The sequence below is a fragment of the Bartonella sp. HY328 genome, assembly GCF_025449335.1.
Classification (GTDB): domain Bacteria; phylum Pseudomonadota; class Alphaproteobacteria; order Rhizobiales; family Rhizobiaceae; genus HY038.
On sequence record NZ_CP104884.1, the window covers coordinates 1 to 57,671 of the forward strand.

Below are 57,671 nucleotides of genomic sequence, written 5' to 3' on the forward strand. Positions count from 1 at the left end.
CGGCTATATTTTCGTAAATAATCGTATTTTTGTAGTTTTTGCGAAAATATCACTAAAAGGGATTTATTTGCCAAAATGACCACTGATAAAGCAAATCGTTTCGACTATCTTATTGCCGAACAGGGCGAAAAAATCTCTAGTGCTTTAAATATGTTGCGCATGCAGCAATATCCGCCAGATGCGAAAAAAGGCTTACGCAAGTTTCAAACTGCTGAAGTTGCGCAGTTAATTGGCGTTACGCAAAGTCATTTGCGGCAATTAAATATTGAGGGTAAGGGCCCGCAAATCGAAACGATTAGTGGCCGTCGTTATTACAGCGCCAATGATATGCTTGCTTTGCGCGATTATTTGGAAGACAATAAAAAATCTGACAAACGCTTTTATGTGCCGCGCCGCCGCGAGGGCGAGGCTATGCAAGTCGTATCGGTGGTAAATTTTAAGGGTGGTAGCGGCAAAACCACCACAGCTGCCCATTTAGCGCAATATTTGGCTTTAACTGGCCACCGTGTTTTAGCAGTTGATCTTGATCCGCAGGCATCATTAACCTCGCTTTTTGGTATTCAACCTGAAATGGATGACACGCAATCTTTTTACGAAGCATTGCGTTTTGATGAAGATCGTGTGCCAATTTCCAACATCATTCAAACCACCAATATTCCTGGTCTTGACATTGTACCGGCTAATTTAATGCTGCAAGAATATGAATATGATGTACCTCTTGCTATTTCAGGAAAAAAAGGGGACGAGGGGCGGCTTTTCCATATTCGCATCGCCAATGCGTTAAAATCAGTTGATGACCAATATGACGTGGTGGTGATTGATTGTCCGCCGCAACTTGGTTATTTAACCATTACTGCGCTTATGGCATCGACGGGGATTTTAATTACCATTCATCCGCAAATGCTTGATATCATGTCGATGTCGCAATTTTTGATGATGCTTGGCGGCATTATGACATCAGTCGCCGATGCCGGTGCGCAGATCAAGGTAAACTGGTTTCGTTATCTCGTCACCCGGTTTGAGCCAACCGATATTCCGCAAGCGCAAATGGTTGGCTTTATGCAAAGCATGTTTGCCGCCAATATGCTTAAAAATCCGGTCTTAAAATCGACAGCTATTGCTGATGCCAGCATTAAAAAACAAACGCTTTATGAGGTGGAGCGCGGCGAATTTGTGCGTGCTACCTATGATCGGGCGATGGACAGTTTAAACTCTGCCAATAGCGAAATTGTTGATATTATCCACCAGCATTGGGGCAGGGTGTGAAAGTTTTGTCAGCCGTTTTTATTGTAAAAACGATAAATGAAATAAATAAGTTGCGCCTTTTGAGCAGCTCTTGCAACCGATTAAAGGATCATCATCATGTCGCGTAAAAATCCCTTTGCCAATCTTGATATGTCATCTTTAAACAAGCCAGAAGAAGTAGAAGCCAATCGGCCCAAGGCAAGCAAAACCGGTTATGCGATGACTGGTGCTGCTAAAGCCGTTGTGCGCTCAATTGAGGAAATGGCAGAAAATACCAAGAAGCTTATGGATGGTGAAACAATCATCACTCTTGATCCCAATTTGTTAGATGCTTCTTTTGTGTCTGATCGCTTGTCACAAAATGACGAGGCTTACCGCGAATTGTTGGAAGCGATTAAAGAGCAGGGGCAATTATCGCCAATTTTGGTGCGCCCTCATGAAGAACAAGCAGGGCGCTATATGGTGGTGTTTGGCCATAGGCGGGCGCAAGTGGCAAAGGAATTAGGGCTGCAAGTTAAGGCCGTGGTAAAAAGCCTTGATGATGTGGCATCTGCCGTGGCACAGGGGCAAGAAAATTCGGCACGGGCTAATTTATCCTTCATTGAACGCGCATTTTTCGCGCAAAATCTTGCGGCGCGTGGCCTATCACGGCAAGTGATTAAATCAGCCTTAAGCCTTGATGATGCCATGCTATCCAAAATGCTAAGCGTTATGGAAATTATGCCGCAAACTTTGTTAACTGCACTTGGTGCGGCAAAAAATATCGGTCGTGATAAGTGGTTAAGTCTGCGCCAAATTATCTTAAATCCTGCATTTCTAGACCGTGCCCTTGAATATGTTAAAACTGATGATTTTATCGCCCTTGGCAATGAGCAGCGCTTTGATGATTTGCATCAATATTTGGTAAAATATCAAAAGAAATCTGCCGCTAAAACCAATGCAAAATCAAAGGCAAAAGGCCAAACGAGCGACAATGTAAAAAATGCGGTTACAGCGTGGCAATCAATGGACAAAAAAATTGATGTTGCGATTAAACCAAAGCCAAAAGCCCTTAGCTTGGAATTTAATCACGCGGATAGCAAAGCCTTTGGCGAATGGATCGGCAATAATTTATCAAAGTTTTATGAAGATTATTTAAACGCTCAAAAAGCGTGATAGCTAGTATAAATAGATACACTCGTTATCGGTGGTATAATGTAATTAAGCGGGCGAAATCCCGCTTAATTCTATTGAACGGATTGATACTAAATTGATTTTTCCAATACTAAAATATTTATAATTGATTTGGTCTTTTTAATAGAGTAGCCAAAGATCTTTTTAGCTTGTGGTCGGCATTAATACCAAAACCACAAACATAATTTTTGTATTTTTAGGTATTTTTTGAAGTAATTTTATTTAGTTTATCCATATTGAATTATTTTTTATTTTTATCGGCCGTGACCTTAGTTCGCCAATTATTTTTTTTAATTTATTTGCCGTGATAGATATATTGTTTTAGCAACAAATACGGTCAAATGTAGCTACAATTCAGGCGATTAAGCCCGTTATGCAAGGCTTTAAAAAAGCGCAAACAGATGATTTTGCGTTAATTGATAATCCACCACATAAGTAAGTAAATTCTAAATTATAAAGGTCTGTAATTCACACGAATTTGTATTTTCATGTATAAGTTAATCATTTATGGCGATAGTTATTATATTAATGTATACAAAAGACTTATTATTATAAAATAATAATAAGTCTATATTTATTGTAGTTTAGATAGCGCTAATATTTACTTGGTGGGGTTAGGTGCGTTAGGCTTTTGATAAATAATGGTTATTATTATTTATTACGGGGGCATCTATGATGAATTTGTCAAAAAATCGCTTTAAATTTAAAGGTTATGTTTCACGTTTTGCGCTCACTATAGCACTTGGTGGTGCTATCATGGGAAGCATAGGTTTGGCAGCCGCAACGGCTGAAGATATTAGCTATAATGGAAATGATGCGGCAAATTATTTAAAACAAGATCCGACAGGAAATACCGCAGCCGCTATTGTTTTCAAAAGTCTTTTTGCCAATGGCGTCTATTCGGGTAATACTATAACGGTTGGATTAAATAATGCGACGGTGGTTTCCAACTGGAACACGCAAACAGATGCAAGCGATCCCGTTGCTCCTTATGTTATATATGGCGGTGTTAGTATCGGTGCAGTTGGAAATACCCAAGATAACAACAATGGGACAGCTGGTAAAGATATTACCAAAAACACCATTTTTATGCAAAACGTCCAATATGATTGGAGTGGCAAGGCAGCCCCAGATGGCGCTAGCATTGCGCGTGACAATGGCGGCGGCGTTGGTGGCATGGGTGGCGGTTCAGTTTATGGCGGGTTAACTATTGGTGGTGCTGGTGCCAATGGCGGTACTGCCAGCATCGTTGACGCTGGTATGGGTGGTTCTGGCGGTTCTGTTGCAAATAATAACGTAATATTGGCGCATGTTACTTTAGTGGGTGCATCAGGTGGTTCCGGTGGTTTTGGTGTTGATAATAGGGCTCTTGGCGGCAGCGGCAGTGGCGGCGTTGCTGGGATGGGGGGCGCTTCTGTTTATGGTGGTTTAAGCATTGGTGGTTCTGGCGCTTTAGGCGGTTCTGGCGGTTCTGTTATAGGCAATATTGTTACATTAACGGATATAAGACTAACGGGCGGTGTTGGTGGCAATGGGGGCAATGGCGGTTATAGTGCTAGGAGTTTTGGCATTGGCGGCGGCGGTGTCGGCGGCATGGGTGGCGGTTCGGTTTATGGGGGGTTAAGCATTGGAGGAGCCGGAGGCAATAGATCAGGATCCGGAGCCGACGGATTTGGCGGCGGCGGCGGTATTGTTAGAAATAATTACGTAATATTGGTGAATGTTACTTTGGACGGTGCATTAGGTGGTTCTGGCGGTGGCGGAATGGGTGGCGGTTCAGTTTATGGTGGTTTAAGCATTGGCGGTGGCGGCACAGGCGGCGGTGACGGCGGGGCTGTTATAGGCAATATAGTGACATTAACAAATGTGATACTTGCAGGCAATGGCGGCGGAGCTGGCGGTGCTGGCGGTGTGGGTATTGCCAATATTGGCTTTGGTAATGGCGGTTATGGTCGTGGTGATGGCAGTGGCGGCGTTGGTGGCATGGGTGGCGGTTCGGTTTATGGTGGTTTAAGTATAGGCGGTTCGGGCGGTGGCGCCGATGGTGGTGCTGTTACAGGCAATATAGTGACATTGACCGATGTAAGGCTGACGGGGGGTGTTGGTGGCAATGGAGGTAATGGGGGATATGGCCGTGGCAGCTCCAGTACATGGACCACCGGTGGCAGTGCCAATGGTGATGGCAGTGGCGGTGTTGGTGGCATTGGCGGTGGTTCGGTTTATGGCGGTTTAAGCATTGGCGGTTCGGGCGGAATTGAACTTCAAAACGGTAGTAATAGTGTTAGTTATGGCAATGGTTCGGGCGGTGCAGGCGGTGCTGTTATGGACAATACGGTTACATTAAAGAATGTAATACTGACGGGTGCGCTTGGCGGTGTTGGCGGCGATGGTGGTATTGCTGTTAGCTTTGGTCCTAGATATGTCAGTATTGGCGTTGGCGGCGGCGGTATTGGTGGCATGGGTGGCGGTTCGGTTTATGGCGGTGTAAGCATTGGTGGTTCGGGCGGTCAAGATAATTACGAGAATGGCAATGGCGGTTCCGGCGGCATTGTTAAGGGCAATAATGTGATCTTAACAAATGTTGTCCTCAATGGCGCTCAAGGTGGCAGTGGTGGCAATGGTGGCCTTGGCACGAATGTGATCGCTGGCAATGGTTTTGGCTATGGTTATGGCGGCGGCGGCGTTGGTGGCATAGGTGGCGGTTCGGTTTTTGGTGGTTTAAGCATTGGCGGTTCGGGCGGTATGGGAAATGCCAGTACCTATGGCATTGCTGGCGGCGATGGCGGTTCGGGCGGCGATGTTACGAGCAATAGTTTAACCTTAACGGATGTTGTCCTCAATGGCGCTCAAGGTGGTAGCGGCGGCGATGCTGGTAGTGGCAATTTTGATGGTGCTGGTGCTAGCGGCAATAGTGGCATGGCTGGCGGTTCGGTTTATGGTGGTTTGAGCATTGGCGGTGCTGGTGGCAAAAGCTATGGCGTTGGTGGTACTGGCGGCGATGGTGGCATTGTTAGCAATAATAATGTCGGTATTGCAGGCATATCGTCTATCGGGGCTAGTATTTATGGTGGCCTGAGCATAGGTGGTGCCGCAGGATCAAACGGAGTAAATGGTAGTGGTGGTCAAGCCATTAACAACACAGTCACGTTAATTGGTGACAAAATCACACTCAATCAAGTGATAAATGGTGTCACTACCTATGGCTCTATCTGGGGTGGTAAGAGTATAGATGGTGCTGGTGTCAGTTTTAATGAGTCAGGTGCAGATTTTGCGACTATTTTTGAAAAAGTAATTTCTGGCAATACGCTTAATCTTGTTGGCTATCGCGGTACGGTTTCTGGTGTTTATAATTTTGAAAATTATAACTGGACATTGCCAAGTGATGTCAAAAATGGCGATACACTGATTACAATTGCCGAGGGTGGTAGCGCTGTTGACCTAACCGATACTAAACATACCGTTGCAGATATGAAAGTGAGCGATAACCGTCTCAATGATGGTGACGAGGTAACTTTTATCACTAAAACAACTGGTACATGGTCAGCCAGCCCTTATACAATCAAACAGGGTCAATTTATCATTTATGAAGCAACCTTGTCACAAAAGCCAAATGGCACTGATGAGGCATTTGTTCTAACTATTGGCAAAAAGGATGATACAACACCGCCTGCACCAGAACCAACACCCAATCCGACACCAGAACCAACACCTCAGCCTATTGATCCTAATGGTTCATCTGCAGCAAAGGTTAATCCGCAGTCAAAATCTTATTTAGAAGGGCGAGCCGCGGCCCTTGCTGTCCTTAATCAGGCAAATGATCTGATTTCAATGGCTGGCATTGATACTATTCGCATTATGGTGCGCGCCAATGATGATGATGTTAATCGCCCAGCCTTTATTCCTTTCATGATCGCCAATGGCTCATCGCAGCGTTATAATACTGGCAGCCATGTTGATATTAAGGGCTTTAACATGGCACTTGGTATTGCAACAGGTTTTGATTTTTACGTCGGGCATAAAGCAACAGTTGGTGCTTTCTTTGAATATGGCCGCGGTACCTATGATACCTATAATAGCTTTAGCAATTTTGCTTCAGTTCATGGCGATGGTTCTAGTGATTATAAAGGTGGCGGACTTTTTGGCCGCATTGACTTTGCCAATACTGGTCTTGGACGGGTAAGTAATTTAGCCGTTGATCAAGCTGATGGCGTTTACCTTGAAGCATCAATACGTGCAGGGCGTGCCAGCAGTAAGTTTGACGTCGGCAATAATATTTTTGGCCAAATGGAGAATGGCTATCATGGTTCTTATGATAGTAAAAGCCGCTATTATGGCGGGCATCTTGCTGGTGGTTATGTCTTTAATTTTGATGAAAAACAATCACTTGATGTCTATAGTCGTTATTTATGGGTACATATGGATGGCGATACAGTCTCAATTAGCAATGAAAAGCTACGCTTTGATCGCGCGCAAAGTTCACGCTTACAAATAGGTGGGCGTTATGCATATGCATATAATGAGCAGTTCAAACCTTATATTGGTGCCGCTTATGAGTATGAATTTGATGGTGAGATTGCTGCAAGGGCTTATGAGTTCAATCTCGATAAGCCATCATTGCAGGGTAGCACCGGCATATTTGAAGCTGGCTTCAACTTCCAGCCAATAGCTACTAATCAATATTTTAACATTAATGTTAATGCTCAAGGCTATGTTGGTCAGCGGCAAGGCGGCGGCGGCGGTGTAAAAATTAAATACCAATTTTAAGCCTAATATGGAATAGTTTCATAAGCATATAAAAACTAATTATATTTATTGAAGTAAAAAGCCTGTAGATTTTTATCGACGGGCTTTTTCTTTTATAAAGATGCCGCCAAGTTTTTAACCGTCTGCTTTAAATCTCCATAGGCGATAATGGAACAAACAAATTAGCCTTAAGTAATTTTACTGTATATTAAAATATGGTTTTATTTTTCAAATAAATTTAATGCTAATAAATATGGCAATTAAGCACTATAAATATATCAAAACTATACTAGCTAATGCTATAATAGCAGTGCAGTAAATGGAAAATTTATAAAATTAATCGAGGCATGGTCGACTATTTGCCAGCAAAATAGAATATGCTATTCGGTTACTTGCAAAATTACACGGGATCAAATTTGTGGGGAAGCAAATATGGCCTATAAAAAGGCGGGTGAATTACTCAACCTCGCAATTGATATAGCTTCGCGGCGCTATGGTATGACCTATAGCGAAATTGACGATTATTCTAAAACGAGTAATATTGAGTCACGGCTGCGCGACCTTTATAACAAACTTATGGCAACAGCTGGTCAAAACCTAAAAAAGTCAACTCTGATTGATTATGATTACCTGATTGAAAGCAATTATATTGCTGCAACTACTGGTCCTCATGTTGAAATTGATCGCAAAGTTGTTCAAGATATTTATGAGGCTTTAACCGCTGGCAACCAAATAGAATTTGAATATTTTGATAGCTATAAAGAGGCATGGATAAGCCGCCATGTGCATCCACAAGGCTTGATTATTGGGCGGCGCCATTACCTTATTGCCATAAGCGATAAGGCATTGCAGTTTCAATCACCGGTTTGGTACCGCCTTGACCGCATGAGGACTATTACCCAACTGCCCACATCATCGCAAAAATTAGACAATTTCAACCTTGCCGATTATGCTAAACGCGCCTTTGGTGGCTTTTATTCCGATGAGGAATATAACGAGGTTGAATGGCGCTTTGCTAAAGAGGCAGCAAGGGCGGTAAAAAATTATCGTTTCCACCTCGATCAAATCACCTGCGAAAATGATGATGGTAGTGTGACCATTGGTTTTAAGGCGGCGGGCTTTTATGAAATGGCTTGGGCGCTTTATCCATGGGGCAATAAGATCGAGGTTATTAAACCACAGGCATTGCGCGATTTGGTCGATAAATATCGCCGCGATGATTTTCCAATGTTGCCTTAAGATTGGGTATCTTAAGGGAGGACAGATTTTGTCGCATAAGTGACCTATAGAGCCGAAGAATAAAAGCCGCGCAAATAAAATATCTAATCCAGCAGTAATCACGATAAAGGGGCATTGCCGTCATGAGCCAAGAAAACACCAATAAAAAGCTTAAAAATGGCGACTTAGCCCCGTTAGGTGACCTTAGCGGTAATTATTTCATTAATGATTATCAGCGCGGCTATCGCTGGACAGAGCAACAAGTAAACGACCTTTTAAATGACATCAAAGAATTTTCCGATAATGGCGCTAAAGGGCGGTATTTTTTACAAACCATTGTTGCCGCGCCAACAACTGGCGATAAGGCCGATAAAGATAGTAAAGCCATCAAATGTGACGTTGAAATTGTTGACGGCCAGCAGCGGCTCACCACCATTTATCTTATCAATAAAATTTTGACGAAAGAATTTAAGCAGGAAAACAGTTTAAATTTTAAGCTTTATACAAAAACGCGTGAAAATGACAATGAAGCCTTTAGCAAGAAAATTGATTGCCTTTTGTCAGAAAAACACAATAAAAAAGCAGATGATGACGCTATAAACGTCTATTTTATTTCATCTGCAATCGAAACTATTCGGAATTTTTTTAAGAATTTTGAACCACCAAAACTAAAAGAATTTTACGACAATTTTTGCAAAAAGGTTTATGTGCTTTGGTATGAGCCTGTTGCCAGTGATGAGCATGAGCGCATTGCTACGTTTACGCGTCTTAATATGGGAAAAATTCCACTCACTTCGGCAGAATTAAGCCGCGCTTTATTGTTAGATCCAAAATACCACAATGGCGGTGATGATAATCAAAGCGATGTTGATTTAAGACGCGGTCTTATTGGTGCCAAATGGGATCAAATGGAAGTGGAATTGCAAGATGAAAGCTTTTGGGGCTTTTTAGGGCAAAAAGATAATTATGAGACACGCATTGATTTTTTACTCAATTTTCATTTCCATAAAGACGCGAAAACTGAAAATTATGCCGCTTATAATTGCCTTGAAGCGAAACTTGCTGAACTTGCTAAGCTTGCTGAACTGGCAAAGACAGCAAAAGCCGATGATTTAAGCATTGCTCAAAAAGTTTTTGATGAAATTTATATGGATTTTCAGCGATTAAAATCCTTTTATCTTGACCATGATATTTACCATTGGCTTGGCTTTTTAAACGGCGTTCATTCACAAAACACATCTGCCACCTTTAATCTGCTATATGAGCTTAAAGGGAAGACGAAAACGCAAATAAAACAAATTTTAAGGGCAAAAATTAAGGAAACTTGGACGGAGGTTGTTCAAAAACATCGCAAAGAAAGAGCGCTTGATAGCTTGCATTTTGATAAGGACAAGGCAATGATCGGCCGTGTGCTTTTCTTTGCCAATGTCGAATATGTGCGCCAACAAAAACGCTTGATTGGTAATGATAAACAAAATAGCAGCCATTTGCGCTATGATTTTGCCACCCATCTTGCTACAAAATGGAATATTGAGCATATCCATGCCCGCAATGTTGAAGGGCTTAACACTAAGGTGCAGTGGCAAACTTGGCTTGAAGACCAGGCAAAGGCGATCGAGTTTGTTGAGGCGGCAAAGATTGATAATGCAAAAAAAGAAGACCTTGAAAAATTGAAAAACCAAGTCAACGAGCTTTTAAAAAATATCAACAACGATACTCGCGACAAAAGCTTTGGTGAAGAATTTAAAGAGCTTGCCGATGAAGTACTTAAATTTTTTGATAAGGATGGTGGTGACGTCAATAGTTTAAGCAATTTGGCATTGCTTGATGCTAGCACCAATTCATCGATAAGTAATTCTATTTACATCGTCAAGCAGGTTAAAATCATAGAGGCGATTAATCAAGGTGCCTTTGTGCCGCCACTAACACAGGCGGTGTTTATGCGCTTGTTTAATATGTCGGAGCAAGGCTCACCCTTTTGGGACGAAAACGACCGTAAAACCTATATGGAAAAAATTGAGAACCTTATCAAAGGTTTTTAAGAGTGACAATTTGCGGCAGATTTAAAGTAAAATATAAGCCTTGCAGCTGGATTTTTTATAAAAATCAATCATTTCAGTACCACTTTTTCAAGGTGTTTTCATGAATAATACTTATAGTTTTTATACGCTATTAAAAGATCATAGGGTGATTATTCCGCTTATTCAGCGCGATTATGCCCAAGGGCGGCAAAATAAATGGGTCAATGACATTCGTGATAAATTCTTAGCTTCGTTATATGATGCCGTAACGCTGCTGGAGGATAAAAAACCTCTCGTTCTCGATTTCATCTATGGCGAATTGGAAGACGAAAAATTTCACCCCTTTGATGGCCAGCAAAGGCTAACCACATTGTTTTTATTGCATTCCTATGCTGCCGTTAAAGCTAAAATGAGTGGGGAAGCAGCAAAAGGTGCTATTGCACCAGATCCGGCGGTTTTAGCCAATTTTAAATATTTTGTGCGTGAAAGCAGCCGACTTTTTTTAAGCCATTTTATCCATGAATTTATCTTAAAGCCCACTGCTAACTTTGGTGGAAACTGGTCAAAAACCATTCGCAATCAGCCTTGGTATATTTTGCAATGGGATTTAGACCCGACAATTGCCGGCATGTTGACCATGCTTGATGCTATTGACGAAAAATTTCACGATTGTGAGGGGCTTTGGCAAACATTAACCCAAGATCAAAATAAGGCGCCGATAGTCTTTTATTATACACCGCTCACCAACCTGTCGCTATCGGCAGATGAAATCTATGTTAAAATGAATGCGCGCGGCAAGCAGCTCACCGAATTTGAAAATTTTAAAGCCTCGCTGCTTGGCCATCTAAAATCCAATGCCTCTGATAAAGTTGATGACATCGCCAAAAAGCTAGACGGTGATTGGAGCCTATTATTTTGGAATTTAACCAAAGCAAGCAGCAATGATGACAAGACTAAAGATCGCGCTGAGTTAAGTGACAAGGCTTTCATGCGCTTTATCCGCTATTTTATCAAAATAACCTATTATCTTGGGCAAAATAGCGGTGCGCTAAACAAAAAAAATAGCAAAAGTCAAAACGATATTAGTGAAAAAGAAGATTTTTCAAAACGTATAGCCAATGTCAACCGCGCTTTTCTTGATGTCATTGGTGAAAAATGCAATGCTACAAGCCTTCATATTATTGAGGGGATTGAGTGCCTTAAAGGAGTAAGCACTCATCTTGACCTTTTTGAAACCATTCTGGACACATTGGCTAAAATTCCTATTGCAGCCAATGCTAAACACTTCCGCCACTGTTTTTATATTGCAAATACCAATCGATTAACGCCACCAAGCAAAACAAGAATTGCCCTTTTTACCGCTATTGGCGATGGTGATGACAAAAATAGCGTTCATTTTCTCAAAGCCCTCATTGCCAAGGATAATGGCTTGAGTTTGGCGAGTGAAATTATGCTTTTTGCTTGCCTCCTTGCTTTTATCAAGCATAAAGAAAGCCATGAAAATCCATTGCAAATAGAGCGCAAAAATTTAAGAATTTTGCGCAATCTTTTAGTTAATTCACCCTATGAAATGCGTGTTGAAAATTTTGGTGCGCTTATTAGCGAAACAGCCACGCTTATGCTCACCGGTACATTTGAACAAGCCGAAGCCTTTAGCAAATTTCAAAAGGATGAGGAGTCAAGAAAATTAAACTATCGTCAACAATGGCAAGATGATGCCAATGCTATTGCCAATTTAAACCGTTTAGAAAATCACATCTTTTTGCAAGGCAGCATAGGTATTTTTGAAGATGATAAAAGCCAAAAACAAACTGAACAAGATTTGCCACCCTATCAAACCTTAAAAGAGCGGTTAAGCCAAGGCCGCCGCCTCTTTTGCGCCCTAACACTTGAAACCCCAAGCCACAATCAGGTGCCGCTTTCACTCTTCATGCAAGCCATGCTTACTGAGCAAGATTATTATTATGAGCTATCAAAAGGCAATCCGTATCATTTTCGCTGTGGCTATGGTAAGGTGTATAATATATCTGACGCTTACCCGTCATTTACGCAAATATTTGTTCCAAAAGATCAGGACAGTCGCGGAAAATGCCAAACAGCTTTGCTTGCGCTTTGTGTGTTGATAAAGGATAAAACGAATATTGCCAAAGAATTTGAAACACAAATTTTAGCATGGCTAAAATCTTGCGAGGAAGCTAAAGCATTTTGTTGGCGTTATTATTTGGTAAAATATCCTAAAATGTTAAGCGATCCGGAGTTTAGCCATTATGGCATATTTTCAACCACTAGAGGACGCTTTTCTAGCGAAATTTTTAAACGGCAAAACCGCACGGATGGAAGCTATCAAAATAGTCTACTGCGCCAATTATTCCACACGATGAATGAAACCCGATGGAAAGATGACGCAGATAAGAACTTGTTTCAAGATGACGCTATTTATGAAAATGGTCTCACACTGTCCAATGGTTTAATTTTAAAAAGTGGTGAATTTGGCTGGCAATTAATCAGCAAAAATGAGAAGGAGCCTGACAAGGCAAAGCACCTTCAAAAAATTGCGGATATGAATAAAAAATTAGCTGAAAGTAATGCTACATTGCCGCAAATTGACCAAAACGGCCATATCGCCATTGCGGGCTTAGAAAAAACGCGCCCCAAAGACCAAAATCAACAATTGAAAAGTAAACATGATATGGCCAGTGACGCTTTCAACGACACGGATGTTTCAATAAGTGATAAGTATAACGAAGTAGAGCTTTACCGCGACTATGACCACTATGACCGCATCCTATTAATGCAAAATATATTGACTAAATGGTTTGATCTTGAAACCAAGCCTTTAGCCTCAGACCAAAAGTTTTAGCTTGTTTTTAAGCTTGCCCATTAATGGCTAAGCTGCAAGTCTTTATCGCGTGATTGGGCGCTATGCAAAAAGGCGAGGGGGATAGCTGCAAAAGCCGCGCAATATCCCCTTATTGTTTACTTAAATATCACATTATGCCATGATTATGATTTGATTATTTTTACTGACGCCCCAAACTAAAAATCAATAATATAGGGGCGAAAGCCGAAATAGTAATGTTGATATTTTTGCAAGATATTAAGACTAATAACGATGTCAAGGAAGCCGATATATAAAACACCCAATTGCTTTCTGCTATTAAAAATTTTGTTTTGAAAATATAAATTAGGAATAAAATGATTATAGATACAATAAAATAAGGCAAAGTTTGAAAATAAGGCAAATTATGAAAGTTTCATTACCAGCTAACTTTAGCAGTAAGATTTTTATCTGGCTTGCAATCATTATTGATTGCATTTTTATTGTTAAAATAATCGATTTTTTTAACCCTTTAGGATCTCATTTATTTAATTTTTTGATTGATTTTTTCGGGCCTAATTCGGCTTTTTGGGTGTTAGATTTTTTAGGATTTCTAAGTGGGGTATCGTTTATACTTAACTTTACAATATTGATTATTTTAGCAACAATTTTTTGGGTTTTTGCCCTTAATTCCCGACATTATACCAGTAATATGGCCGATCTCATAAGCAGTCTTATAAAAATTCATTTGGTTATACTATTTTTTATGGCGATGATTGCCTTGAGCACATTTATCAGCCGCCACTAAATATATATACTATTTTTGCCTTATGATAAAACTGGGAAGTGCAATAAGCACTTCCCATAAAACTTTAGCGAAGTACCTTCGCCGCACGGTCAATCACCGCTTGTGGAACGGTAACGCCCAATTTTTCTGCGGCTTGTAAATCAATCGAAATATCCTTAGCAGGTGGGGTAGTAACTGCAATATCGGCTGGCTTTTCGCCTTTCAAAATACGCTCGACCAGCTTGCCTGTTTCAATTCCAGCATCATAATAATTAATGCCTTGCGCCGCAAAGGGGCCACGGCCAATAGAACTTGCATCGGCAGTAAATAATGGTGTTTTGCTTTCAAGCGCAACCACAGATACCCCTTCAAGAACCGAAATGATCATATTATCGGTTGGTACATATATAACGTCAACCTTGCCAAGCAGCGAGCGCGTGGCGGCTTGCACATCTGATGCTTTAGATGCGGATGCTGGAACAATATTAATATTATTAGCCTTGGCAACTTCTTCCAATAATTTCAAATTGGACACAGAATTGGCTTCGCCGGCATTATAAAGGTAACCGATATTTTTTAAATCTGGGAATATTTCTTTTAGCAATTTGATATGTTCGTCAACTGGCGAGCGATCTGATACGCCAGTGACATTAGCCCCCGGTTTATCAAGGCTAGCAACCAATTTTGCTTCTACGGGATCAGATACGGCAGAAAATACAATTGGAATTTCTTTTGTTGTTGCTGCCATGGTTTGCGCCGATGGCGTAGCAATTGCTACAATTACATTTGGTTCTTCACCAACAAATTGACGGGCAATTTGCGTTGCAGTTGGAATATTGCCTTGTGCCGATTGAAAATTAATCGTTAAATTTTCACCTTTTTTATAGCCTTGCTGCTCAAGATAATCTTCAACGCCTTTGCGCACTGCATCAAGAGCAGGGTGGGCAACTATTTGAGTGATATCCACTTGCACTTTATCAGCAGCGTTGGCCGTTAGGCTGATTAGGCTAGGCGTTGCAAAGGATAAAGCGGCCACAGCGGCGATTAGCAATTTTTTCATAATATTTCCCTTCTTTTGCGGGATGAACAAGATTAATAATGTCGTTGCAACTTTTATGCATGAATTTAACGCTAAAGGCAATTATTTTGACCGATATTTATATGGCAAAGTTATTACTTTCCAAATGATGTTTGATTGATATTTCTATAGGATCATGGTATCGCTAACCAACAACATATAGTAATTGGTCAGTTTATGGTTTTTTCATCTCTTTCATTTATTTTCTTGCTTTTTCCGCTTGCACTCTTTTTAGATATGGTGGCGCGGTCGTTTAAAAATATATATTTGCGCAATAGCTTTTTACTGGCGACAAGCTTGTTATTTTATACTTGGGGGGAGGCGTATAATGTCTTCTTACTGCTTGGACTTGCTATTTTAAACTATATTGGCGGCAATAATATTGCCAAATCAAAAAATAAAAAATTTCACCTCATTTCACTCATCTTTATTAACCTTGGCATTCTGTTTTATTATAAATATTTCGTTTGGGCGATGTCATTAGTATTGCCTAATGTCTCAGTTACCCATCACACAATGCCGCTCGGTATAAGTTTTTTCACTTTCCATGCTTTAAGCTATATTATTGATATTTATCGCGGACAAATAAAGCCTGCTCGAAATGCTCTTGATTTTCTGACCTACTTTTGCATGTTTCCCCATCTTGTTGCAGGACCAATTGTACGCTTTGCGCAAGTGCAAGATGATATTGACCAACGAGGTCCAAGTCGTGAACTATTCAATTTTGGCGTTTATCGATTTTTGGTCGGCCTGAATAAAAAAGTATTAATTGCAAATTCTGCGGCATATCTTGCCGATGCGGCTTTTACTAACTCGATTAGCGGTGTTGGTATGTTAGATGCTTGGATTGGCATTTTAGCTTATGCAATTCAAATTTATTTTGACTTTTCTGGCTATTCGGATATGGCGATTGGTCTTGCCGCAATGATAGGCTTTCGCTTTGAAGAAAACTTTAAACGACCTTATTCTTCTGCCTCCATTAAAGAATTTTGGCGCCGTTGGCATATATCACTTTCAAGTTGGTTCCGCGATTATGTCTATATTCCCCTTGGCGGAAGTCGCGGCGGCGAATGGGGCACTTACCGTAATTTATTAATCGTGTTTTTCCTTTGTGGCTTATGGCATGGTGCCAATTTAACCTTCATAATTTGGGGTTTGTGGCACGGCGCATTTTTAGTGGTAGAGCGTTTAAAGCCAGTTGCAGCTTTAATTGACCGTTTGCCAATATTTGTTATGCGCATTTATACAATAATTATAGTTCTGATCGGTTGGGTATTCTTTCGATCCAATGATTTAGGTTCTGCGATAGCTTATCTTGGGCACATGTTTAGTTTCCAAAGCATGGAAGCCACCCTTATTTATTATAAGATACCTAGCCTTTTAACCGCGATTGGTATCCTAATTGTGCTAATTCCAGACCGCTTTATTCCCCAGCCTACCTCCCATAAACCGGCAGCATTTGGCTTTAGTATTTACTTAGTGCAAGCAATTTTGTTTTTTGCGTCATTGTCGATGTTATTAACTAATTCTCGCAACCCATTTATTTATTTCAATTTTTAAACGAGGGTGGATTAGTTATGACCGGTATTAACAATATGAAAAACCTCATTTCTTGCGTCTTTTTATTGACACTATTTTTTATACCTTTGTTGCTTTTTTTTAAACCAGCCAGCGATTTACTTGTTGATGAAAAACGAGAACCAACAGCATTTCCAAAACATTTTAAAATTACCAATTCGCATGCCATTAAGGATTACTTTTCTGAAATTGATAAATTTGTTTCTGATAATTTTCCTAGTCGCTCGGAATTTATAGGCTTTAACAGAGGGATAACCCTTTATTTTCATGATAATATTGATGCCCGAAAAGCTTTTAGAGGACAGGAGAATTGGCTATTTTTAGGTAACGATTACAATCAGACGATAGATAAATTGACCGGCAACAAACCTATTAATTCACAGATTGTGGATAATCGGTCTAAAGCACTTGAAGCTTATGTAAATATATTTGCAGAGCATGGTATAAAAACGATTTTTTTAGTGGGACCCAATAAATACAGTATTTATCCTGAAAAATTACCGTCCTTTTTGAAGCCAACATCACAGCGATATATAACGCCGATAATCAGACAAATGCAAAATGATGGTATTGATGTTTATGATCCCACACGTGATTTAATTAATTATAAGCACGCTGGCTTGTTGTATTATCGTACCGACACGCATTGGAACTTAAAAGCAGGTGAGCTTGTAGCCCTTAATCTTTTAAAAAAATGGCATTTAAATGCGCCTCCTGCATATAGTCTTGAGGCGATTAAGGCTCGTAATGGTGATCTTGTTTCCATTGCCAGCCTTACATCTATTACTCTTGTAGATGATGATAATTATAGTGTTAAATATAGGTCGCCATCACCTCATGCCAAGCTTATAAAAGAAGATGGTACTGAAACTCAATTCGATTTAGATACTATTGCAACAACAGATAATAATATAATAATTAATCCTGATGCTACCAATCAAGTGAATTTATGGATTGTTGGCGACTCTTTCACTGGATCAATACAGCCTTTTTTAGCAGGTGCGATAAGCCATATTGAAATGATGCATATTCAGAAAAATACGGCTAGTGATATTGCGCAGAGACTAGCAAATGCTAAGGAAAAACCTCAATATGCTTTAATTGTACTCGTTGAGCGTGGTATATAAGGTTAATTTCTAGAAAGACTTAATTATATTGGGCAAAAGCGGGCAAAAAGTCCAAGCAGCATTTGATTGAAACTACGATGTTCTTTTTGCCAGCTATCAAGCTCATCAATAGGCACAGGATTTTGCCCATCAAGCTTGCTCATCAAACGCTTGCCAAGGGTTTTATACTGATAATCAGATACTTCCCCCGTAATATCGCAAGCGCGGATACAGGGACTTAAAGCAACAACCAAATCCTGCAAATGACGCATTTCCATCTGCCCTTGATCCCAATTGGTTTTAATCGTTGCTTTAGATAAAACGTCCTTGTCAATCGATAGATAGATTGACTGGTTTTGACATATTTGCGCGCTGATAAAGGCAGACACAAGATCATCAATATTCTTAAAGCTCATGAAGCTGTTTTTTAGGCCCAAATATTTCCCCCAGTTAACATTAACGCCAGTTGACCAATAGGTAAGCTTGCCGCGTATTAGTGGACTTAACCGGTTTTCAACAGCATGGCTTAAACCAATATCATGAGAGGTTATGCCAAGCACATGAACATGGTTAACAAAAGGCAATGCTGCTGTATAACTAACCCAGGAGCCACAATGAATGCCAAACGGATAACGCATATTATCGGGGTGATTGTCCAAAATAACCACGGTAAGGCGCTTGTCACCTAATAATTTGGCTTGGCGTGCAATGAGTAAATGGCTAATGTGATGATAGTCGCCACTACCTAAAAATACGGGGCCTTTATGGCTACCCAATTTATTATCAAGATAAAGCCCAAGCTTTTTATAATTGCGCATGGTTGCAGCAAAGCGAATAGATTTTTGATAATCGCTAAGCGGTAATCTTATTTCATTGTCTAAGGATTTAACACTGTGATCAAAATCGAGAATAATTGGATTCATTGATTATTCTCCACCGATGTGGCAGTGTTATTTTCTTTTGGCGCAATGGCGGTAGCATCGCTTTCAAAGTGATGGCGAAAATGATTTAAAATCCGCCGTAAAACTGGATTGCGGATGTAAACAGCATGTTGAGTCATGGCAAATTTTGCCCCAAGCGAAGCCTTTACGTTAGGATCTGTCCAGCCAGCAACATAAAATTCTAGGTGATGGGCAAGCGCATATTCAAGATTGATGAACCAGCTTAAAAAATACAAATTGTAATTGGTTGCAGCTGGATAATCAAAACCAATATATTTATCAACCAACTTTTTGTCGTGGATAAAACAGATATTATAGCCAATTAATTGATTATCTTTGGTTTTATAAGTAAAAACACGCAAAGAGGGATCAGAATTTTGCAATAAATTAACAAAAAAATCACGGCTTAACAGGTCAAAATGCACCTCACTTTGCTGATAGACTTGCAAATAAAGGCTATAATATTGATCAAGCGCTTTTTCATCAAAAAATAACGGATCACCAGCTTCAAGCACGTCAATAATCAACTCATCGCGGTGACGCATTTTACGGCGAAAATCCTTGCGGCGACTTTTTGAAAAACGGTTTAAATATTCATCAACTGAAGCAAAATCCATTTTTACATAGGCAAGCGCTTGCCCCTCAACTTTGATAAAGCCGCAACGCTCTAAGGCAACTACAAAATTTGAACTCACATCACTGTCATTCGCGCTCATGAGTGGGTTTTTTAGTGGCAAATCCTTGACAATGACCAGTGGATAATTGGTCTTTGCTTTGGTTGTTAATTCTTGGGCTGCGCTGTTAAAATCAAAACTATCAGGTAGTGGGGTAAATTCACTTACCGTGGTGCCAATAAAAAGCGTATTTAGCTTTAAAAATCGGCTCCAAAACTTGTAAAAAGGTAGCTTTTCAATACGCTTTCTTGTTTGGCTTTCCATAGTGGTTAAAAGATCAAACTCAGCGGCAAAGCAAGGCAATCCAGAATTTAAATCAGTGCTAGAAAAGTCTTTTGGCAAATATGAAAAAAAGAGGCTAGACAAATGACTAGGCTCAAGATTATTGCGCGAATAAGTAACTTTATTCGAGCCTATTTCCTTGTGCTTAGTCACTTGAACAACCTCTTTTTCTCCCACCCCTCACTTATTCTTAGTTTGGGGGATATTGCAAAGCGCAAATTACATACTTGTCTTTACATACTGGCCTTTGCCCGTTTTAATAATTGGTCAAGCAAGGCAATAGCCTTATCAATTTCGGCTTTGCTAATCATCAAGGATGGCGCAAGGGTAATAACATTCTTGTAATAACCACCAACATCCAAGACAAGACCAGTCTTTTGTCCTTCATATTCAAGATCGCCTGAAAGGCCAATATCAACCATCCGGTCAAGCAATTCACGGTTAGGTGTAAAGCCATCTTCAGTACAAATTTCGCAGCGAAGAGCAAGACCAAGTCCATCAACATCGCCAATTTCAGGGTGACGTTTCTGCAAATCTTGTAAACCTTCAAGGAAATGCGCCCCTTTTTCCATAACCATGCCTTCAAAGTCGGTTTCGGCAGTCATGCGCATTACTTCCAAGCCAAGGGCAGTACCTAGTGGATTAGATGCAAAGGTTGAATGGGTTGAACCAGGAGGGAACATTTTAGGATTGATCAATTCTTCCCGCGCCCAAAGGCCACCAAGGGGATTAAGACCATTGGTTAAGGCTTTGGCAAATACAAGCACATCAGGGGTGACGCCAAAATGCTCAATCGACCATAATTTACCGGTGCGATAAAAGCCCATCTGGATTTCATCAACAACCATTAAAATGCCATATTGATCAAGGACTTTCTTGATGCCTTTGAAGAAGTTGCGCGGTGGCACGACATAACCGCCAGTGCCTTGTAATGGCTCGATATAAAAGGCAGCATATTCAGCTTCTGATGCCTTTGGATCCCAAACGCCATTATATTCTGTTTCAAAAAGACGGGCAAATTCATTCACGCAATGTTCACCATATTCTTCAACGCTCATTCCGCGGGGACGGCGAAATGGGTATGGAAAAGGCAAAAACATTGCGCGTTCGCCAAAATGGCCATAACGACGACGATAGCGGTAGCTTGATGTGATGGATGAAGCACCAAGCGTACGGCCGTGATAGCCACCTTCAAAGGCGAACATTAAGCTCTTGCCATTTTTTGCATTGCGTACGATTTTTAATGAATCTTCAATCGATTGCGAACCACCAACATTGAAATGCACGCGGCCATCAAGACCGAATTTGTTTTTCATGTCTACAGCAATGGTTTTTGCAAGCTCGATTTTGGTTGGATGCAAATATTGGCTAGCAGTTTGTGGTAACGTATCGATCTGCTGCTTTAGAACTTCATTGAGGCGCGGATTGGCATAACCAAAATTGACTGCAGAATACCACATTTGCAAATCAAGATAAGGAATGCCCTTAAGGTCGTACATATAAGACCCTTCGCAGCCGGCGAAGATTTTGGGTGGATTGACGTAATGAACTGTATCGCCAAACGAACAATATTTTGCTTCATCTTGAAGTAAATTATTTTCAATTTCGTTTGCTTCGCCGTCTTTATATCCGTGAAATATTGCCATTGCAATTGCTCCAAACTTTTAAGTGATGCAGAATTAGCAAAGGCTTTTGTTGGTGGCTGTTTGCTTTATGTAGCGATTTGGTAACAAGGTAACAATTGTTTGGTGCTTGTGTTGCATTTTTTGTGATAGGCGTAAAAATTACATAAAATAGCAAAGCCTATAGCTCTTTAAATCCTAACATGCTTAGGGTCAGGACAAAAGAATTGATTGCGCAGCGGCGCACTTAATTTGTGTCAAAAATGTGATTATTTTTAAATGAAAGTAATTTACATTATTGCACTGGCTTGCTAATCCTATACATTCAAACTTCTTTAAAAACGACTTTTTAAGTAAGGGGAAAACTGGATGACAAAAAAAACAAATAATCCAGACGATCAACAGCTTGAGCGCGGGCTTGAAAATCGTCACATTCAGCTCATTGCTATTGGCGGTGCGATAGGTACGGGTCTGTTTATGGGCTCTGGTAAAACCATTCACGCAGCAGGGCCATCAATTGTGCTTGTTTATGCGATTATCGGTTTTATGCTTTTTTTCGTCATGCGCGCCATGGGCGAACTATTGCTCTCCAATACGAAATATAAATCTTTCATCGACTTTTCGGCTGATCTTTTAGGCCCTTGGGCCGGTTTTTTCATCGGCTGGACCTATTGGCTATGCTGGATTGTAACCGGTGTTGCGGATGTTATCGCGATTGCAGGTGTTTCCATTCCGCTAACTCCGCAAGATCCCCATAGCTATACGCAATTCTGGTGGCCTTGGCTTAATCCGTGGGTGGCAGTTATAGCCTGTGTTGCCTTGTTTTATGTGCTTAATATCGTGGCCGTTAAATTATTTGGCGAGCTTGAATTTTGGTTTGCAATTATTAAAATCATCGCTATTCTCGCATTGATTGCCGTGGGCGCCTATATGATTGCGACTGGCTTTACCTCTCCTAATGGAACAGTCACCTCACTTAGCAATGTATGGAATGGCGGCAATATTTTCCCAAATGGTGTTATGGGCTTCTTTGCTGGTTTCCAAATTGCGGTTTTTGCCTTTGTGGGTATTGAGCTTGCGGGCACTGCTGCTGCGGAAGTAAAACATCCAGAACGCACCTTGCCACGGGCGATTAACTCCATTCCAATCCGCGTTATTTTCTTCTATGTTTTATCGCTCATCGTTATTATGGCCGTTACGCCATGGAATATGGTTGACCCAGGCAGCAGCCCATTTGTGGCAATGTTTGTGCTTATTGGTATTCCTGTTGCGGCCGGTATTGTAAATTTTGTTGTGTTAACTTCGGCTGCATCATCAGCCAATAGCGGTGTGTTTTCTACAAGCCGTATGGTTTATGGTCTTGCAGAAAAAGATGGCGCTCCTAAAGCATTAGGTAAGTTGTCTAAAAAGCACGTACCTGCTAATGGTTTGCTATTTTCATGCATCTGCATTTTACTTGGGTATGCAATATTGTCGTTGATGCCAACAATTATGGAAGCTTTTACAGTTGTAACCACCATTTCAGCTATATTGTTTATGTTTGTTTGGACAATCATTCTCATTAGCTATGTTGTTTATCGCGAAAAGCGGCCCGAGCAGCATGAGCGTTCTATCTATAAAATGCCTGGTGGTGTTGCCATGTGTTACGTGGTTATGGCGTTTTTCGTGTTTATTTTAACACTATTGTCACTTGAAGCAGATACCCGCATTGCACTTATTTATACACCTTTATGGTTTGTGTTGCTTGCTGTTTGCTTCTTTGCTTTTGCGCGTAAAACTTATCATCAAAAATAATTTAGACAAAATAATGCACAATAAAAAGGTCTTGCCGAAAGACAAGACCTTTTAAAGCAGTTTTTTAAAGTTAACGCATCATCAGCAACTCATAGTATTTTGCTTCACCTTATATTTGCTAAGGTTTTTAAGATACAGTCCTTCATATGCGACCGTAGCATTTCTAGCTACCGCGTTTAGTCATTCTGTGCTGATATCCATATCTTTAAATTGTGGGAAAACCGTTTTGACTATATTAATGCCATCCGTTGTGAGAATGCTATAAAAATAGCTTTTACCATCTATTATAAGACCAATAGAACTGCCTTCCATATCATAGGTTTCAGCAGTTTCTATTTTAACATGGCTAACATAGGGAATAATCGCATATTTATCACCACCAGCTGCTTGCCTATAACGAATGTTTTCGGGTTGGAACTCGATATTTAAGGATGTAAAGCTATTATATTCTTGATATAACCAATGGATCATGTCCGCTTTAAACTTTACAACATCTAAACCACCGCGCTTTGCAATATATTCTAGTATTGCGGGTGGTAGAAACGCAGCTACTCGTACAGCGTTTTTTGATTTAACAGCTTCTACATAGGCCGTAAAATCACGTTCTATTTGAGCTTTTTCCTCCGCCTGCCAACTATCTACCGCTACGGTTTGAGAAAAACATGCAAAGGGGAACAAAAAAATGGCTAAAATAATAAAAATTGCTGATCTCATTATCTGCCCTCATCTTATGCCATCATATGTGTGACACTTTAACCCGTTTGGAAATATAAAAGCGTGGTACCAATTTCAATATACATCTTTATAAAAAAAGCATGTCAATCTTATCAAAATCGACATGCTTTAGATAATATAATAAGTGTAATTAACATATATCGTTTTATAATATAGTTTTCAATTAATTTACACTGACATCTAAATCTTTATATTCTGGATAAACAGTCTTTATAACCATGACATTTATCTCTTTGCCGACATCTAGAAACCAATATTTACCCTCTACCATAATAGCGGCAACTTTACTATCTGCAGTTACTTCTTGGCCAGAAGTTAAAACAATATGGGTTTTATAAGGAATAATGGCATATTTTGCACCATCGCTTGATTGACGATATAAAATATCATCTGGGTTAAAACTGCCTTCAATTGTTTTTATATTTGCAAAGGACATTTCCATGGCTTTTGTCATAGAAGCTTTTAATGTTTCTACGTCTTGCCCATCTTTATCTGCTAAATATTTCATAAAAGCAGGCGGCAGCGCATCTTGGATCATATTAAGATCTTTTGTTTTAGCGCGTTCATTAAAAGCAGTAAATTCACTTTGTATTTGCGCTTTTTCACTGTTTTGCCAATCGCTTGCAGCCGCTGGCAAAGTAAAAAGAAAAAAAATCAAAAAAATTGATAATGCTTTTTTCATCATAGCTCCGTTTTCAAATGGTAACCGCTTATTTTTAACAGGTTTTATAAATCATGTATAAATATTAGAAAATATAAATGTATAATTTATAATCATTGCCTATATTTACGTTATAATTTTCATAAATCAAAATAATTATACATAGGTTACAAAAAAATTGGTGTGTTATGAAAATTGAACTATTCTATAATTGGATCAATGCCGTCAAACTGTGGATAAAGTAATACTAATAAATAAGGTTATCAGCTTTTCCAATATCTAAAAAATATTGTTTATCATCTATTTTTACAGCTGCAACAATACTATCTATCGCTTCTTTTTGACCGCTATGAAGAACAACATTTGTTTTATAACGAATAATTGCATATTTTTGGCCCTTTTCAGTCACTCCATAGCTAATATCTTCTAAACTAAACTCTCCACTAAGACTCGAAACATTTTTATAAGTATCCTCCATGAAATTACGCATATCTGCCTTGAACACATCACATCAAAAATATGTTGAGGCATAGCCTTGTTATAAAACGGGTGATATATAAAGCTGAAGCTTTACAATCTGCCCACAGATCATTGTTCATCGATGAGGAAACTCATGGTAAAATTAGCGGCACAACAAAACCAATCAGCTGAAACTTTGGAGACTATCGCGGTTTTCAAAAAAGTAGCTTGGCGGTTGGTGCCATTTTTATGCTTTTGTTATATCGCCTCCTATTTAGACCGTATTAATATCGGTTTTGCCAAATTGCAAATGCTGGATGATTTACAATTTAGTGAGGTTGCTTATGGTTTTGGGGCAGGGCTGTTTTTCCTTGGCTATATTTTATTTGAAGTGCCAAGTAATCTTGTTTTACAAAGGGTAGGGGCGCGGCTTTGGATCGCCCGTATTATGGTAAGCTGGGGAATATTTTCTGGCCTTACTATGTTTGTTACCACACCTTTGCAGTTTTATAGCGTGCGTTTTTTATTAGGTGTGGCCGAAGCAGGTTTTTTACCCGGAGTGCTTTATTATTTAACCACATGGTTTCCCAGCTATAGGCGTGGTCGGATAATGGCATTGTTCATTATCGGTTTACCCCTTGCAACAGTAATTGGTGGGCCGCTATCGGGTTTTATCATGACGCAATTTGCAGGATTGAATGGCTGGAATGGTTGGCAATGGCTGTTTTTATTGGAAGCAGTGCCTACTATTATTTTGGGACTTATGGCAATTTATTGCTTGCCAGATAATTATGATAAAGCCCATTGGCTCAATATCGAGGAAAAAGCCTTGATCCACAATGCCATGCAAATGGATCAACTGAATGAAACCCATGCAAAGCATAGCTTGCGCGATGGGCTTTTAAATATTAAGGTTTGGATGTTGGGCGGCATTGATTTTTCAATTTTGCTTTGTACCTACGCCCTTGGTTTTTGGTTGCCGAGCTTTATTAAAAACACCGGCATTATTGATCCGCTCATTATTGGGTTATTAACTGCAATTCCAGGAATATTTGCAGTTTTAAGCATTTTATTATTAGGCGCAAGTTCCGATTATCACCGCGAGCGCCGCTTTCATATTATCATTCCCTTTATTATCGGTGGCACTGCCATGATAACTTCAACCTTTTTTGTTGATAATGTTTTTGCAACTGTATTTTTGTTTAGCGTCGCATCCGCGATGATTATTGGCACCGTACCAGTGTTTTTTGCTTTGCCTGCGACCTTTTTAAAGGGTACAGCCGCCGCAACTGGTTTTGCCCTTGCCATATCGCTTGCCAATATTGCAGGCTTGGTATCCAATGCACTTATCGGCCTTGCTATAAATTTAACAGGTTCAGCCAGTGGTGCTTTATGGATATTTGCAGCATTTTTAGCTCTAAGTTGCTGCCTTGTCGCGCTTTTACCCGCCCGATTGGTAAACCGCTAATTTTTACACTTAAAAAAGTTCCATAAGATATCTTATGCAATAATGTTAAGCTGTAATATTTTGTTGTCGAAATTATAGCCCGCTATTGCTTTTCAGCTTAAATAAAATGGTATAGGACTTTATATTTGTGGCTCGATAAATCAAAAATAGGGAATAAGCGATAAATGTGCGAGTTTTTAAAAAATTATAGCGAAGCTGCCGGCGACCCAATTTTGGCGATTATGGATATTTTACGCAAAGATAAACGCGACAATTGCATTGATTTAGGTGTTGGTGTTTATCGTGATGACAAGGGTGACACGCCAATTATGCAAGCGGTAAAATTGGCAGAACAAGGCATTTTACTTGAAGAAAAGACCAAAACTTATCTTGGTATTCGCGGTAATATTGGCTTTCTAGAACTTTTATCTGCAAAAATTTTTCACTCCGACCTTACTCTTTCCAGTTTGCAGACGCCCGGTGGTTCTGGTGCTTTACGTACATTAGCTGATTTTGTTGCTATTGAAGATAAAAGAACTGTATGGTTGCCTAATCCAACTTGGGGTAATCATGGTGCTATTTTTGAAGCGGCTGGCCATAAACTTGCAACTTACGCCTATTATAATGATCAAACAACTAGCCTTGATTTTAGTGCAATGCTTAGTGACCTTGGCAAGGCGCAAAAAGGCGATATTGTGCTTTTGCACGGCGTTTGCCATAATCCAACGGGTGTTGATCTTGATGCAGAACAATGGCAGCAAGTCGCCGATCTTTTATTGAAAAAAGAGCTTATTCCATTTATCGATCTTGCTTATCTTGGCTTTGGTAGTAATTTACAGGAAGATTTAACCGGCGTAGATATTATTACACGCACCCTGCCCGCCGGTCTTGTCGCTATTAGTGCTTCAAAAAACTTTGCCCTCTATCGGGAGCGAACAGGTGCAGCCTTTGTCTTTTCGCACGAAGCACAAACCCAAAAATCTGTGCAATCTCAATTAAACCGCGTTGCTCGCTTTTCCTATTCTATGCCGCCAGATCATGGTGCTGAAATTGTACGGCGTATTCTCGTTGATAAAACCCTTTATCAAAACTGGCATCAAGAACTTGCCCTTATGTGCGGCCGCATTAATAATTTACGTAAAAGTTTAGCCGATGAATTAGCGGTGTTTTTTGGCCCCGATCGCTTTGCATATATTAAAAAAGGCAAAGGTATGTTCTCACTATTGCCCTTAGATCAGCAAGCGGTAAACCGCCTTTGTAACGAGTTTGCAATTTATATAGTGCCAGGTGGACGCATGAATATTGCAGGCTTAAAAATACAAGAATGCCAACGCATGGCTACAGCTATTGCAAACATACTGAATGCTTAAATTGATGTGCGCGAGGTGATTGTGGCGCATGAAGCTATTTTGATTTTAGCTTTCAACTAAAGTTGCGTTTTTTAGGCCGCGTGGATATTCATGCGGCCTTCCCTGCCCTGTTAGCTAAAAACAGGGCAATAAAATGCCCTCCGTTTATGCGCAGCCAAACTCTGTACTATATCACATTTTCAGCCATTATCTTAAGTGCAAGACCTATTCACTTTATGGCTTTCCATTTTAGTTTCGCTATGATTCATGGGTGTTACGGAGCTAGCCAATGAATTATTGTACATTTGGATTTTTCAAAATAATTGGTTAAAATTTCACCATTGCACGTCGCTATATTGCAAAATATTACGCTAAGTTAAACTACTACAAAACACATAATCAATGGCTTTTTCTGGTCCATTTTTACGACAATCATCGCAAAGCAAAAAACAAACACATTATGGAACCTTTTGGGTGCTTTAGGTGTTTATGATTTGTGTGCAGCGTCAACTTATACGCATTAACTTACGTACATATCATTATCGTCCGTCTTTAAAATTTGGTTTTCAACCAAATTAGCCAATTTAGTCGATTTACAAGAATTATCTACTAATCAGAACTTTTATCGATCTGATTAATCTGACTTAGTTTCTAAAATGACTTACAAAAGGAAATATTATGACTGAAGATAAAAACGCACAATTGCAGCAAAATGCAATGCCTAGCGATCATCACAATGAGCAACGTCAAACACTGCCTATCAACCCCGTTGACGCCTATCCTAAACCTCCTTATCATACTAAAAGCCAAACCGCGCCAGGTCTTGCCGTTAAAATGGATCCGTTACCTGATCACGGTGAGCATTCTTATATTGGTTCAGGTCGTCTTGCCGGCCGTAAAGCTCTTATTACTGGTGGTGATAGCGGTATTGGCCGTGCCGCAGCAATTGCTTTTGCTCGTGAAGGTGCCGATGTCGCGATTAGCTATCTGCCTGAAGAAGAAGATGATGCCCGCGAAGTTGTTGAGCTTATTGAAAAAGCAGGGCGTAAGGCTATTGCAATTGCCGGTGAAATTACTGACCCTGATTTTTGCATTGAATTGGTAGAAAAGACAGTTCAAGGTCTTGGTGGTTTATGCATTCTTGTTAATAATGCAGGTCGCCAACAAGCAGCATCATCCATTCTTGATATTAGTGATCAAGCCTTTGACGCGACAATGAAAACCAATATTTATGGGCCATTTCGTATAACTAAAGCCGCGCTTAAACATATGCCAGCTGGTGGATCAATTATCATCACCGCATCAGTGCAAGCATTTGATCCATCCGCTAGTCTTTTTGACTATTCGCAAACCAAGGCAGCCAATGTTGCTTTTGCAAAGTCACTTGCGAAACAACTTGGCCCCAAAGGTATTCGCGTTAATGCCGTAGCACCTGGCCCGTTCTGGACACCACTTCAGCCTTCAGGTGGAACGCCGATGGATGCTATTCCTGAATTTGGCGCGCAAACACCGCTTGGGCGTGCTGGTCAGCCTGCTGAAATTGCGCCTCTTTATGTTTTACTTGCAAGCAATGAAGCCAGTTACTGCTCAGGCCAAGTATTTGGTGCGAGCGGCGGTACAGGCATGGATAGCTAATAATTAGCATCTAAAAATTAAAAGCTGCCCCTTCAATATAAAGGGGCAGCTTTTTTGCTTATGCCCAAAAGATTATGGCCTGCGCGAGTTTTTTTAATACCGCTTCATTTGTTGGAGCTTGCTCGGTGTATTTGACCGCATCGTTGTATCACTTGGCAAGGCAGGTCCAAAACCTTAGCATCTGATGATTGATGCAACCCATCTTAAAGCACACTGCACGCCAGCCAGCCTGCTTAAAAAAAGATGTTCCCCCCATATTGTAAGCACTAAAGCTTGAATGCAAAACGAGCCTAGTCATTGACCAAGATCGAAAGCTAATCTGCCGGTTATTGGCAGAATGTGAGATGAGTGACACAAAGATGCAGCGTGTTTGTTACCTATTTTGCTTGATGCGCAAGAAATCATTGCTGATAAAGATATTGACACAGATTGTTTTGGACGAGCCTTGCATTCCTCCCCAAAAGGGTAGAACGACAACTATCTTCCTTGATATAACAACCTAAAAATTACGCCATAAAGTCGAGAACTTATTTGCAAATCTTAAAAACTGGCAGCGTATTGCAACAAGATATGCCCCCAAATATCAAAGTGGCGCTCATATTTTTAAGCAATACGCATCGCTGCAGTTGTTATTTTTTATCGCAATTAATAAGTCCTGACCTTAAGCTTTGGTTTAATGACTTGCCTATGAAGTTAAAACAGGCTGATCTGCTTGATACGTAATTTTGCCACCAGCAATGGTTAGGGCGACTTTTAACTCACCCAATTTTTCTGCCGGATAATCGTCAATATCTGCTTGATACAAAACAAGATCTGCAGCCATTCCTTGCTTGACCATGCCGGTGAAATCTTCCCAAAATACTGTATAGGCGCTACCAGATGTATAAGCAAGAAGTGTATCCGCGCGTGAAATACGCTCATCCCCTGCCCCTTTAAACGGCTTTCTTGCCAAATGGGCTTGTAAATTGCGGGCCACATTGACATCAGCCACCGACCAATCACTTGAAAAGGCAATTTTAATGCCATTATCACGCAATGTACGGCAAAGGAAATTATCTTTCCAACGATCCGTCGAAAATACTTTTTCCATTCCATGGTCAGAAAAATCTAATGCACCAAGCACATGGGCAGGTTGAATGCTGGCAATAATGTCAAGCTTTGCCATACGAGGAATATCATCGCGATTGATTAATTCAATATGCTCAATTCTATGGCGTGCATCACGCTTACCATTGGCTTTTGAAGCTGCCTCATAACCATCAATCACTGCGCGCACTGCACCATCACCAATAGCATGAACTGCAATTTGTAAACCCCGTTTATCAATTTCAGTACAAATTTCGTTAAATCTTTCAAGCTCAAAAAGCGGCGTACCGCGCTCACCCACTGTATCTGGATAATCTTCGAGCATGTAAGCGGTGCGGCTTTCGGCAACCCCATCCATAAACATTTTAACAAAACCCGATTTTACCCATTTTGAGGCAAAATCGCGATGCATGGCGGATGCGCGGTCTAATTCGCTTAATGGCATTTGTGGCTTAAAGTGGAAAGGTACAACCACACGCACAGGTAGCCGCCCTTCATCATAAAGCTCTTGGCAAAGGTCTAAAGTATAACGGTTGCCATCCATATTAACGGCACTTGTTATGCCAAAAGACGCACAATAGTTAAGGCCTGCAAGTATTTTTTTCTTATCGGCTTCACGCGTTTCAGCATCTGGCAATGGTACTGGCTCGCCACCAGTTGCAATGGCAAGTTGTAAATGGGCTTCACCACCAAGCGCCATAACTGGGCCAAAAGCATCAAATTCTAACAACTCGCCAGTGGCTTCGCCCTTATCATCTACAACGACACCAGCGTCACGCGCGCCATGTTTATCATCAAAAAGCCCAGCTTGGCGCAAGGCAGCAGTATTAGCCCAAACCGTATGATGATCACATGACATTAATGCAAATGGCCTGTCGTCAAGAATAGCATCAAGATCATGGCGGGTTAGAGGGCGGTCAATAATGTCATAGGCCACGCCATAGCCAATCAGTAGCTTTTCATCCATATGGTTTTGCGCATAATCACGCACCGCATGTTGCAATGCATCAAAGCCGTGCACTTTGCTTAGGTGTAAATGGGTTAGTTCAAGACCGCCTAACACAAAATGCAAATGGCTTTCAACAAAACCTGGTAAAAGCGTGTGGTTTTGCGCATCAATAATTTTAGTATCACTTTGCGCCAGCTTTGTTATTTCTTCATTGCTACCTACGGCAAAAATGGTTTCATTTGCAATGGCTACAGCTTCTGCAAAAGGGTTTTGCGGATCCATTGTCAATATTTTTGCATTCTTAATGATGAAACTAATTTGCATTTTTCCTCCACAAGTAACAAAGCACCAATTAATAAGGGCTAACCCAGCGTCATGCGTCAAGTCAATAAGCTTAATAAAAGGGCTATCAATTTCGGCAAAATTTAGCAATGGAAATCATTTGTTTTCTTAAAACTTATTAAAGGTGCCGCCGCTATTTTGCCACTTGACGGCGCGGTAAAAGCTATAATAGCATGATGAAATTATTAATAGAATTAATCAATAACATATTATATTTATTAATAAAAATTCGGGAGCCTCATAAGGGAGTGAGATTAATGTTTGTTTTTGCAACGATAAAAATGTGCACAGAAATAAAAATGGCGAGCGATCGAGCCATCAAATTAAATGATTTTTCTAATTTAGTAATTGGTGCATGATGGAAAACATTCAAAAAATGTCACTACGGCGCGTTCTTGGTGTGCCATCACTTATTATTTTTGGCCTTGCTTATATGGCACCTTTAACCATTTTCACGACTTATGGTGTGGTAACATCAGAAACATTGGGCCATTTGCCCGTGGCTTATGCTTTCACTCTGATAGCCATGTTTTTTACCGCAGTTAGCTATGGTTCAATGGTGAAAGAATACCCATCGGCTGGCTCTGCCTATAGTTACACATTCCGCGCCTTTGGTTCCACAACGGGTTTTATGGTGGGGTGGACGCTGTTATTGGATTATATTTTTCTACCCTTAATTAATTTTTTGCTTATGGGGCTATATTTATCATCCTATTTTCCAATCATTCCATCCTATGTTTTTACCCTTGCAGCAATTATTATCATTACCGGACTAAATATTTTAGGCATTAAGCTTGCCACAAGAATGAACTTTGCCATTATCGGCTTTCAAACAATTTTTTTAATGATCTTTCTCGCCATGTGTTTTTGGAGGGTTTTCCAACCCGATGCACCATCGCTTTTAAGCCCGTTTTACAGCGAGCATATGCAGATTAACCCTATTATCGCAGGTGCGGCAGTCCTTTGCCTTTCTTTCTTGGGTTTTGATGCCATTTCAACGCTATCTGAAGAAGCACGTGATCCCACGCGCACAGTGCCCCGCGCTATTGTGCTATGCACATTAATTGCCGGCATTTTGTTTATTATCACCGCTTGGGCTGGCCATATGGCTTTTCCCGATTGGCGCAGCTTTAAAGACCTCGACACGGCTGCCAATGAATTGATTTTAAACATTTGCGGCGAATATATTTTCATATTTTTTGCGGCGGCCTTTGTATCGAGTGGCTTTGCATCGGCGCTTGCATCACAAATTAGCGTATCACGCATTTTATATTCCATGGGGCGAGATAAAACCTTGCCAAACAGCGTATTTGGTAAAATTAGCGCAAAATATGGCACCCCGATTGGCGCAACGCTTGTTGTTGGGTTTATTTCACTGCTATCGCTGGTTATTAGCCTCACATTGGTAATTAATATTATTAGCTTTGGCGCATTGGTTGCCTTTTCTTTTGTGAATATTGCAGTGATCAAAATATTCATTTTTGACAAAAAAAGACGCCAATTGCATGAATTAATTATTTATGGCGTTATGCCGCTTATCGGCTTTTTATTCACCCTTTGGCTCTGGACATCGCTTTCCTTCATCACCTTTGTGATTGGCCTTTGCTGGTTTGCAATTGGCTTTATCTACCTTACCTATCGAACCAATTTTTTTAAAGTAGAATTGAAAAAAATGGATATGGAAGAAACGGTCTAATCGCCAAAATTAAAGCATTTTAGCCATAATATAGGGCTAAAATGCTTTTCCATTGTACATTATGAATAAACGACAATATTACGCCTTTACATATAAATGCACTTATGGGAACATATCAAGAACAAATAAAAAATACAGTTTTAGGGGAAATATATGCGGTTAGATCAACCAATTGATGTAATGGGCAAATTTTGGTTGCCAGAACAAAGCGAAAAAGACGGCGTCACTGGCCGCCTTATCATTGAAGATGGTGGCAATATTCGGCTTGAACTTTATCACAATATAGATGCAGACAGCCTTTTCGCAGATCTGTTTCCTAGGGACTTAGAGTACATACATGGTCACTTGGAGAATAGCCGATTTGTAACGCTGCGAAATTGCATGCTTGTAAGTACCGTAAACGATAATAAGAACAATTGTGAAACTAAGCTCCTCACTCTATTTGCATTTTTAGGGGGACTTTTTGATAAAGAAAGTCCAATTTCGTTTGATCAATATGATTTTCAAATGATTGGTCTTAATGATTGGTTGTATAAGTACCATTTGACACATAATAAGCGTGAATATAGAAAACAATATATTATTCAACTCGGCAGTCATAATGGTGCAGATATTGAAATAATCACCTATTTTGAATTAGATGACAACGCCAAAACTTCCAAACTCACTCAACACAGCTTTATTAGGATCAAAACCAAACAGCCGCAAGACTGGCAATTTTTCCGTCGTTTTACTTACAATTTAGGCCTATTTTTTTCAGTGGTGTGTAATAAAAAAGCAAGTGCGTATAATATAGTTGGAAAAAATAAAAGCGACTTAAATGTATTTAATATTTATTATGTAACCCCGTCTACATCCAATGACAATGTTACATATCCTCGCCAAAAATTATTATTTATATATAGCAATGTAGAAAAGACTATAGTTGCGCGCCTACAAAAGTGGTTTAAAATTTGCGATGATATAGGTTATGCCATAGACTTATTCATATCAAACAAAGAAACTAAATATGATAAATTGGCTAGTAAATTTTTGAAATTAATGCAAGCTTTTGAAGTGCTCGCAAACTATACCCTTAAAACAGATAAAGTCTTGCTGAAAGAAAAAGATGCCCAAAAGAGTGAGCTGGATGCCTTAAAAAAACGCCTTTTACCTTTCCTTAATACAAAAGAACAGGATTTATTATCCTCCAAATTAGGCAATGTCATGGGCTTGCCGCCCAAATATATTTTAACCAAATTATTATATGGAACAACACGCGAATGGCAAAATGAAGAAGCGCTTGAGACCTTTTTAAGGGTGATTTTTAGGATAAGGAATATTTATACCCATGGTCATACTATAAGCAAATTAAAAAATAGTTTAGACTTCGTTAATTTGATGATTAAACTCGAATGTTGCTTTAGGTTAGTAATTTTCAACAAAATTGGCTTTGAAAAAGAAGAATTGCATGGGTTAGTAGAACATAGTGGTTGGTTTAAACAAAAATTAGATTTTAATTTTGATATTGAAAAATTAAAATAACAAAAAGCCCCAAGTTTTACCTTGGGGCTTTTCTCCTTGGGAGGATTTGTTACTCTAGTTATCCAAAATAGATGGCAAGCGAAGATTATGTTCGCCGGCGCATTCAATCGCAATGTCATAACCAGCATCGGCATGGCGCATAACGCCTGTTGCTGGGTCGTTCCATAAAACGCGCTCAATGCGGCGCTTTGCGTCATCCGTGCCGTCTGCACAAATAACCATGCCCGAATGTTGGCTAAAGCCCATGCCAACGCCGCCGCCATGATGCAAGGATACCCATGTTGCACCTGATGCCGTGTTTAGCAATGCGTTTAACAATGGCCAATCGGATACGGCATCTGATCCGTCTTTCATGCTTTCGGTTTCGCGGTTAGGTGAAGCGACCGAGCCTGAATCCAAATGATCGCGGCCAATAACGATTGGTGCTGACAATTCGCCATTTTTAACCATTTCGTTAAAGGCAAGACCAAGGCGGTGACGGTCACCAAGACCAACCCAGCAAATACGGGCTGGCAAGCCTTGGAAAGAAATACGCTCGCGTGCCATATCAAGCCAGTTGTGTAGCTCTTTATGGTCTGGCAATAATTCCTTGACCTTTTGATCGGTCTTATAAATATCTTCTGGATCGCCTGAAAGCGCAGCCCAACGGAATGGCCCAATGCCACGGCAAAATAAGGGGCGGATATAGGCAGGCACGAAGCCGGGGAAATCAAAGGCATTTTCAAGCCCTTCATCCTTGGCAACTTGGCGGATATTATTGCCATAGTCAAAAGTTGGGATACCGGCATGGTGGAAATCTAGCATGGCTGCAACATGCACTTTCATCGAAGCACGGGCGGCTTTTTCGACTTCCTGTGGTGCGCTTTCGCGCTTTTCTTTCCACTGCGCCATTGTCCAACCAATGGGCAAATAGCCATTAATTGGGTCATGGGCGGAGGTTTGGTCGGTTACCATATCGGGGCGGATGCCGCGTTTGACCATTTCTGGCAAAATTTCAGCCGCATTGCCAAGCAGCGCCACCGATTTTGCCTCACCAGCCTTTGTCCATTTATCAATCATTACTATTGCTTCATCAAGGGTTTCAGCCTTTGCATCGACATAGCGGGTACGAAGACGGAAATCAATACTATCTGGATTGCATTCAATAGCAAGACATGAAGCCCCTGCCATAACCGCTGCCAAAGGCTGTGCGCCGCCCATGCCACCAAGGCCGCCAGTTAGCACCCATTTGCCTTTTAAGTCGCCATTATAATGTTGGCGGCCAGCTTCAACAAAGGTCTCATAAGTGCCCTGCACAATACCTTGCGAGCCGATATAAATCCATGAACCAGCCGTCATCTGGCCATACATCATCAGGCCCTTGCGGTCTAGCTCATTAAAATGCTGCCAATTAGCCCAATGGGGGACAAGGTTAGAATTGGCGATTAAAACGCGCGGCGCATCCTTATGGGTGCGGAAAACACCAACTGGCTTACCTGATTGCACCAACAAGGTTTCATCATCATTTAAGCTGCGCAAAGTTTCAACAATCTTGTCATAATCTGCCCATGTGCGAGCAGCGCGACCAATACCACCATAAACCACCAATTCATTGGGGTTTTCAGCAACATCAGGGTCAAGATTATTCATCAACATGCGTAAAGGTGCTTCAGTTAGCCAGCTTTTTGCGCTGATTTCACTGCCATGTGGGGCGCGGATTTCGCGGATATTATGACGTGGATTGCTGGTCATTTTTACTCCTCCAAAAGTTCTATATGAGTTTAATTATAAATTTAAATTCAAATGCTTATGCTTCTTCAAGCGCAACAAATTAAGCGCAATTGGCAATCACCGCTTCAAGCACCGCCTTTAACGGTGTGCGCAATGCTTTTGCCTTGGCTTCATCATAGGCAAAGGGCAATGTTTCCTGTTGCAAATGGGTGCTTTGGGCAAGCTCCATTTGAATGGCAAACACCTTGTCTTGCGGCTTGCCATAATGGCGCGTAGTCCAACCGCCTTTAAAGCGACCATTTAACACATGGCTATAATTGCTTGCTTGGTTGAGCACAGCCATTACCGCCTGTTCCATTTTGGCGGTGGTGGTTTGCCCCTCATTGGTGCCAACATTGAAATCTGGCAAAATGCCATCAAACAAGAATGGAATATGCGAGCGAATGGAATGGCAATCATATAAGATTGCATAGCCATGATTGGCCTTTACCCGTGCAATTTCCGCCGCCAAAGCATTATGATAAGGCGTGTGGAACAATTGCTTGCGCCGTTCTACTTCTTCCATATCAGGGGCATTTGTCCAAATGTCTTTGCCATCAAAATCGGTTAATGGCACAAGCGTTGTGGTATTTTGCCCGGGATAAAGGCTAACCCCAGTTGGATCACGATTGGCATCGATGCAATAGCGATGAAATAACGCGCGAACCGTAGTGACATTATCCACCAGCCCATCATATAAATGATGAATGTGCCAGTCGGTATCGGTAAGCAAGCGGCCGGTATCGTTTAAATTGGCGGCGATATCATCGGGCACAAAAGTACCCGTATGAGGAAAGGCCAAGATAAGCGGTGATGTGCCTTGTTTGACTTCAAAGACATCCATTGCACTTAGTCCTTCAAAACTGGGAATATTGCTTGGTCAAACAGGCCAACCACTTCACCCGATGCGACAATGCGGCGGCATTCTTCAAGGTCTGGTGCCATATAATGGTCAACCTCAAGTGACGTCACGCTTTGGCGCAAATGCGCAATTGCTTTTTGCAATTGTGGGCTAGTGGTTAAGGGACCACGGAACTCAACGCCGCGCGCTGCCATTAATAATTCAATACCAAGGATTGAAAACAGATTTTCAGTCATGGCAAGTAAACGGCGTGCACCATGGCAAGCCATCGACACATGGTCTTCTTGATTGGCAGATGTTGGAGTTGAGTCAACACAAGCAGGATGCGCCATTTGCTTATTTTCAGACATTAATGCCGCCGATGTTACTTCGGCAATCATTAGGCCTGAATTTAAGCCCGGCTTTGCCGCCAAAAAGGCTGGTAAGCCAAAAGAAAGCGCAGGGTCAACCATTAAGGCAATACGGCGCTGTGCAATGGCACCAATTTCGCAAACTGCAAGGGCAATTTGGTCGGCAGCAAAAGCCACCGGCTCAGCGTGGAAATTACCACCTGAAACAACGCTATTATCGCTCAATACCAATGGATTATCGGTAACCGCATTGGCTTCAATGACTAAAGTGTTAGCGCAGTGGCGCAATACATCAACCGCCGCACCATTAACCTGTGGTTGACAACGAATGCAATAAGGATCTTGCACACGCTCATCATTTTCCAAGTGGCTAACACGAATTTGCGAACCAATAAGCAATTCACGCACGGTACGTGCCGTGGCAATCTGGCCATAATGGCCGCGAAGTGTGTGAATATCTGGATGGAATGGCGCAGATGAACCCATAGCAGCATCGGTTGATAAAGCACCAGTCACTAGCGCGGTGCAAGATGCGCGGTAAGCACGCAGCAAGCCAGCAATGGCAAGTGCGGTTGATGTTTGCGTACCGTTAATGAGTGCCAAGCCTTCCTTTGCTTGCAAAATAACTGGTCTTAAACCAGCAAGTGCCAAGGCTTTTGCACCGCTCATGCGCTCGCCCTTAAAGAAAGCTTCGCCCTCGCCCATCATCACCGCCGCCATATGGGCAAGTGGCGCTAGATCACCCGATGCGCCGACTGAACCTTTTTCAGGAATAAGCGGCGTTACATCTTTTTCCAGCATATCTTCAATGAGGCGGACAAGCTCAAGACGCACGCCCGAAGCACCACGGCCAAGCGACACCAATTTTAATGCCATGATAAGGCGAACAATGTCACGACTTAACGGCGCACCCATACCGCAGCAATGGGAAAGGATAAGATTGCGCTGCAAGGTTGCAACGTCGCTTGCATCAATACGGATAGAGGCAAGTTTGCCAAAGCCGGTATTAATGCCATAAACAGGCTCATTACCTTGGGCAATTTCTGCAATGCGTGCGGCGCCTTTTTCAATTGCTGCATCAAAATTACGATCAAGTTTAACGCTTGTTCCATTCCAGTAAATATCGCTAATTTGTTCAAGGGTTACTTCACCCGGTCTTAAAGTAATTGTCATTTTTACCTCCCGTCCAATTTGGACATTTTCCTAAAAATTTTGTTTTTTAAACTTTATTTATTGTGCTGAAATATAACGCGCATGAAGCGGATTTGCGCCAATGCGGTAAACAAGCTCGGCCGGTTCATCAATATTCCAAATGGCAAGATCTGCGCGTTTGCCTACTTCTAAAGTGCCACGGCTTTCCAATAATCCAAGGGCGCGAGCAGCTTCACGGGTGGCACCTGCTAAACATTCATCAACACGAATATCAAACAAGGTTGCCGCCATATTCATGGTGAGTAAGAGCGATGTTAAGGGCGATGTGCCGGGGTTACAATCAGTTGCCACCGCAATTGGCACATTATATTGGCGCAAAAGTGCAATAGGTGGCTTTTTTGTTTCATGAATGGTGTAATAAGCCCCCGGCAATATAACCGCTACCGTGCCGGATTTTGCAATTGCTGCAACACCTTCTTCGTCCAAATGTTCGATATGGTCAACCGAAAGCGCCCCATAGGAAGCGGCAAATTTTGCGCCGCCAAGATTGCTCAATTGTTCGGCATGAAGCTTTACGGGCAAGCCCAAGGCTACTGCCTTGTCAAAAACTGGCTTTAACTCTTGCGGTGAAAAGGCGATATTTTCGCAAAATGCATCAACCGCATCAATCAAACCTTCACTTGCGCCTTGTTCAAGGACGGGTAACACCACCTCGTCAATATAAGCAGCATTGCGCCCCTTATATTCAATCGGTGTTGCATGGGCGGTTAAACAAGTGGTACGCACTTTTATCGGACGTAAAGCTTCTAGCTTGCGGGCAGCGCGCAACATATCAAGCTCGCTTTTAATATCCAGCCCATAGCCCGATTTTACCTCAATTGTGGTGATACCTTCATTAATCAATTGGTCAAGACGTGGCAGTGATGTTGCTGCCATTTCATCGACCGTTAACGCTCGTGTCGACCCCACGGTCGACACGATGCCCCCACCGCTGCGGGCAATTTCTTCGTAACTTGCGCCAGAAGTGCGCATTTCAAATTCTTTGGCGCGGTTGCCGCCATAAATAATATGGGTGTGGCAATCAATTAATGCTGGGCTCATCCAACGGCCACCAAGATCAATAATATCATGATCGCTGTTTATGGCTGGCAAGTCATTTTCAGAGCCCACAAAGGCTATCAAACCATCTTTTACAAAGATTGCACCATTTTTAATAATGCCTAAATGGGAATCCGACGCGCTGTTTTGCGCAGATGCCCCAGACGAAGAGGCGACCATTGTCATTAAAGACACATTTTTGAAAAGAATATCATTGCCGGCAAATACATGATGTTGCGGCACAGAAGTGGTAAATGGAATGATTTTTCCCATTGAAGCCTCCCTATTTTTGTTATAATGTATATACATATTAAAAATCTGGCAAGTAGAAAGTTTTTAAATTCAAATCAAATTTATTTTTAAACCCTGCCAAAATTTTAAAAAGTGAATATTTTAGCCACTATTGGCGTTAAAAATAACGCTGATACAAAAGGTTAAAAGACTGCGCTGACAAAAATATGAACAATACAAAATTGTGAACAAGTGGAGGATAGGATGCAAAAAATATTCGCAGATAGCGCATTAATCGCTAAGGGCTGGCAAAAAAATGTCGCGATCAGCATTGAAAATGGCTCAATTACCGCAATTGATGAAAATGCCTATGATGTAAATCCGCAGCAGACAGGCGCGCATTATAAGGTGCTGGTAAGCGGCATGCCCAATTTGCATTCCCATGCTTTTCAACGTGCCATGGCAGGCTATACTGAGCGGCGTGGCGCAACGCCTGATAGTTTTTGGAGCTGGCGCAATGAAATGTACCGCCTTGCCCTTGCTATGAATCCTGACGAGGTGGAAGCCGTTGCATCACAGCTTTATATCGAAATGTTGGAAGCTGGTTTTACCCGTGTTGGCGAATTTCATTATTTGCATCATGATATTGACGGCAAGCCCTATAGTGACATTGGTGAAATGGCCGGCCGCATTTGCAATGCTGCGCAAAAAAGCGGTATCCATCTAACGCTCCTACCAGTATTTTATGCCCATGCTGGTTTTGGTGGCCAAACACCAGTTGACGGGCAAAAGCGTTTTATTAATGACACAGCGAGCTTTGCAAAACTGGTTCAATCATGCCGGAGTCATGCAAAAAATCTTGAAAAAAGCATTGTTGGCATCGCGCCCCATAGCTTACGCGCCGCAACAGAAGATGAGTTAAAGGAAATTTTGCCACTTGCTGATGGTAATCCAATCCATATCCATATTGCCGAGCAGTTAAAAGAAGTTGATGATTGCGTTGCATGGAGTGGCGAGCGGCCAGTGGAATGGCTGTTAAACCGCTTTAAGGTTAATGAAAATTGGTGCTTGATCCATGCCACCCATTTAACAGAAGATGAAACCGTTAATATAGCAAAATCTGGCGCAATTGCTGGTCTTTGTCCGCTAACCGAAGGTAATCTTGGTGATGGTATTTTTAACGCCCTGCCCTTTATGGAACATGGTGGCCGTTTTGGCATTGGCAGCGACTCCAATGTTAATATTAGCGTTGCGGATGAACTCAGCCAATTTGAATATTCCGTGCGGCTAAAAACTCATATGCGCAATGCAATCGCCAAACCTTTAGGCTCCAATGGCCGGCATTTATTTGATGAAGCGGTTAAGGGCGGCGATCAAGCACTAAGAAGCCAAAGCGCGATTAAATGCGGAAATAGCGCCGATTTTGTTGCCCTTGATTTAAAAGGTCAAGATTGGATTAAGGAAGACGCAATTTTAGACAATTGGATTTTTGCGCGTACGGTGGACGTTAAAAGCACTTGGGTTAATGGCGTTGAAGTTGTGCGCGATGGCAAACACATTGCGCGTGATGAAATATTTAAAACGTATAGCAAAACCATGAACAAGCTTTTTGGCTAGATTTTTTTGGTTTATTTTTCCAAACAACCGCTTGCCAAAGCGGTTGTTTTATCAAAACTTAGTCTTGCGGCGAAGGCTGCCATTTACCTGGAAATCTATCAAAATCAGAGCAACCGCTTAAGGTGATGCCATCATTTTCTATTTTTATTTCACATTGCGAAGAAAAATTAGTTTCCCTAACTTTGAAATAGAGAATATTGTTTTTGATATGCCAAGCACCAAGTTCGCTGCATCCAAGATCGAGAAGACGGCGATTGTCTATAAGCGGCCCATAAAGTGAATCACAAAACCTAAGCACATCAGGTTCAAAGCAAATCTCATAGCGCTTTCTGAGCTCTTGCTTTTCAAAAATGCGCTGCTCATAGCATATACCCTCTGGGCTTAATGGAAAGTCGGCCGCATTGGTTTGCCCTGTGATAAACAAAACGGCCAACAGAAAAATAGCTTGTCTAAAACAATAATATAACAATTTCATTTATTCACCTTGTGGCTTTAAGCGTTCTAACGCATCATGCGCGTTAGCGGCACTCAAAGTTACAGCAATTTCATAATCCTTGATTGCCATTAATCATGCGGAGATTAGTTGAAACTGCCAACTTGCTTCTCAAGCCTAATTATTAAACAAATAATAAAAAACCACTATTACTTTCAATTGCAATAACGGACTCAATTTTTCTTCTAATAAATAAGTTTATACATTATTTAAACTTAAACGGGCCCCAATTCATTTCAACAGCAATGACAAGTGCTACAGCAGCAATCAATCCCCAAACGATGACCAATGGCATAATAAATTTAACCCATTTGGTAAAAGATACTTGCGTTGTGGCAAGAATTGCCATCAAAACTCCTGATGTTGGATTAATACAATTAACAACACCCTCACCAAAGATAACTGCTTGCACTGTAGTTTGGCGGGTAATGCCCAACACGTCGCCAATAGGCGTGAATACAGGAATAAGAACAGCAGATTCACCTGAGCCAGATGAAATGAAAAAATGCATAATCATCGCACTTGCATACATGCCAATAGCTGTCATAGAGCGTGGCAATTCGTCAAGAAGACCAACAGCATGGTAAACAATTGTATCCAAGATCAAACCTTGATCAAGAATAATCGCTATAGCACGGGCAAGACCAACCACAAAAGCGCCGCCCACTAATTGACCACAGCCTTTTAAAAAGCTTGATGCAATAGCATCCGCCCGCATTTTGGAAATAATTCCAACGCCAATTGCCATGATAATAAACATGGCAAGCATTTCTTTTTCGCTCCAGCTTAATTTTACGGCACCGGCAATAAAAATGCCAAGACATAATGCGGTAAAGCCTAAAGCAAGTAGCTTAGAGCCTTTCATAAAATCTGAGCCTTAACATAGGATAATGCTTTTACCCTGTGGAAAAATATATCGCTCATAACGGCGTGATATAAAATTAACGCGTTAATTGTCGGCCTATTCGAAAGATATATAATTTTAGCAATTACTAATAAAAATTTTTAATTTTTAAATTGTTGCATTATCATTTTATTATATTAATAGGTAAAACTATATAAATATTAGGAATGAGTGCATGAATACCGCAAATACTTTTAAACAAAAGGCTAAAACAAATTTTTTTAAGTTGTTTTATGGGGCATCCCTAATTGTTTTAAGTAAGAGCTTTGCATTTGGTGCTTATATTGGTGCTACTGATACAATAACAGTTTCACCTACAGGAAATACATCAACACCTTGGGTGGTTAACGAAAATTTAGATATAGATGGGACGTTAAAGGTTGGAACAAGCTCAGCAGATACTGGTATTGTTAACCTCAATGCAACTTTCATATCTGGGATAAATTCGCCCGCTTCTATCACTGTAACGGGTATAGGCTCGCAAATTAATATTAGCGACGCCCTTTATTTAGGCTGGGCTGCTGCTGGCAATAGTACCACAATGTCTATTTTAGATGGTGGTTATGTACAAGCAAAATATGGCCAAATTGGTGTATTAACTGGCTCTTCTGGACATCTTACAATTTCTGACGCTGGATCAAAACTTGAAATAAGTGGCAGCAGCAATGATTTTTGGATTGGTAGCCAAGGTAATGGCCGCCTTGATATTGTTAATGGTGGTGAGCTGCAATTTAGCAATACGGATCAAAATATAATTGTTGGTCGCGAAGCTGGTATTACCGGTACAGTTAATATTGATGGCGAAGGATCTTTATTAAACGTTAATAATGCAAATATTTTGGTTGCACAAAGTGGCACTGGTATATTCAATGTCGATAATAATGGTGCGGTTTTTGTACAAAATTTCTACTCCGCACAAGAGGTTGGTGCCAATGCGCAAATCAATTTAGATAATGGCGCACAGTTTAATGCGACTGGCGGGGCAGCTATTTCAATTGCCGGCCAAACCACTTTTACTCTTAATAATGCAAGTGTTTTTTCAACCGCGAATGATTTAATTTTTGCGGTAAATGATGGCAGTTCTGCAAGTGTCGATATTGCTGGTGATGGTTCTGTTGTAGCTTCTGCAACTAATATTTATATAGCAAAAGCTGGCACGGCAAGCGTAACCCTTCACGATAATGCAACGCTAAAAGCACAAGATACTATTTATATGGCAGCAGAAGGTGCGTCTTCTGCAAGTTTAAATATTGGTGCAAAAGCCGGTGATGCGGCAATTGCTCCTGGAATTGTTGATACGCCAAACATTAATCTTGGCAATGCAACACTTAATTTTAATCATAATGCTACAGATTATATTTTTAATGCCCAATTAACTTCAGCTGCAACGAGCATTGCTAAGGGAACGATAAATCAGTTTTCTGGTCGCACTAAACTTACAGCAGATAGTAGCAATTTTATTGGTGAAACAAATATCACCGGTGGATCGCTTGTGGTAAATGGTCAATTAGGTGGCACACTTGACATTACTGCAGATGGCACGCTTGAAGGCTTGGGCATTGTTGGCAGCACTGTCAATAATGGCACAATTAAGCCAGGCGACAATAATATCGGCTTGCTGACAATTAATGGCGATTATACAAGCACAAGAGGCAAAATAATTTTTGATACGGTGCTTGGTCTTGATGATTCAGCCACTGACTTTTTGCATATTACCGGTAATGCAAGCGGTGCAACAAGCGTTTATGTCATCAATCGTGATGGATTGGGTGCGCTAACCACAGGTAATGGTATTCAACTTATCCAAGTTGACGGCACATCTCAAACAAGCAATTTCACAATGGTTGGTGATTATAGTTTTGAAGGAAGAGTGGCTGTTGCAGCCGGCGCTTATGCCTATTCACTTTATGCAGGAAATTTGGCAGGTGATTTTGCTGGCGATTGGTATTTACGTTCTCTTTATACTACTCCAGAACCAAAACCTGAACCCAAACCAGAACCTAAGCCCCAACCAGAGCCAGAACCAAAACCCGAGCCTCAACCAAAGCCAGTTTTAACGCCGGTCTATTCACCAACAGTACCGATATATGAAATTTATCCGCAAATTCTACAGCGTTTAAATAATTTAGGCACGCTTGAACAACGCGTAGGCAATCGCCAATGGCTTTTGTCAAATAGCGAGGAAAATTTTGCCGCAACAACTGAAGGTCGTGGCTTTTGGATGAGAGCAGAGGGATTAACTGGCCATGTTAATTCCCATGTAAGTAAAACAAAATCAAATTATGATATTGATTTGTTAAAAATGCAGCTTGGCTTAGATTTTTATAATCAAAGCTTTTCTAACGGCAAACTGATTGGCGGCGTTTATTTCCAATATGGCAACGCAAAAGCTGACATTTCTTCGCGTTTTGGCGCAGGCGATATTAAAACGACAGGATATGGCTTTGGCGGTACCCTCACATGGTATGGCAATAATGAAGTTTACATCGACAGTGTTGCTCAACTTATGTGGTTTGATAGCGATCTGCGCTCTAAATGGTTGCCAAATCAAAAATTGGCAAATGGCAACCACGGCAATGGCTACAGTCTAAGCATTGAAACTGGTAAAAAAATCGCTTTGAACAATCAATGGACGATTACGCCGCAAGCACAACTATCCTATAATAGCGTGGATTTTAATAGTTTTTCGGATAAGTATCAAGGCTATGTACAAAGCCATGACGGTGATGCTTTAACCGCAAGGCTAGGTATGTCATTTGATCATACAAAAGTTTGGCAATCATCAACTGGCGACATACGTCGTTTAAAAGCCTATGCTATTGGTAATCTTTATTACGATTTCTTAAATGGCACTGAAATCAGTGTGACAAAGGTTTATTTCCGCAATCGCACAGATCGGTTTTGGGGTGGTTTGGGCACTGGCTTAAGCTATAATTGGAAAGATGATAGCTATTCCATTTATGGGGAAGTTGATGGCCGTACCAGCTTTAGCGATTTTGGCAATAGCTACACGTTTAACGCCACCTTAGGATTTAGATCAAAGTTCTAATCAGTGTTAAATTTTGCTAATAAACGCATTGTTAAAGACTTAAAACACGTATTTATTGGTTTACTGAATAAAAAAACTTAAACCGTTAGTTTTAATCTGGCGGTTTTTATAAATTTTTTGTAGTTTACAAAACTTTTTTTAATATTTACTGTGATTTTGGAAAGAGGCTGCTGTATTAAGCCGCTCTTTTTTCTATACAACTTTATATAGCGTAGTTTACTGTTTCTAAAGCGATAATATATCATTTTTTAAAAATAATAAGTAAGACCATGAAAAGAATAGCTCCCATAATTAACGTAATAACATTGGCTATAACAATAATTTCACTCATTTCATATTTTACCAAAACTGAAAAAAGTAGAATTTTATACCAAAAGGCAACAGAACAAGGCGATCCTTCGGCACAGTATCAGCTTGGTTCTTCCTATCGATATGGTTTTGGTGAAAAAAAAAGAGATGGTGCAGAAGCACTAAAATGGTTTGAATTAGCAGCCAACCAAGGACATATCGGTGCGCAAAGAAGTTTAGGCATGATGTATTTATTAGGCGAAGATATAAAAATTGACACCGCCAAAGGATTAAAATGGTTGGAACGTGCTGCAAATCAAAACGATAGCAATAGCCAATATTTTTTAGCAACCATATATGAAGAAGGTAAGCGGGTGCCAGTTGATAAAAAACTTGCCTTAAAATGGTTAGAACGAGCCGCCGAGCAAAAACTTATTGATTCACAACGTTTTATACAACGTATTAACGAAAATAGTGATGACCCAATAAAACACGATGCAGAGGCGATAAAATTGCTAACACGTGCGTCCGAACAAGGCAGCGAAAGAGCTAAAACAATTTTAGACCAATTAAAGTAAAAGCGCATTGTAATAGGTCATTCGCCTAAAATTTAAGGTAAATGATAAAACTTTTTGGCTTTTTCGTATGCTTGGTGGTACTTATCGCGTTCGTTATTTTTGTTCAATAAACTGAAAAGCGTCTTCATCTCAGCACATTGCGACAAATTACCGATTTCGTAACATTTTTCGTCCATTGGAGTAAGATTAGCTAAATAGCCAAATAGAAAAAGACTTTCAGCCGGATTATTTTCCATATCATCTACCAATAAAGACGATATATCGTGGCCTGCCAAGTATTGTTCAATAACATTTCTAGAATAAGCCCGAATATCTTCGGGTAATTCAACCAATTTATGACATTGTGAAAAGACTATGTAATCAGCTTTTTGCGGATTTTCACACTGCAAGGTAATTTCTTGTCCCTTTTGGTAATCATGGCTTTGGCTCATACCCAATTCGCTAAGATAGGCCTTAGCAATAACAATTTCATTATTGAATGTAGTTAATTCAAAATATGTAATGTCTTTATTAGCCTTTACGCTTTTAAGATAATGTGCCGTAATATTAACAACCGCGAAATCATATTTCCCTCTTGGCGTCTCATCATGTGCGAGACTTTGAACCAATTCATCCAAAGTAAAGCTATAATTTGGAGTTAATACACCTGGAATATAAAAAAGATGAGATCCCAAACCCGGAGTATCTTGCGAAGAGCGTATACTATCATCAACTAATGCCGTTAAAAAATCGCGAACTTTATCATTGCTGATGATATTGCTATCCGCAGCATGAGTGGCAGAGCTTTCATCGTTAGGAATATCGCTAGCAAAACCATTATTAGGTAAAGATGACACTATAAAGCCAACCAAAAGTACTAAACGAATATAATATCTCATAACCACTCCAAATAGTGAATTAAAATGTGGTTTTATGGTTCTATATGATAATATAACATATACTATAGCATAATCATTAAAAATAAAGCGTTTGATAATTAGCCTATAAATCCCGCCACATTGCCATTTTAACATGAATTAACGTTGAATATCATTGTTTATTGCTTTTTGTTTTTTAATTAACCAACAGTAAATCGCACCGATAAAAAAGCCCATAATTATGAATAATATTGCTAAGAAAACCGAAATTTCTTCTAAAGCAAAATTTTGATTTCGCCTATCAGTAAAAAGCCAAATTAAAATGGGTAATAAACTTACCATGTTAACCAGTGCCACATAGAAAATTATTGTTCCAAGGCTACGATCTTCCCTAATAGCTTGAAAGCCAAACTGCTTAACAGTAAAAAATACCAAGACATGAATACCAATTAAATATAATTCAACCGCTATAACAGCAATTAAGAGCATCAAAATGCAGGAAACGAGGATATCTGTTTCATGCCAACGGTAACCCGAAATTTCCCATAAAAGCCATATAATAAGAGTAGCAATAAATGGAGCTGTCCCTAAAAATATACTTAAAACATATGATTTTATATTCGCTTCCATATATTTCCCCTACTAAAGCGCCAAATTAAATTAGTATTTTAAATCAACAAAATATTTTGTTGCAAATATGGTTTGCGTAAAACAAACTCGCTACAAGTTTTAAATCTAAAGTGTCACATTTTATACGATGATCAAAAAATAGCAAAGCTGGCAACGCTTAAGAGAAATAATTCTCGGCGCTAAATGGACAGGGCGCAACATAAAGGCGGTGTTTTACAAAGCGTTAGGAAAATAAGTAAAGTATTTTCAAGCTAGAAAGTTATTTAAACTTAATGATTTTTTTTGGCACTAATTTTCCATTGCGAAATATTATATTTTTACAGATTACCAATTTTTGTTTTGAACGAAATTAAATATTTGAGGTATAAAATGACAAAGAAAAAATTTCTATTATATGTTTTACCTATTTTTATATGTTCTAACGCTTACGCAATTGATTTTAGCTTAGAACTTAAGGTTAATCCGTCCTATACGGACTGTTCGATAGATGAATCTTCACCCACAAAGAGATTGATTGATTCAGTATTTAAAAAAATATAATTGAGTTAGAAAATAATGGAATATCTGCAAATATTATAGAAACGTCCATGATGCGATGTAGTTATAACTGGGAAACAAAGCTTCTACAGTGGCATGTATATGATAAAAAACATTATCATCTATTGCTAGAATATTTAAACAAAAATTTTAAAAATTTAGAATCGCCTATTGATGTATTTCCGTTGACTATAAAGCCAAAAAAATATATTTATGATATACCGCGCTATCCTTGTAAGATATTTTATAAATCTATAAAAAATAATAGACTATATGTTGGAATGTGTGAAGAAAAAACAGGTGAGATTATTATAAGATATAACCTGATTGATTTAAGGTGAGGTTTTGTTTGTTTGGTCTTTAACTATAGGTGATAAAGATATTTATCATGCGATAAGCATCGCTAAACTTTAATATACGCATAATAATTGTAAAAAATATGCGACAGACTATTGCGGCAAACAAAAAGGTTTTTTATAAAAAACGATACCAATTAGCATTTTAAAATATATAATTGATAATAGCTTATGGTAAAGCCATAGTTAAACAATTATTTCATATTCTCCGATTAAATTTGAGTAATAGCGTTTTACCTATCAAGATAGGCTTGGTTGTAATGGCTTGCTATGCCATTTTGCGCTCGATATTGGCTTGGTAGAATATTTTTTTTCGATTTAAAAATTTTGCTAAAATGGCTTAGATTTTCATAGCCGACAGCAAGGGCAGCTTCTGTCACCGAATAGTCGTTTAATAAAAGTTCTGCTGCGGTTTCAATTCGTGTTTCAATGAGATGCGCGTGAACTGAGCGACCAATAGTCAAACGAAATGCTTCCTTTAACCTTCGTGTATTCAAGCCAACTTGTTTGGCAAGACGGCTAATGCTCCAATCAAAGCCACAATTATTTTCAATAAGGTGTAAAGCTTGGGTAAGCTTTTGTTTTTCTCGCTGGTTTAAGGCTTTTAACGCACTGCCTTTGTTAGCATTTTCAGCAATTTTCAAGGCGATACTTAAGGCTTCAATTGCCTTGCTATAAAGATAGATATCGCGCAATTGCCCATTTTGTAAATTGCAGTTTAAAATAGATAAAATAATTGGATATAATTCTTCCGAGTTCGGCAAAGGTACTAAAAACACCTTTTGATCGGGGCGGCTATGGCCATCAATTAGCGAGCCGGCAAAGCGGGCAAGTGAGATGCCCCCTAATTTTTCTAATATGGATTTGCCATAGCGAATATCCACCACAAAAAGCCGCGCATTTTTCCGCAAAATATCCCTACCATGGCAAAAACCATCACTTGCAAATAGCACTGCTTTACCATGGGAAAGCTCGAAGGGATCTGCGCCATCAACACATAGCGTTCCCTTACCATGTAAGAAAAACGACAAGGAAAAGGTCGATGGGCCAGAGGCTTCTAAAATTACATCGTGCTTGGGCGTGCCATCCAATGAATAGATGAGAATATCACTTTCGCGGCTTTGATATAAAGACTGGTGTTGCCAAACAGTGTCATCGGTTAAGAGGTTGCTGTTCCAATCACTTTCCCCATTGACCACAATATTAAACGGCGTTTCAATATCGCAATCAATTGCTGGATTCAACGAACTGCTCATCAATTTAGTCCTATTTGCGTTATTTTTAGTACCATTTGTGTTAGCGCATCATGCCATAACTTGATTAATGTAATCAAGTTATTTGCGAAGTTATGTCATCAAAAGTGAGAAATCTAATGCGTTCAATCTTAAAGCCTGCTGGTCATTTGTCCCTTGGCTTTTGTCTTGCTGCTTTATCAACAAGTTTCGTTATGGCTCAGCAAAACACAAATGGGCATGAAAGTGCCAACAGCAGCACAACGCTTGATACGATTGTTATTACCTCTGCTAAGCGTGCCCAAAATATTGAAACTTATGATGGCGCAATCTCGGCCATTGATAGCAAGACTTTGCAGGAAAAAGGCATTAAAACCGTTGATGACTTGCAAAAGGTCTTGCCAGATTTTTACGCAACAACGCGCGGTAATCGCATTTATAGCAATTATACTATTCGCGGCCTTTATTCGGCGGATTATTTTAACCCTTCTGTACAGGTTTATGTCGATGGCACACCGCAATTACCTTCGGTTTTGTCACAAAATTTAAATAATGTTGAAAGGGTTGAATTTTTACGTGGGCCACAGGGGAGTCTTTATGGCGGCAATGCCTTTGGCGGGGTTATCAATATTATTACCAAAAAACCAACCAAAAATAGCTTTTATATCGCTGGCACAGGCTCACCACAAGTACCATCAGCAGAATTGGGTGGCACTTTAGTGTTACTGCCCGACCAAGTATTTTTAGACTTTGCTGGTAATTATTCTTATTTTTCGGGCGATATTAATGATCGCACGACGGGGGATAAACGCATCAATGGTTCAAATACTGGTTTTGGGCGTTTTGGTCTACGTTTTACGCCAACCGACAAAAATTTTGATATCAGCCTTAACTACTCCAAAGAGCGTTTAAAATCCCATGAGGAGCTTTATGTTAAAAGCAAGGACATCAAAGACCGCATTTATGAAAGTGGCTTTTATGGTGATAGGCCTCTTTTACGCCGCGATGTTACCAATATGTCTGCTACAATCAACGCTTATTTGGGAGATTTTACCCTAAGCTCGATCACATCATATCAGCGAAGTGATGTTACGCGAGATTTTTCAGCTGGTTTTGGTACCAGATATCTCTTTCCGCAAGATGATGCATTATTTAGCCAAGAACTGCGTTTAAATTATGAAAGCAGTAAAATAAGCGCGCTTGCGGGTCTTTGGTACAGCTATGACAATTTTAAAGGAAGTAAAAACACTATTGCACCTTATTATGGTGATGCGCGTAATCACGTGCGTAGTTATAGTAGTGCAGCCTTTGGTGAGCTAACCTATCATGCCACCGATAAACTTGATTTAACTGGTGGTTTGCGGATCAGCTATGATAAATCGAAAATTGATGCAATACGCCTTGATAGCTATCAAACTGGCATGGGTTATGATTTTAGCAATCAAGCCAGCTTCACCAGCTATCAGCCAAAATTTAGTATTGGCTATCAATTGAATGATTATACACGGCTATTTTCAGTTATTTCCAAGGGCTATAAGCCGGGTAATTTTAACCATAGCATTAGCACCTTATTAGATGCCAATCCTTATGAACCTGAAAAAGCTTGGAACTATGAAGTTGGCTTGCGGTCAAGCCTTTTTGATAATAGTTTGGATATAGCCCTTTCGCTTTATCATATTCGTTCAAATGATAAACAAATCTATGTTGGGCTCATCGGCCAGCAATATATTCGCAATGTTGGCAAGGCCAATAGCACTGGTATCGAATTTGAAACGCAGTGGCGTGCAACAAACCGCCTTACTCTCATGGCTAATGCTTCGCTTGGACGGTTTAAATTTACCGACTTTACCGATCTCGATAGTGGATTTAAATATGATGGCAAGCAAATTCCTTATGCGCCTAAATTCAAGGGCAATATCAACTTGGCTTATATTGTAAGTGAAGATTTATTGAATGGTGTTTTAACCGCCAATATTGCTGCCCATTATAATTCCAAGGTTTATTTTGATGAAGCAAATAAAATTGGGCAAAATGGCTTTGCCACATTTGATGCAAGTTTGGATTTTGCAACAGTTAACGACATTACCGCAAGGCTGTTTATCGAAAATATAGCCGATAAGAGCTATAAAACCTATGCTTATGATAATGGTTTGTTTGAAATGGCAACTCTTGGCAACGGCCGCAGCTATGGTCTTAGTCTGCGTAAGGAATTTTGATGTAACGGCGATAATTAGCGCTTTTTACTTAAATAATTCCTTGTCCTTGCCATCTCAAGAATGATTGTTTCATGTCAAACTTCTTTGCGCATAAATCTGTTTTTCCTATCGTTGTAGCTGCGGGTGGTATTTACACGGCACAAAGTGTTGTTGGCGGCCTAACCTTTATGGGCTTGCCTGCCTATCTACGGGCACAAAATATCCCCCTTGATCAGATAGGTGCGGTTTCACTTATCATGCTAATTTGGGTTGTTAAATTTTTTTGGTCATCATGGATTGAAAATCTTCGCATTGGACCAAATGGCCAACGCTTTTCACGCCTTATAATAGTTATAGCCGAATGGGCAACCGTCATTTGCCTGCTAGCTCTTGGCAGCTTTCAAAATATTTCGGTTGTTTTACTTGTCCTTGGCATTATTGCCGCTATTTCAGCAACGGCTGATATTGCGTGTGATGCTTTTTTAATTGAGCAGTTAAGCGCTAAAAAATATGGCATTGGCAATATTGCCCAAGTTGGCGGTGGCTATTTGGGAATGATTTTTGGTGGCGGACTATTTTTATGGATTTGCGATCAATGGGACTGGCAAAAGGGCTGCATTATTTTGGCAGTTTTAATTGCTTTATTATCGCTACCGATGATGCTCACCAAAGAACCAGCAGTGATAAATTCAACTCCTTTGCAAAAGCCAAGCTTATTAAAGGCATTAACTAGGCCCAATATGGTTTTAGGGCTTTTTATTGTTATTGCTTTTGAAATGGCAGGGCGGATTACACAATCCCTTATTGGCCCATTTTTGGTAGATGCACATATTCCGCTTAGTATGGTGGGGTTAATTAATGGCGTCGGCGGCGTTGTTGCTGGTATTAGTGGCGCGTTAGCTGGCGGTGCAATTGCGCAAAGACTTGGAGGCTGCAAAGCCATGCGCCTTGTTGCGGCATTGCAAATATTACTGCTTTCTTTAATTGCCTGCCTTGTTTTAAGCCAAGTTTATACGGTGCCATTGATTGTTGGTATTTTCATGCTTGAAAGTGCATTAATGGCGGCAGGCTTTGTTACAAGTTATTCGCGCTTGATGCAATTAGTCTCAAAAGACCAACCTGGTGTTGATTTTACCCTTTTTCAAAGCGCAAGTGCACTCACAGCCGCTATATTTGGGGTAATTTCTGGCTTGCTTGCGCAATATTTTGGCTATGGCGGCTCGTTTCTTTTGGCAGCCTGTTTAGCTTGTTTAACGCCGTTTATTTTAAAAAAATTAGAAAACCATATCGATAAGGACATGCAATCATGACAAAACCCCATGCAGTGATTATTGGTGCAGGTGTTGCAGGACTTAGCGCCGCTTGGTGGCTTAACAAAGCTGGATGGCGCAGTACGATTGTCGAACGTGCCAGCCATTTACGTAGCAAAGGCTATATGATGGGGCTTTCTGGCCTTGGCTATGAAACGCTCAAAAAAATGGGGCTTTTTGAGCGCTTAAATGCAGTTTCCTATAAAATTGATGAAAATATTTATAAAAATAGCAAAGGTAAAGAAATCTTGCGCTTGCGCTATCAAGATTTTATCGCTGATTTGCCCTATCTTGCCATTAGACGCAGTGACCTTGTCATGGCGCTTGCGGATATTTTACCCAGTAGTGCTGATTTACGCCTTAATAGTACTATAGAGGATATTAAAGATAGTTGTGATCGCTATGACGTAAAACTCAATAATGGTGATTGTATAAGCGCGGATATTATTCTTGGCTGTGATGGTTTTCGCTCCAGTTTACGCCAAAAATATTTTGATCAAAATGACAAATGCCTACAACCGCTTGGCTATTATTTTGCCGTTTATGACATTGATCACGCAAAAACCTTTGATCATGATTTTCTCTCTTATGTTGAACCCGCCCACCTTGCCGAATATTATGGCTTGCATGATGGTAACCTTGCTGCGATGCATGTTTGGCGCGATAATCGGGAAAATTTGCAAAAAGAAATGGACCCTTATCAAATATTGGCAAAAGTTGCCCAAAATAGCAATCAAGAGGTACGCGATTTATTAACCAAAGCACAACAGCAAAAAGCCCCTCTATTGATTGACAGCCTCACCATGGTTGATTTGCCCAAATGGTATAATAAAAATATGCTGTTGCTGGGAGATGCTGCCCATTGTCTCACTCTCATTTCAGGACAGGGAGCTGGCATGGCTTTAGCCTCAGTAGAAATGCTAAGCAATGCATTGTTGCAATATGGCGATATCAACCATGCTTTTGCCCATCACGATCAGCAATTAAGACCTATTATTAATCGTTTGCAGGCGCGAAGTCGCAAAATGGCGCCGATGTTTGTACCTAATAACCCCATTACATTCCATTTGCGCAATATTGCACTTAAATTAATGCCTAAATCTTGGTTAGGGCATTATTTCACCAATGCCATCAAGGCGGAAATAGCGCTAACCCAAAACCAATGCATAAAATAGCGTTAAAAGCCAAATAAGGGCTATTCAAACATATTTGAATAGCCCTTATTTGTTTTTATTTGATCTTATTAAAACAGTTAATGAGAACAGCTGGTCATAGCCGTTTGCAGATTATGCTAGATGGAACACGGGTTTTAGCTTGCAACATCCAAAGCTTGTTATAATATTTATGGAGTTGCAGCACAGTAAAAGCAGTGAGATTTTAGAGCGTTTTCCGAAAACCGCTTCACACTATTCGGAAAACGCTCTAATTCAGCCACCGAGTTTCTCCATATGATACAAAGGTGCAATTTAGCAGGCTTAGTCAACAGGTTTTAATTGTTATTTTTTTTATAAATTCCGCTTAATGAAAACTCGGAGCCAGGTAAGCATTTACCTAGATCAATTACTGATAAATACGCACCGTAACGATAGAATTTATATTCACAAATTGGATTTTCGCTCTTTATTTTATATGCCACTATCATATTCTAAAATTCCATCAGCATTATAATTTCGTAAATTATTGTCATTATTAAACTTAAAAGAACTGGAACCAAACATATGCAATTTTTCATCGATGATCTTCAAATCAATATTTAAATAGCGATACTCATCATCAGAAATCCAATTTCCCGATAATTCTTTATCAGCATATTTTCTATTCTTAATTGATGATAAATCCCCCGTCTTTACCCAACCAGAGATATATTTGCTGTCATTAATTTTATACATAAAACATGTAAATTTTTTATATTGAATACCGGCTAAAACAACATCATTGGCAATTAGATATTTATTTGTAATACAATTATCGGGGCAAGTTTTAGTGTCGTTAATCGAGTTATATATAAATGTTTTTTTGTTTATTCGTTTTAGATCGCCATTATTATTGTTAACAAATGAGGTTACATCACTACAAATAGACATGATATGTTTATATTGTTTTTCGGTAACTTCTTGCGCATATGTTTCATAAATATTTAAAGTAAAAAAAAATATTAAAATATATTTCATATTTTTACCTCTAACCGTTATTTAAAATTTTCAGCTGTGGAAATATATTGTTTATATTTTATTTATAAATCACTATTTTTAAAATTCTTAACAAAAATGCTTCTTTAATAAAAATTAAAACGTATTTTTCTTTTTCCCATTCATTTTTTCAAATGGTACAAATATTGTGTAAAATACGGTTTTGTTTTTCGAACTAACAGTTGGCCCCACAATAGGTTTTCAATTCTCTTGTTGTACTAAGCGTAAACGACAGTGAATAATGCTCGCTTTTCCATAATTGGTCATAGTGTTTAATGCTTTGATTAATAGCACTTAGTTTACAATTGAATAAATGAAAAAACTCAATACCAAGGTTGAAATTAGCCCCTCCTTGACAATCAATAACAAGCGAAAGTTTGACGGCTTTGCTTTTTCATGCGGCAACATTTAGAAAATCTCACAAATAATAAAAAACTAAAATACCTTGCAAAACGAATGAGATTGAGGTTCTAGTCTACTTTACTTTTGTCTATTGGCTCGATACTCGCTTCAAGAAATTCTTTTGTATAAGGCATTTTTGCGCGTGAATGGCGGATATCATCATTTGAAAGCTCCTCAAGTATAACGCCATGATGCATAATGCCTGCATTGTCACAAATATGGGCAATAACGGCAAGATCATGGGAAACCATTAGATAAGTCAATTTCTTTTCTTCACGCAATGTTTTTAAAAGATTGAGAATTTCAGCTTGAACCGAAACATCAAGTGCCGAAGTCGGCTCATCAAGAAGTAAAACTTCCGGCTCAATAATAAGAGCTCGCGCAATAGCAATACGCTGTCTTTGGCCGCCAGAAAGCTCATGAGGATAGCGATATAGAAAAGCCGGCCCTAATCCCACGGCAGTAAGCGCATCCATAACTCTTTCTTCATGCTTGTCCATTTTATGGATAGTCAATGCTTCTGATAAAACCGAATGAACCATTTTACGGGGATGTAATGATGCATATGGATCTTGAAACACCATCTGGATACGCCGTAAAAAACCTTTATCCTTTTGATGAGGAACGAT

39 protein-coding genes (1 of these 39 running past the window's edge) are annotated in these 57,671 nt (G+C 40.1%); 20 read left to right on the top strand and 19 right to left on the bottom strand.

The genetic code is table 11. The features are described from left to right. Positions 1 to 75: 75 nt before the first annotated feature. The 6 genes from repA (at position 76) to N5852_RS13590 (ending at position 13,260) form a co-directional block, all read left to right on the top strand. Positions 76 to 1,266, top strand: a complete 1,191-nt coding sequence (repA, locus tag N5852_RS13565) for a plasmid partitioning protein RepA (protein ID WP_262099918.1) — start codon at positions 76 to 78, stop codon at positions 1,264 to 1,266. A 96-nt stretch (positions 1,267 to 1,362) separates the two neighbouring features. Next, a complete protein-coding gene (gene repB / locus N5852_RS13570) occupies positions 1,363 to 2,400 on the top strand; it encodes a plasmid partitioning protein RepB (RefSeq protein ID WP_262099919.1) in 1,038 nt (345 codons plus the stop codon). A 690-nt stretch (positions 2,401 to 3,090) separates the two neighbouring features. Continuing rightward, on the top strand, positions 3,091 to 7,182 hold the full coding sequence (locus tag N5852_RS13575; protein ID WP_262099920.1) for an autotransporter outer membrane beta-barrel domain-containing protein: 4,092 nt from the start codon (positions 3,091 to 3,093) through the stop codon (positions 7,180 to 7,182). 411 nt (positions 7,183 to 7,593) lie between these two features. Next, on the top strand, positions 7,594 to 8,400 hold the full coding sequence (locus tag N5852_RS13580) for a helix-turn-helix transcriptional regulator (RefSeq protein ID WP_262099921.1): 807 nt from the start codon (positions 7,594 to 7,596) through the stop codon (positions 8,398 to 8,400). A 122-nt stretch (positions 8,401 to 8,522) separates the two neighbouring features. Continuing rightward, a complete protein-coding gene (locus N5852_RS13585; protein WP_262099922.1) occupies positions 8,523 to 10,421 on the top strand; it encodes a DUF262 domain-containing protein in 1,899 nt (632 codons plus the stop codon). A 100-nt stretch (positions 10,422 to 10,521) separates the two neighbouring features. Then, positions 10,522 to 13,260 carry a DUF262 domain-containing protein gene (locus N5852_RS13590; protein WP_262099923.1) on the top strand — a complete coding sequence of 913 codons (2,739 nt, stop codon included), beginning with the start codon at positions 10,522 to 10,524 and terminating at the stop codon, positions 13,258 to 13,260. Positions 13,261 to 14,090: 830 nt separating this feature from the next. On the opposite strand, the gene N5852_RS13595 is transcribed toward N5852_RS13590, so the two are convergent. Continuing rightward, positions 14,091 to 15,065, bottom strand: coding sequence for an ABC transporter substrate-binding protein (locus N5852_RS13595; RefSeq protein ID WP_262099924.1), 975 nt, complete (start codon positions 15,063 to 15,065; stop codon positions 14,091 to 14,093). 195 nt (positions 15,066 to 15,260) lie between these two features. On the opposite strand from N5852_RS13595, the gene N5852_RS13600 reads away from it, so the two are divergent. Together N5852_RS13600 and N5852_RS13605 are read left to right on the top strand one after the other, a co-directional pair. After that, a complete protein-coding gene (locus tag N5852_RS13600) occupies positions 15,261 to 16,643 on the top strand; it encodes an MBOAT family O-acyltransferase (RefSeq protein ID WP_262099925.1) in 1,383 nt (460 codons plus the stop codon). Positions 16,644 to 16,660: 17 nt separating this feature from the next. Beyond that, entirely contained in the window at positions 16,661 to 17,788 is a 1,128-nt protein-coding gene (locus N5852_RS13605) for an alginate O-acetyltransferase AlgX-related protein (RefSeq protein WP_262099926.1), read from the top strand. A gap of 23 nt (positions 17,789 to 17,811) precedes the next feature. Here N5852_RS13605 and N5852_RS13610 read toward each other — a convergent pair whose 3' ends face one another. From N5852_RS13610 to N5852_RS13620, 3 genes are all read right to left on the bottom strand, one after another. Next, complete coding sequence (locus N5852_RS13610; protein WP_262099927.1) at positions 17,812 to 18,690, bottom strand: hypothetical protein; 879 nt, start codon at positions 18,688 to 18,690, stop codon at positions 17,812 to 17,814. Next, a complete protein-coding gene (locus N5852_RS13615) occupies positions 18,687 to 19,817 on the bottom strand; it encodes a GNAT family N-acetyltransferase (RefSeq protein ID WP_262099928.1) in 1,131 nt (376 codons plus the stop codon). The genes N5852_RS13610 and N5852_RS13615 overlap by 4 nt, the downstream gene beginning before the upstream one ends. Before the next feature lie 80 nt (positions 19,818 to 19,897). Then, a complete protein-coding gene (locus N5852_RS13620; protein WP_182419920.1) occupies positions 19,898 to 21,310 on the bottom strand; it encodes an aspartate aminotransferase family protein in 1,413 nt (470 codons plus the stop codon). A gap of 345 nt (positions 21,311 to 21,655) precedes the next feature. On the opposite strand from N5852_RS13620, the gene cycA reads away from it, so the two are divergent. Continuing rightward, positions 21,656 to 23,080 (top strand): D-serine/D-alanine/glycine transporter, encoded by a 1,425-nt coding sequence (gene cycA, locus N5852_RS13625; RefSeq protein WP_262099929.1) that lies wholly within the window; start codon positions 21,656 to 21,658, stop codon positions 23,078 to 23,080. 180 nt (positions 23,081 to 23,260) lie between these two features. On the opposite strand, the gene N5852_RS13630 is transcribed toward cycA, so the two are convergent. The 3 genes from N5852_RS13630 to N5852_RS13640 all read right to left on the bottom strand — a co-directional run bounded on the left by N5852_RS13630 (position 23,261) and on the right by N5852_RS13640 (position 24,954). Next, entirely contained in the window at positions 23,261 to 23,794 is a 534-nt protein-coding gene (locus tag N5852_RS13630; protein ID WP_262099930.1) for a hypothetical protein, read from the bottom strand. A gap of 184 nt (positions 23,795 to 23,978) precedes the next feature. Next, entirely contained in the window at positions 23,979 to 24,497 is a 519-nt protein-coding gene (locus N5852_RS13635) for a hypothetical protein (RefSeq protein WP_262099931.1), read from the bottom strand. Positions 24,498 to 24,723: 226 nt separating this feature from the next. Next, positions 24,724 to 24,954: a hypothetical protein gene (locus N5852_RS13640; protein WP_262099932.1), complete on the bottom strand. Its 231-nt coding sequence runs from the start codon at positions 24,952 to 24,954 to the stop codon at positions 24,724 to 24,726. 135 nt (positions 24,955 to 25,089) lie between these two features. Between N5852_RS13640 and N5852_RS13645 the strand changes: the two genes are divergently transcribed. The 3 genes from N5852_RS13645 to N5852_RS13655 all read left to right on the top strand — a co-directional run bounded on the left by N5852_RS13645 (position 25,090) and on the right by N5852_RS13655 (position 29,366). Beyond that, a complete protein-coding gene (locus tag N5852_RS13645) occupies positions 25,090 to 26,403 on the top strand; it encodes an MFS transporter (protein ID WP_262099933.1) in 1,314 nt (437 codons plus the stop codon). Between the two features lie 164 nt (positions 26,404 to 26,567). Then, complete coding sequence (locus tag N5852_RS13650; protein ID WP_262099934.1) at positions 26,568 to 27,752, top strand: aromatic amino acid transaminase; 1,185 nt, start codon at positions 26,568 to 26,570, stop codon at positions 27,750 to 27,752. A 696-nt stretch (positions 27,753 to 28,448) separates the two neighbouring features. Then, positions 28,449 to 29,366, top strand: a complete 918-nt coding sequence (locus N5852_RS13655) for an SDR family oxidoreductase (protein ID WP_262100017.1) — start codon at positions 28,449 to 28,451, stop codon at positions 29,364 to 29,366. A gap of 685 nt (positions 29,367 to 30,051) precedes the next feature. Here N5852_RS13655 and N5852_RS13660 read toward each other — a convergent pair. After that, positions 30,052 to 31,725 carry an amidohydrolase gene (locus N5852_RS13660; protein WP_262099935.1) on the bottom strand — a complete coding sequence of 558 codons (1,674 nt, stop codon included), beginning with the start codon at positions 31,723 to 31,725 and terminating at the stop codon, positions 30,052 to 30,054. A 394-nt stretch (positions 31,726 to 32,119) separates the two neighbouring features. On the opposite strand from N5852_RS13660, the gene N5852_RS13665 reads away from it, so the two are divergent. Together N5852_RS13665 and N5852_RS13670 are read left to right on the top strand one after the other, a co-directional pair. Beyond that, positions 32,120 to 33,439, top strand: a complete 1,320-nt coding sequence (locus N5852_RS13665; protein ID WP_262099936.1) for an APC family permease — start codon at positions 32,120 to 32,122, stop codon at positions 33,437 to 33,439. Positions 33,440 to 33,592: 153 nt separating this feature from the next. Continuing rightward, positions 33,593 to 34,963 (top strand): ApeA N-terminal domain 1-containing protein, encoded by a 1,371-nt coding sequence (locus tag N5852_RS13670; RefSeq protein ID WP_262099937.1) that lies wholly within the window; start codon positions 33,593 to 33,595, stop codon positions 34,961 to 34,963. Positions 34,964 to 35,017: 54 nt separating this feature from the next. Here N5852_RS13670 and hutU read toward each other — a convergent pair whose 3' ends face one another. The 4 genes from hutU to hutI form a co-directional block, all read right to left on the bottom strand. Continuing rightward, a complete protein-coding gene (hutU, locus tag N5852_RS13675) occupies positions 35,018 to 36,694 on the bottom strand; it encodes a urocanate hydratase (RefSeq protein ID WP_262099938.1) in 1,677 nt (558 codons plus the stop codon). A gap of 79 nt (positions 36,695 to 36,773) precedes the next feature. Continuing rightward, positions 36,774 to 37,556: an N-formylglutamate deformylase gene (hutG, locus tag N5852_RS13680; RefSeq protein WP_262099939.1), complete on the bottom strand. Its 783-nt coding sequence runs from the start codon at positions 37,554 to 37,556 to the stop codon at positions 36,774 to 36,776. Between the two features lie 5 nt (positions 37,557 to 37,561). Next, entirely contained in the window at positions 37,562 to 39,097 is a 1,536-nt protein-coding gene (hutH, locus tag N5852_RS13685; protein ID WP_262099940.1) for a histidine ammonia-lyase, read from the bottom strand. Positions 39,098 to 39,154: 57 nt separating this feature from the next. After that, entirely contained in the window at positions 39,155 to 40,360 is a 1,206-nt protein-coding gene (gene hutI, locus N5852_RS13690; protein ID WP_262100018.1) for an imidazolonepropionase, read from the bottom strand. 309 nt (positions 40,361 to 40,669) lie between these two features. Here hutI and N5852_RS13695 point away from each other — a divergent pair, with 309 nt between their 5' ends. Beyond that, positions 40,670 to 42,022, top strand: a complete 1,353-nt coding sequence (locus N5852_RS13695; protein WP_262099941.1) for a formimidoylglutamate deiminase — start codon at positions 40,670 to 40,672, stop codon at positions 42,020 to 42,022. A gap of 58 nt (positions 42,023 to 42,080) precedes the next feature. On the opposite strand, the gene N5852_RS13700 is transcribed toward N5852_RS13695, so the two are convergent. Next, complete coding sequence (locus N5852_RS13700) at positions 42,081 to 42,497, bottom strand: hypothetical protein (RefSeq protein ID WP_262099942.1); 417 nt, start codon at positions 42,495 to 42,497, stop codon at positions 42,081 to 42,083. A 223-nt stretch (positions 42,498 to 42,720) separates the two neighbouring features. Next, the gene (locus tag N5852_RS13705; protein WP_262099943.1) at positions 42,721 to 43,380 is read right to left on the bottom strand and encodes a hypothetical protein; all 660 of its coding nucleotides are present in this window, start codon (positions 43,378 to 43,380) and stop codon (positions 42,721 to 42,723) included. A gap of 214 nt (positions 43,381 to 43,594) precedes the next feature. Between N5852_RS13705 and N5852_RS13710 the strand changes: the two genes are divergently transcribed. Continuing rightward, the gene (locus N5852_RS13710; protein ID WP_262099944.1) at positions 43,595 to 46,468 is read left to right on the top strand and encodes an autotransporter family protein; all 2,874 of its coding nucleotides are present in this window, start codon (positions 43,595 to 43,597) and stop codon (positions 46,466 to 46,468) included. A gap of 305 nt (positions 46,469 to 46,773) precedes the next feature. After that, positions 46,774 to 47,334 (top strand): tetratricopeptide repeat protein, encoded by a 561-nt coding sequence (locus tag N5852_RS13715; RefSeq protein WP_262099945.1) that lies wholly within the window; start codon positions 46,774 to 46,776, stop codon positions 47,332 to 47,334. Between the two features lie 32 nt (positions 47,335 to 47,366). On the opposite strand, the gene N5852_RS13720 is transcribed toward N5852_RS13715, so the two are convergent. The 3 genes from N5852_RS13720 to N5852_RS13730 form a co-directional block, all read right to left on the bottom strand. Beyond that, complete coding sequence (locus N5852_RS13720; RefSeq protein WP_262099946.1) at positions 47,367 to 48,212, bottom strand: hypothetical protein; 846 nt, start codon at positions 48,210 to 48,212, stop codon at positions 47,367 to 47,369. Positions 48,213 to 48,350: 138 nt separating this feature from the next. Beyond that, on the bottom strand, positions 48,351 to 48,821 hold the full coding sequence (locus N5852_RS13725; RefSeq protein ID WP_262099947.1) for a hypothetical protein: 471 nt from the start codon (positions 48,819 to 48,821) through the stop codon (positions 48,351 to 48,353). Between the two features lie 1,126 nt (positions 48,822 to 49,947). Further along, positions 49,948 to 50,970 (bottom strand): helix-turn-helix transcriptional regulator, encoded by a 1,023-nt coding sequence (locus tag N5852_RS13730; protein ID WP_262099948.1) that lies wholly within the window; start codon positions 50,968 to 50,970, stop codon positions 49,948 to 49,950. 116 nt (positions 50,971 to 51,086) lie between these two features. Between N5852_RS13730 and N5852_RS13735 the strand changes: the two genes are divergently transcribed. The 3 genes from N5852_RS13735 (at position 51,087) to N5852_RS13745 (ending at position 55,626) form a co-directional block, all read left to right on the top strand. Beyond that, a complete protein-coding gene (locus N5852_RS13735) occupies positions 51,087 to 53,162 on the top strand; it encodes a TonB-dependent receptor (protein ID WP_262099949.1) in 2,076 nt (691 codons plus the stop codon). A 71-nt stretch (positions 53,163 to 53,233) separates the two neighbouring features. Continuing rightward, entirely contained in the window at positions 53,234 to 54,451 is a 1,218-nt protein-coding gene (locus N5852_RS13740; protein ID WP_262099950.1) for an MFS transporter, read from the top strand. Next, positions 54,448 to 55,626, top strand: a complete 1,179-nt coding sequence (locus N5852_RS13745) for an FAD-dependent oxidoreductase (RefSeq protein ID WP_262099951.1) — start codon at positions 54,448 to 54,450, stop codon at positions 55,624 to 55,626. Before N5852_RS13740 ends, N5852_RS13745 begins: the two co-directional genes overlap by 4 nt. Positions 55,627 to 56,076: 450 nt before the next feature. Here N5852_RS13745 and N5852_RS13750 read toward each other — a convergent pair whose 3' ends face one another. Together N5852_RS13750 and N5852_RS13755 are read right to left on the bottom strand one after the other, a co-directional pair. Next, entirely contained in the window at positions 56,077 to 56,622 is a 546-nt protein-coding gene (locus tag N5852_RS13750) for a hypothetical protein (protein ID WP_262099952.1), read from the bottom strand. A 488-nt stretch (positions 56,623 to 57,110) separates the two neighbouring features. Then, positions 57,111 to 57,671, bottom strand: partial view of an ABC transporter ATP-binding protein gene (locus N5852_RS13755; RefSeq protein ID WP_262099953.1) — the 3' portion only. 216 nt of this gene lie beyond the right edge of the window; 561 of the gene's 777 nt are visible here — the last part of the coding sequence; the start codon falls outside the window, past its right edge — the gene reads right to left on this strand; it ends in the stop codon at positions 57,111 to 57,113.

Excerpts from the sequence above, each read along its gene's own strand:
- repA (WP_262099918.1), top strand. The coding sequence starts at position 76 with ATGACCACTGATAAAGCAAATCGTTTCGACTATCTTATTGCCGAACAG.
- repB (WP_262099919.1), top strand. The coding sequence starts at position 1,363 with ATGTCGCGTAAAAATCCCTTTGCCAATCTTGATATGTCATCTTTAAAC.
- N5852_RS13575 (WP_262099920.1), top strand. The coding sequence starts at position 3,091 with ATGATGAATTTGTCAAAAAATCGCTTTAAATTTAAAGGTTATGTTTCA.
- N5852_RS13580 (WP_262099921.1), top strand. The coding sequence starts at position 7,594 with ATGGCCTATAAAAAGGCGGGTGAATTACTCAACCTCGCAATTGATATA.
- N5852_RS13585 (WP_262099922.1), top strand. The coding sequence starts at position 8,523 with ATGAGCCAAGAAAACACCAATAAAAAGCTTAAAAATGGCGACTTAGCC.
- N5852_RS13590 (WP_262099923.1), top strand. The coding sequence starts at position 10,522 with ATGAATAATACTTATAGTTTTTATACGCTATTAAAAGATCATAGGGTG.
- N5852_RS13595 (WP_262099924.1), bottom strand. The coding sequence starts at position 15,065 with ATGAAAAAATTGCTAATCGCCGCTGTGGCCGCTTTATCCTTTGCAACG.
- N5852_RS13600 (WP_262099925.1), top strand. The coding sequence starts at position 15,261 with ATGGTTTTTTCATCTCTTTCATTTATTTTCTTGCTTTTTCCGCTTGCA.
- N5852_RS13605 (WP_262099926.1), top strand. The coding sequence starts at position 16,661 with ATGACCGGTATTAACAATATGAAAAACCTCATTTCTTGCGTCTTTTTA.
- N5852_RS13610 (WP_262099927.1), bottom strand. The coding sequence starts at position 18,690 with ATGAATCCAATTATTCTCGATTTTGATCACAGTGTTAAATCCTTAGAC.
- N5852_RS13620 (WP_182419920.1), bottom strand. The coding sequence starts at position 21,310 with ATGGCAATATTTCACGGATATAAAGACGGCGAAGCAAACGAAATTGAA.
- cycA (WP_262099929.1), top strand. The coding sequence starts at position 21,656 with ATGACAAAAAAAACAAATAATCCAGACGATCAACAGCTTGAGCGCGGG.
- N5852_RS13630 (WP_262099930.1), bottom strand. The coding sequence starts at position 23,794 with ATGAGATCAGCAATTTTTATTATTTTAGCCATTTTTTTGTTCCCCTTT.
- N5852_RS13635 (WP_262099931.1), bottom strand. The coding sequence starts at position 24,497 with ATGAAAAAAGCATTATCAATTTTTTTGATTTTTTTTCTTTTTACTTTG.
- N5852_RS13640 (WP_262099932.1), bottom strand. The coding sequence starts at position 24,954 with ATGGAGGATACTTATAAAAATGTTTCGAGTCTTAGTGGAGAGTTTAGT.
- N5852_RS13645 (WP_262099933.1), top strand. The coding sequence starts at position 25,090 with ATGGTAAAATTAGCGGCACAACAAAACCAATCAGCTGAAACTTTGGAG.
- N5852_RS13650 (WP_262099934.1), top strand. The coding sequence starts at position 26,568 with ATGTGCGAGTTTTTAAAAAATTATAGCGAAGCTGCCGGCGACCCAATT.
- N5852_RS13655 (WP_262100017.1), top strand. The coding sequence starts at position 28,449 with ATGCCTAGCGATCATCACAATGAGCAACGTCAAACACTGCCTATCAAC.
- N5852_RS13660 (WP_262099935.1), bottom strand. The coding sequence starts at position 31,725 with ATGCAAATTAGTTTCATCATTAAGAATGCAAAAATATTGACAATGGAT.
- N5852_RS13665 (WP_262099936.1), top strand. The coding sequence starts at position 32,120 with ATGTCACTACGGCGCGTTCTTGGTGTGCCATCACTTATTATTTTTGGC.
- N5852_RS13670 (WP_262099937.1), top strand. The coding sequence starts at position 33,593 with ATGCGGTTAGATCAACCAATTGATGTAATGGGCAAATTTTGGTTGCCA.
- hutU (WP_262099938.1), bottom strand. The coding sequence starts at position 36,694 with ATGACCAGCAATCCACGTCATAATATCCGCGAAATCCGCGCCCCACAT.
- hutG (WP_262099939.1), bottom strand. The coding sequence starts at position 37,556 with ATGGATGTCTTTGAAGTCAAACAAGGCACATCACCGCTTATCTTGGCC.
- hutH (WP_262099940.1), bottom strand. The coding sequence starts at position 39,097 with ATGACAATTACTTTAAGACCGGGTGAAGTAACCCTTGAACAAATTAGC.
- hutI (WP_262100018.1), bottom strand. The coding sequence starts at position 40,360 with ATGACAATGGTCGCCTCTTCGTCTGGGGCATCTGCGCAAAACAGCGCG.
- N5852_RS13695 (WP_262099941.1), top strand. The coding sequence starts at position 40,670 with ATGCAAAAAATATTCGCAGATAGCGCATTAATCGCTAAGGGCTGGCAA.
- N5852_RS13700 (WP_262099942.1), bottom strand. The coding sequence starts at position 42,497 with ATGAAATTGTTATATTATTGTTTTAGACAAGCTATTTTTCTGTTGGCC.
- N5852_RS13705 (WP_262099943.1), bottom strand. The coding sequence starts at position 43,380 with ATGAAAGGCTCTAAGCTACTTGCTTTAGGCTTTACCGCATTATGTCTT.
- N5852_RS13710 (WP_262099944.1), top strand. The coding sequence starts at position 43,595 with ATGAATACCGCAAATACTTTTAAACAAAAGGCTAAAACAAATTTTTTT.
- N5852_RS13720 (WP_262099946.1), bottom strand. The coding sequence starts at position 48,212 with ATGAGATATTATATTCGTTTAGTACTTTTGGTTGGCTTTATAGTGTCA.
- N5852_RS13725 (WP_262099947.1), bottom strand. The coding sequence starts at position 48,821 with ATGGAAGCGAATATAAAATCATATGTTTTAAGTATATTTTTAGGGACA.
- N5852_RS13730 (WP_262099948.1), bottom strand. The coding sequence starts at position 50,970 with ATGAGCAGTTCGTTGAATCCAGCAATTGATTGCGATATTGAAACGCCG.
- N5852_RS13735 (WP_262099949.1), top strand. The coding sequence starts at position 51,087 with ATGCGTTCAATCTTAAAGCCTGCTGGTCATTTGTCCCTTGGCTTTTGT.
- N5852_RS13740 (WP_262099950.1), top strand. The coding sequence starts at position 53,234 with ATGTCAAACTTCTTTGCGCATAAATCTGTTTTTCCTATCGTTGTAGCT.
- N5852_RS13745 (WP_262099951.1), top strand. The coding sequence starts at position 54,448 with ATGACAAAACCCCATGCAGTGATTATTGGTGCAGGTGTTGCAGGACTT.
- N5852_RS13750 (WP_262099952.1), bottom strand. The coding sequence starts at position 56,622 with ATGAAATATATTTTAATATTTTTTTTTACTTTAAATATTTATGAAACA.